Origin of the sequence: Rhodanobacter soli (genome assembly GCF_039523495.1) — a bacterium.
GTDB classification, from domain to species: Bacteria; Pseudomonadota; Gammaproteobacteria; order Xanthomonadales; family Rhodanobacteraceae; genus Rhodanobacter; species Rhodanobacter soli.
In genome coordinates, this window is record NZ_BAAAFK010000001.1 from 388,141 (window position 1) to 445,192 (window position 57,052).

The 57,052-nt window shown below is 67.1% G+C and carries 51 protein-coding genes and 1 tRNA gene (1 of these 52 cut by a window edge); 21 read left to right on the plus strand and 31 right to left on the minus strand.

What is annotated here, in order from left to right; all coding sequences use genetic code 11:
* On the minus strand, positions 1-380 hold the beginning of the coding sequence (gene ubiA, locus ABD024_RS01640; RefSeq protein ID WP_343854411.1) for a 4-hydroxybenzoate octaprenyltransferase. 550 nt of this gene lie to the left of the window's left edge; only the first 380 of its 930 coding nucleotides appear in the window; the start codon lies at positions 378-380; its stop codon lies beyond the left edge, outside the window.
* A gap of 271 nt (positions 381-651) precedes the next feature.
* Between ubiA and ABD024_RS01645 the strand changes: the two genes are divergently transcribed.
* Positions 652-1,797, plus strand: a complete 1,146-nt coding sequence (locus ABD024_RS01645; RefSeq protein WP_343848969.1) for a GGDEF domain-containing protein — start codon at positions 652-654, stop codon at positions 1,795-1,797.
* A gap of 4 nt (positions 1,798-1,801) precedes the next feature.
* Here the strand turns inward: ABD024_RS01645 and ilvA are convergent, their stop codons facing one another.
* The 14 genes from ilvA to ABD024_RS01715 all read right to left on the minus strand — a co-directional run bounded on the left by ilvA (position 1,802) and on the right by ABD024_RS01715 (position 18,009).
* Positions 1,802-3,367 carry a threonine ammonia-lyase, biosynthetic gene (gene ilvA / locus ABD024_RS01650; RefSeq protein WP_343848971.1) on the minus strand — a complete coding sequence of 522 codons (1,566 nt, stop codon included), beginning with the start codon at positions 3,365-3,367 and terminating at the stop codon, positions 1,802-1,804.
* Positions 3,364-3,612, minus strand: coding sequence for an acetolactate synthase small subunit (gene ilvN, locus ABD024_RS01655; RefSeq protein WP_343848973.1), 249 nt, complete (start codon positions 3,610-3,612; stop codon positions 3,364-3,366). Before ilvN ends, ilvA begins: the two co-directional genes overlap by 4 nt.
* Positions 3,613-3,669: 57 nt before the next feature.
* Positions 3,670-5,526 (minus strand): biosynthetic-type acetolactate synthase large subunit, encoded by a 1,857-nt coding sequence (gene ilvB / locus ABD024_RS01660; RefSeq protein ID WP_425543110.1) that lies wholly within the window; start codon positions 5,524-5,526, stop codon positions 3,670-3,672.
* 77 nt (positions 5,527-5,603) lie between these two features.
* Entirely contained in the window at positions 5,604-6,620 is a 1,017-nt protein-coding gene (gene ilvC / locus ABD024_RS01665; protein WP_343848975.1) for a ketol-acid reductoisomerase, read from the minus strand.
* Positions 6,617-8,323: a dihydroxy-acid dehydratase gene (gene ilvD, locus ABD024_RS01670; protein ID WP_343848977.1), complete on the minus strand. Its 1,707-nt coding sequence runs from the start codon at positions 8,321-8,323 to the stop codon at positions 6,617-6,619. The genes ilvC and ilvD overlap by 4 nt, the downstream gene beginning before the upstream one ends.
* Positions 8,324-8,497: 174 nt before the next feature.
* The gene (gene leuB, locus ABD024_RS01675; RefSeq protein ID WP_343848978.1) at positions 8,498-9,595 is read right to left on the minus strand and encodes a 3-isopropylmalate dehydrogenase; all 1,098 of its coding nucleotides are present in this window, start codon (positions 9,593-9,595) and stop codon (positions 8,498-8,500) included.
* Positions 9,592-10,173, minus strand: coding sequence for a 3-isopropylmalate dehydratase small subunit (gene leuD / locus ABD024_RS01680; protein WP_343848979.1), 582 nt, complete (start codon positions 10,171-10,173; stop codon positions 9,592-9,594). The genes leuB and leuD overlap by 4 nt, the downstream gene beginning before the upstream one ends.
* The gene (gene leuC / locus ABD024_RS01685) at positions 10,170-11,585 is read right to left on the minus strand and encodes a 3-isopropylmalate dehydratase large subunit (RefSeq protein ID WP_343848980.1); all 1,416 of its coding nucleotides are present in this window, start codon (positions 11,583-11,585) and stop codon (positions 10,170-10,172) included. Before leuC ends, leuD begins: the two co-directional genes overlap by 4 nt.
* Complete coding sequence (locus tag ABD024_RS01690) at positions 11,582-12,598, minus strand: branched-chain amino acid transaminase (protein ID WP_343848981.1); 1,017 nt, start codon at positions 12,596-12,598, stop codon at positions 11,582-11,584. Before ABD024_RS01690 ends, leuC begins: the two co-directional genes overlap by 4 nt.
* Complete coding sequence (locus tag ABD024_RS01695; RefSeq protein ID WP_425543111.1) at positions 12,595-14,190, minus strand: 2-isopropylmalate synthase; 1,596 nt, start codon at positions 14,188-14,190, stop codon at positions 12,595-12,597. Before ABD024_RS01695 ends, ABD024_RS01690 begins: the two co-directional genes overlap by 4 nt.
* Before the next feature lie 112 nt (positions 14,191-14,302).
* Complete coding sequence (locus ABD024_RS01700; protein ID WP_343848985.1) at positions 14,303-14,440, minus strand: hypothetical protein; 138 nt, start codon at positions 14,438-14,440, stop codon at positions 14,303-14,305.
* A 121-nt stretch (positions 14,441-14,561) separates the two neighbouring features.
* Complete coding sequence (gene thrC / locus ABD024_RS01705) at positions 14,562-15,878, minus strand: threonine synthase (protein WP_343848987.1); 1,317 nt, start codon at positions 15,876-15,878, stop codon at positions 14,562-14,564.
* A complete protein-coding gene (locus ABD024_RS01710; protein ID WP_425543112.1) occupies positions 15,875-16,867 on the minus strand; it encodes a homoserine kinase in 993 nt (330 codons plus the stop codon). The genes thrC and ABD024_RS01710 overlap by 4 nt, the downstream gene beginning before the upstream one ends.
* A complete protein-coding gene (locus tag ABD024_RS01715; RefSeq protein WP_343848989.1) occupies positions 16,864-18,009 on the minus strand; it encodes a homoserine dehydrogenase family protein in 1,146 nt (381 codons plus the stop codon). The genes ABD024_RS01710 and ABD024_RS01715 overlap by 4 nt, the downstream gene beginning before the upstream one ends.
* A gap of 412 nt (positions 18,010-18,421) precedes the next feature.
* Here ABD024_RS01715 and ABD024_RS01720 point away from each other — a divergent pair, with 412 nt between their 5' ends.
* From ABD024_RS01720 to ABD024_RS01750, 7 genes are all read left to right on the plus strand, one after another.
* On the plus strand, positions 18,422-19,186 hold the full coding sequence (locus ABD024_RS01720) for a c-type cytochrome (protein ID WP_343848990.1): 765 nt from the start codon (positions 18,422-18,424) through the stop codon (positions 19,184-19,186).
* Positions 19,183-20,469: a c-type cytochrome gene (locus tag ABD024_RS01725; RefSeq protein WP_343848991.1), complete on the plus strand. Its 1,287-nt coding sequence runs from the start codon at positions 19,183-19,185 to the stop codon at positions 20,467-20,469. Before ABD024_RS01720 ends, ABD024_RS01725 begins: the two co-directional genes overlap by 4 nt.
* 266 nt (positions 20,470-20,735) lie before the next feature.
* Positions 20,736-21,980, plus strand: a complete 1,245-nt coding sequence (locus ABD024_RS01730; protein WP_343848992.1) for a sugar phosphate isomerase/epimerase family protein — start codon at positions 20,736-20,738, stop codon at positions 21,978-21,980.
* Positions 21,981-22,011: 31 nt separating this feature from the next.
* A complete protein-coding gene (locus tag ABD024_RS01735; protein WP_343848993.1) occupies positions 22,012-22,494 on the plus strand; it encodes an S-ribosylhomocysteine lyase in 483 nt (160 codons plus the stop codon).
* The gene (locus tag ABD024_RS01740; RefSeq protein WP_343848995.1) at positions 22,491-23,642 is read left to right on the plus strand and encodes a sedoheptulose 7-phosphate cyclase; all 1,152 of its coding nucleotides are present in this window, start codon (positions 22,491-22,493) and stop codon (positions 23,640-23,642) included. The genes ABD024_RS01735 and ABD024_RS01740 overlap by 4 nt, the downstream gene beginning before the upstream one ends.
* Positions 23,620-24,330, plus strand: coding sequence for a bifunctional 2-polyprenyl-6-hydroxyphenol methylase/3-demethylubiquinol 3-O-methyltransferase UbiG (ubiG, locus tag ABD024_RS01745; RefSeq protein ID WP_343848997.1), 711 nt, complete (start codon positions 23,620-23,622; stop codon positions 24,328-24,330). Before ABD024_RS01740 ends, ubiG begins: the two co-directional genes overlap by 23 nt.
* Positions 24,331-24,335: 5 nt before the next feature.
* Positions 24,336-25,229 carry a UbiA prenyltransferase family protein gene (locus ABD024_RS01750; RefSeq protein ID WP_343848998.1) on the plus strand — a complete coding sequence of 298 codons (894 nt, stop codon included), beginning with the start codon at positions 24,336-24,338 and terminating at the stop codon, positions 25,227-25,229.
* Between the two features lie 812 nt (positions 25,230-26,041).
* On the opposite strand, the gene ABD024_RS01755 is transcribed toward ABD024_RS01750, so the two are convergent.
* The 4 genes from ABD024_RS01755 to ABD024_RS01770 form a co-directional block, all read right to left on the minus strand.
* Entirely contained in the window at positions 26,042-26,986 is a 945-nt protein-coding gene (locus ABD024_RS01755) for a hypothetical protein (RefSeq protein WP_343849000.1), read from the minus strand.
* A gap of 88 nt (positions 26,987-27,074) precedes the next feature.
* The gene (locus ABD024_RS01760) at positions 27,075-27,587 is read right to left on the minus strand and encodes a hypothetical protein (RefSeq protein WP_343849002.1); all 513 of its coding nucleotides are present in this window, start codon (positions 27,585-27,587) and stop codon (positions 27,075-27,077) included.
* Positions 27,588-28,361: 774 nt separating this feature from the next.
* Entirely contained in the window at positions 28,362-28,580 is a 219-nt protein-coding gene (locus ABD024_RS01765) for a hypothetical protein (protein ID WP_343849004.1), read from the minus strand.
* A 109-nt stretch (positions 28,581-28,689) separates the two neighbouring features.
* Positions 28,690-30,687, minus strand: a complete 1,998-nt coding sequence (locus ABD024_RS01770; protein WP_343849006.1) for a bifunctional 2',3'-cyclic-nucleotide 2'-phosphodiesterase/3'-nucleotidase — start codon at positions 30,685-30,687, stop codon at positions 28,690-28,692.
* 213 nt (positions 30,688-30,900) lie between these two features.
* Here ABD024_RS01770 and ABD024_RS01775 point away from each other — a divergent pair, with 213 nt between their 5' ends.
* The 6 genes from ABD024_RS01775 to ABD024_RS01800 all read left to right on the plus strand — a co-directional run bounded on the left by ABD024_RS01775 (position 30,901) and on the right by ABD024_RS01800 (position 38,633).
* On the plus strand, positions 30,901-32,592 hold the full coding sequence (locus tag ABD024_RS01775; RefSeq protein ID WP_343849008.1) for a sulfatase-like hydrolase/transferase: 1,692 nt from the start codon (positions 30,901-30,903) through the stop codon (positions 32,590-32,592).
* 114 nt (positions 32,593-32,706) lie between these two features.
* Positions 32,707-32,922, plus strand: coding sequence for a hypothetical protein (locus ABD024_RS01780; RefSeq protein WP_343849010.1), 216 nt, complete (start codon positions 32,707-32,709; stop codon positions 32,920-32,922).
* A gap of 97 nt (positions 32,923-33,019) precedes the next feature.
* Positions 33,020-34,759: an alkaline phosphatase family protein gene (locus ABD024_RS01785; protein WP_343849012.1), complete on the plus strand. Its 1,740-nt coding sequence runs from the start codon at positions 33,020-33,022 to the stop codon at positions 34,757-34,759.
* A gap of 60 nt (positions 34,760-34,819) precedes the next feature.
* Positions 34,820-35,566 carry a lysoplasmalogenase gene (locus ABD024_RS01790; protein WP_343849014.1) on the plus strand — a complete coding sequence of 249 codons (747 nt, stop codon included), beginning with the start codon at positions 34,820-34,822 and terminating at the stop codon, positions 35,564-35,566.
* A complete protein-coding gene (locus ABD024_RS01795) occupies positions 35,563-36,822 on the plus strand; it encodes a sterol desaturase family protein (protein ID WP_343849016.1) in 1,260 nt (419 codons plus the stop codon). Before ABD024_RS01790 ends, ABD024_RS01795 begins: the two co-directional genes overlap by 4 nt.
* Before the next feature lie 299 nt (positions 36,823-37,121).
* Positions 37,122-38,633 (plus strand): amino acid permease, encoded by a 1,512-nt coding sequence (locus tag ABD024_RS01800; RefSeq protein ID WP_343849018.1) that lies wholly within the window; start codon positions 37,122-37,124, stop codon positions 38,631-38,633.
* Positions 38,634-38,645: 12 nt separating this feature from the next.
* Here the strand turns inward: ABD024_RS01800 and ABD024_RS01805 are convergent, their stop codons facing one another.
* Complete coding sequence (locus tag ABD024_RS01805; protein ID WP_343849020.1) at positions 38,646-39,716, minus strand: GGDEF domain-containing protein; 1,071 nt, start codon at positions 39,714-39,716, stop codon at positions 38,646-38,648.
* Positions 39,717-40,000: 284 nt separating this feature from the next.
* Between ABD024_RS01805 and ABD024_RS01810 the strand changes: the two genes are divergently transcribed.
* Both ABD024_RS01810 and ABD024_RS01815 read left to right on the plus strand, forming a co-directional pair.
* Positions 40,001-41,899 (plus strand): M61 family metallopeptidase, encoded by a 1,899-nt coding sequence (locus ABD024_RS01810; protein WP_343849022.1) that lies wholly within the window; start codon positions 40,001-40,003, stop codon positions 41,897-41,899.
* Between the two features lie 151 nt (positions 41,900-42,050).
* Positions 42,051-42,127: transfer RNA gene (locus ABD024_RS01815), tRNA-Arg, on the plus strand.
* A gap of 197 nt (positions 42,128-42,324) precedes the next feature.
* On the opposite strand, the gene ABD024_RS01820 is transcribed toward ABD024_RS01815, so the two are convergent.
* The 3 genes from ABD024_RS01820 to ABD024_RS01830 form a co-directional block, all read right to left on the minus strand.
* Positions 42,325-42,483 (minus strand): DUF3309 family protein, encoded by a 159-nt coding sequence (locus tag ABD024_RS01820; RefSeq protein ID WP_343849024.1) that lies wholly within the window; start codon positions 42,481-42,483, stop codon positions 42,325-42,327.
* Positions 42,484-42,774: 291 nt separating this feature from the next.
* A complete protein-coding gene (ligD, locus tag ABD024_RS01825; protein ID WP_343849026.1) occupies positions 42,775-45,330 on the minus strand; it encodes a DNA ligase D in 2,556 nt (851 codons plus the stop codon).
* Positions 45,331-45,332: 2 nt separating this feature from the next.
* A complete protein-coding gene (locus tag ABD024_RS01830) occupies positions 45,333-46,343 on the minus strand; it encodes an SDR family oxidoreductase (protein WP_343849028.1) in 1,011 nt (336 codons plus the stop codon).
* A 161-nt stretch (positions 46,344-46,504) separates the two neighbouring features.
* Between ABD024_RS01830 and ABD024_RS01835 the strand changes: the two genes are divergently transcribed.
* On the plus strand, positions 46,505-46,996 hold the full coding sequence (locus tag ABD024_RS01835) for a DUF6496 domain-containing protein (protein ID WP_343849030.1): 492 nt from the start codon (positions 46,505-46,507) through the stop codon (positions 46,994-46,996).
* 30 nt (positions 46,997-47,026) lie between these two features.
* Positions 47,027-47,971 carry a non-homologous end joining protein Ku gene (gene ku, locus ABD024_RS01840; RefSeq protein WP_343849032.1) on the plus strand — a complete coding sequence of 315 codons (945 nt, stop codon included), beginning with the start codon at positions 47,027-47,029 and terminating at the stop codon, positions 47,969-47,971.
* Positions 47,972-48,032: 61 nt separating this feature from the next.
* Here the strand turns inward: ku and ABD024_RS01845 are convergent, their stop codons facing one another.
* Positions 48,033-48,743, minus strand: coding sequence for a PA2169 family four-helix-bundle protein (locus tag ABD024_RS01845; protein WP_343849034.1), 711 nt, complete (start codon positions 48,741-48,743; stop codon positions 48,033-48,035).
* A 72-nt stretch (positions 48,744-48,815) separates the two neighbouring features.
* Between ABD024_RS01845 and ABD024_RS01850 the strand changes: the two genes are divergently transcribed.
* The gene (locus tag ABD024_RS01850) at positions 48,816-49,442 is read left to right on the plus strand and encodes a GIY-YIG nuclease family protein (protein WP_343849036.1); all 627 of its coding nucleotides are present in this window, start codon (positions 48,816-48,818) and stop codon (positions 49,440-49,442) included.
* A 189-nt stretch (positions 49,443-49,631) separates the two neighbouring features.
* Here the strand turns inward: ABD024_RS01850 and ABD024_RS01855 are convergent, their stop codons facing one another.
* The 4 genes from ABD024_RS01855 to ABD024_RS01870 all read right to left on the minus strand — a co-directional run bounded on the left by ABD024_RS01855 (position 49,632) and on the right by ABD024_RS01870 (position 52,872).
* Positions 49,632-50,372: a DNA-formamidopyrimidine glycosylase family protein gene (locus ABD024_RS01855; RefSeq protein ID WP_343849038.1), complete on the minus strand. Its 741-nt coding sequence runs from the start codon at positions 50,370-50,372 to the stop codon at positions 49,632-49,634.
* Positions 50,373-50,571: 199 nt separating this feature from the next.
* Positions 50,572-50,838: a hypothetical protein gene (locus tag ABD024_RS01860; RefSeq protein ID WP_343849040.1), complete on the minus strand. Its 267-nt coding sequence runs from the start codon at positions 50,836-50,838 to the stop codon at positions 50,572-50,574.
* A 235-nt stretch (positions 50,839-51,073) separates the two neighbouring features.
* Positions 51,074-51,844: a DUF72 domain-containing protein gene (locus ABD024_RS01865; protein WP_425543156.1), complete on the minus strand. Its 771-nt coding sequence runs from the start codon at positions 51,842-51,844 to the stop codon at positions 51,074-51,076.
* A 251-nt stretch (positions 51,845-52,095) separates the two neighbouring features.
* The gene (locus ABD024_RS01870) at positions 52,096-52,872 is read right to left on the minus strand and encodes a hypothetical protein (protein ID WP_343849042.1); all 777 of its coding nucleotides are present in this window, start codon (positions 52,870-52,872) and stop codon (positions 52,096-52,098) included.
* Between the two features lie 46 nt (positions 52,873-52,918).
* On the opposite strand from ABD024_RS01870, the gene ABD024_RS01875 reads away from it, so the two are divergent.
* Positions 52,919-53,443: a hypothetical protein gene (locus tag ABD024_RS01875; RefSeq protein ID WP_343849044.1), complete on the plus strand. Its 525-nt coding sequence runs from the start codon at positions 52,919-52,921 to the stop codon at positions 53,441-53,443.
* A gap of 85 nt (positions 53,444-53,528) precedes the next feature.
* Complete coding sequence (locus ABD024_RS01880; protein WP_343849046.1) at positions 53,529-54,581, plus strand: glycerophosphodiester phosphodiesterase; 1,053 nt, start codon at positions 53,529-53,531, stop codon at positions 54,579-54,581.
* A 55-nt stretch (positions 54,582-54,636) separates the two neighbouring features.
* Here the strand turns inward: ABD024_RS01880 and ABD024_RS01885 are convergent, their stop codons facing one another.
* The 3 genes from ABD024_RS01885 to ABD024_RS01895 form a co-directional block, all read right to left on the minus strand.
* Complete coding sequence (locus ABD024_RS01885) at positions 54,637-55,212, minus strand: hypothetical protein (protein ID WP_343849048.1); 576 nt, start codon at positions 55,210-55,212, stop codon at positions 54,637-54,639.
* A gap of 137 nt (positions 55,213-55,349) precedes the next feature.
* Complete coding sequence (queF, locus tag ABD024_RS01890; RefSeq protein ID WP_343849050.1) at positions 55,350-56,174, minus strand: NADPH-dependent 7-cyano-7-deazaguanine reductase QueF; 825 nt, start codon at positions 56,172-56,174, stop codon at positions 55,350-55,352.
* Positions 56,175-56,232: 58 nt separating this feature from the next.
* Positions 56,233-56,985, minus strand: a complete 753-nt coding sequence (locus tag ABD024_RS01895; protein WP_343849052.1) for a glutathione S-transferase family protein — start codon at positions 56,983-56,985, stop codon at positions 56,233-56,235.
* Positions 56,986-57,052: the final 67 nt, after the last annotated feature.

Consider the following 57,052-nt stretch of genomic DNA (forward strand, 5'->3'; position numbering starts at 1 on the left):
AACGCGAACGCCAGCAGCGCGGCGAACACCAGCAGCGCTTCGCGCGGCGTCACCCGCCCGGAAGCGATCGGCCGGCCGGCGGTGCGCGCCACTTGCGGATCGAGCTTGCGGTCGGCGTAGTCGTTGATCGCGCAGCCGGCCGCGCGCATCGCGAACACGCCGAGGGTGAAGATGATCAGCAGCTTCCACGGCGGGAAGTCGCCGGCCGCCAGCCACAGCGCCCACCAGGTCGGCCACAGCAGCAGCAGCGCGCCGATCGGGCGATCCATCCGGGTCAGTATCAGGTAGTCCCGCGCCTTCTCGCGATAACTCGTCGGCAGTTTCTGCAGCAGCCAGTCCAGTACGCGCATGGCGCGGGTCGAGCTGTCCGCCGGGCGCACCGGCTTGGCGGCAGGTTTCGCCGTGCCGGGTCGCGGCCGGGCGGTGGGTGTGGACGCGGCACTGCGCCGCTGACGTTTGCGGGAGGGAGGAACCATGCGGGGAAGTCTAGCGCGCCATGCCGCCCCGAACCGCGCGACAGGTCACTGGTCAGCCGCTCGCTCGGCTAAAGTCCCCCGTTCGGCCGCCGATACGGCTTATGGGCGATACCGTTCGGGGTAACGCCACGCATGCGCCGTACGAAGCCCAGGGCCGCCGGTGTCTGGAACGTTGATGGCCGAATACGAAATCACTGAAAAAGACTCCGCCAGGTCGCGTGCGGCGCCCGCGCCCGACGACGGCGCTGCCGCCGGGACCGCGCCGGTGGCTGGCTCGTTCGTGCATTCGCGCCTGCTCGATTCGGTGGCGTCATTCACCCATCATCGCGACATCACCGCGCTCGACCACAGCCTGGCGCTTTCGTTGGCCGAACTGACCTTGGCGCACAGCGTGGTTCTGGCCAAGCGGGCGACCGACGGGGCGTACGTGGAAAGCATCGTGCGTTGCGTGCCGGATGCGCAGGGCGCCTATCAGCTGCAGGTGGCCGATCCGGACCTGGTCGATCCGTCGCTGATGCTGCTGCATCGCTGCATGCATCGGCTCGAGGTGCAGATGGAAAGGGTGCAGGGCATGCATCGGCTGGTCGTGCCGATCCTGCACGATGGTCGCGCGATCGGTGCGCTGCAGCTGGACAGCGACATGCCGCCGGCCGCCAGTCGGACACTCGCCGACGGTTTTGCCCGCATCTATGCCAACTACACCGCCCTGCTCCATGAAAGCGAGCGCGACAAGCTGACCGGGTTGTACAACCGGCGCAGCCTCGAGCGCCAGCTGCAACGGCTGTTGCATCAGCGCGAACAGGCGTTGCACAAAGCGGCGGCGGCGACATCGGAAGCGCACGCACAACCCGGCACGGCCGCCGCGGAGCCGTTGCAGGTGTGGCTGGCGATCCTCGACATCGACCACTTCAAGCGCATCAACGACAACTATGGACATATCTATGGCGACGAGGTGATCCTGCTGCTGGCCCAGCAGATGCGCGCCTGTTTTCGCCGCAGCGACGTGCTGTTCCGCTTCGGCGGCGAGGAGTTCGTGATCCTGTTCGGCGCGACCGAGCAGGCCACCGTGCACACCGTGCTGGAACGTTTTCGCCAGCGCATCGCCGAGCACGTGTTTCCGCAGGTGGGCAATGTCACCGTCAGCATCGGTTATGCCGGTGTCGGCTGCCACGATTACCCGGCGAACGTTCTGGACCGTGCCGACAAGGCGCTCTACTTCGCCAAGCAGCACGGCCGCAATGCCACTTACGGCTACGAACACCTGAGCGCGCGCGGCCTGCTGGGACGGGAGATGGCGGCGGGAAGCATCGACCTGTTCTGAGCCATCAGCTGCGCAGCAGCAGTCGATAGGCCGGATGCGCGCTCTCGTCCACATGCGGATAGCCGAGCGTGGCGAGGAAGCGCTGAAACAGCGGATGCTCGGCTGCGGGCACCTGGATGCCGACCAGGATGCGGCCGGAATCGGAGCCGTGGTTGCGGTAGTGGAACAGGCTGATGTTCCAGTCCGGATGCAGCTGGCGCAGGAAACGGATCAGCGCGCCGGGGCGCTCGGGGAATTCGAAGCGGTATAGCAGTTCGTCGCGGGCCAGCGCCGAGCGGCCACCGATCATGTAGCGCAGATGCAGCTTGGCCAGCTCGTCGTCGGTGAGGTCGAGCACGTCGAACTGCTGCGCGCGGAACGCGGCGATCAGCGCCTCGCGCTCGTCGCGGCTGGCGATCCGCACGCCCACGAAGAGATGCGCGGAGCGCGCATCGCCGATGCGGTAGTTGAACTCGGTGATGTTGCGCTTGCCCAGGGTGGCGCAGAAGCGGCGAAAGCTGCCGCGTTCTTCCGGAATCGTCACTGCGAACACCGCCTCGCGCTGCTCGCCGACGTCGGCACGTTCGGCGACGAAACGCAGGCGGTCGAAATTCATGTTGGCGCCGGAGACGATCGCGACCAGCGCACCGTCGCCGGCGCCGTGCGTGGCGACGTACTGCTTCAGCCCGGCCAGCGCCAGCGCACCGGACGGTTCCGGCACGCTGCGGGTGTCCTGGTAGATATCGCGGATCGCCGCGCAGATCGCATCGGTATCCACCCGCAGCATCGCATCCACATGCTGGCGGCATAACGCGAAAGTCAGCTCGCCGACCTGCTTCACCGCGGTGCCGTCGGCGAACAGGCCGACCTCGTCCAGCGCGATACGCTCACCGGCGTCGAGCGAGCGCGCCATCGCATCCGAATCCACTGCCTGCACGCCGATCACTTTTACGCCCGGTCGCAGGGCCTTGATGCACGCGGCCACGCCGGCCAGCAAACCGCCGCCGCCGACCGGCACGAACACCGCCTGCAGCGGGCCGGGATGCTGGCGCAGGATTTCCAGCGCGATCGTGCCCTGGCCGGCGATCACCGCCGGGTCGTCGAACGGATGCACGAAGACCGCGCCGCGCTCGGCCTGCAACTGCGCGGCCGCCGCCTGCGCGTCGCTGTAGGAATCGCCGGCCAGCACCACCTCGACCAGCGCGCCGCCGAAGCGGCGCACCGCGTCCACCTTCACCTGCGGCGCGGTCACCGGCATCACGATGGTGGCGCGGATGCCCAGCTTCGCCGCGGCCAGCGCCACGCCTTGCGCGTGGTTGCCGGCGGAGGCGGCGATCACCCCGCGCGCGCGCTGCGCCGCGTCCAGCTGCACCATGCGGTTGTACGCGCCGCGCAGCTTGAACGAGAACACCGGTTGCTGGTCCTCACGCTTAAGCAGCACGTGCTGGCCCAGCCGCGCACTTAACAGCGGCGCCGCTTCCAGCGCCGATTCGTGCGCCACCTCGTAGACGCGGGCGGCGCGGATCTGCGCCAGCAGGTCGCCGGTCGCTATCGCCTCGTCATCGGTAGCCAGTGGCGCAACGGCATTCATGCAGCGAGAGCCGTCGCCGGATGCGCCACCTGCAGCACGTCGACCAGCTTGCGCGTCTGCTGCAGAATCTGGCCGAGTGTGTCGTCGTCGCACTGCAGGCTCAGGGTCAGGCGCGATACCGCCGGATCGTGCGTGGCGGCGACGGTCAGCGTATCGATGTTGTAGCCGCGCGCGGCAAACAGCCCGGCCACGCGAACCAGGGCGCCGGCTTCGTTCTGCAACAGGATGGACAGCGTGTGATTCATGGGGGTGTCTCCGGTGATGAGTGCCGCTCCCTTCGCGAGAAGGGAAGGGGCAAGTGCTCAGAACATGTGGGATGGTGAGTCGTCGCGTGCAGCCGGCGCCGCGCGCGAGGGAATGAACTCGCCGGTGATCATCTGCGCGTAGCTGGCACCGGGGCCGACCATCGGATACACGCCGGCGTCCGGATCGATCATCACTTCGAGGAAGGCAGGACCGCCGAAGGCGAGGAAGTCGGCAATCGTCGCCTCCAGCTCGTCCACGCGTTCCAGCCGCCGCGCCCATTCGAAGCCGTCGGCTTGCGCGGCAAGCACGAAATCCTTCTTGTGCAGGCTCTTGTCGGAGGCGGCGAAGCGGCCCTTGAAGTACAGCTTCTGCCACTGCCGCACCATGCCGTCGCCGACGTTGTTGAGCACCACGATCTTCAGCGGCAGGTCGTAGGTGGTGACGGTTTCCAGCTCGCCGATGTTCATGCGGATGCTGGCGTCGCCGTCGATGTCGATCACCAGCTTGTCGCGGTGCGCGAACTGCGCGCCGATCGCCGCCGGCAGGCCGAAACCCATCGTGCCCATCGAGCCGGAGGTGAGCCAATGCCGCGGCGCGCGGAAGTCGAAATACTGCGCCGCCCACATCTGGTGCTGGCCGACGCCGGTGCTGATGATGGCGCGGCCCCGGGTGTGGCGGTTGATCGCTTCCAGCACCGCATACGGCTGGACCAGCGCGCTTTCGCGGTCGTAGTTCATCGCATGCGCGCGCTTCAGCTCCGCCACGTGCGCGTGCCACTCGGCGAGCAGCGGCTTGCAGCCGTGCGCGCGGCCGTAGGCAGCGAGCCGTTCCAGCGCGCGTCGCAGCGGGCCGACGTGGTGCCAGCCGACCGGCTTCACCTTGCCGATCTCGGCCGGGTCGATGTCGATCTGCGCGATGAACTTCGCGCGCGGCGCGAACTTGTCCGGCACGCCGGCCACGCGATCGTCGAAGCGCGCGCCCAGCGCCAGCACGAAGTCGCAGTCCTCCACCGCGTAGTTCGCGTACGCGGTGCCGTGCATGCCGAGCAGGTGCAGGGCCAGCGGGTCGGTGCTGTCGAAACCGCCCAGACCCATCAGGGTAGTGGTGACCGGCAACCCGAACGCGTCGACGAACGCGCGCAGCGCGTCCGCCGCCCCGGCGGCGATCACGCCGCCGCCGGCGTAGATCAGCGGGCGCTGCGCCTGCATCAGCGCGTGGAAGAACGTCGCGCAATCGGCGTCGCTCAGGGTCGCCTGTTCCACCGCGTGCAGCCGTGCGCGATAGCCGCTCAACGCCAGCTCGCCGGCGCCGCGGAACGACAGCGCGGTGTTCTGCACATCCTTGGGCACGTCCACCACCACCGGCCCGGGCCGGCCGCTGCGGGCAAGGGTGAACGCGGTGCGCACGGTGGCTTCCAGTTGCGTCGCATCGGTGACCAGGAACACGTGCTTGGCGCAGGCGCCCATGATGTTGCTGATCGGCGCTTCCTGGAACGCGTCGCTGCCGATCGCCGCGGTGCCGACCTGGCCGCAGATCACCACCAGCGGGATCGAGTCGGCCATCGAGTCGCGCACTGGCGTGACCATGTTGGTGGCGCCGGGACCGGAGGTGACGATGGCCACGCCGACCTTGCCCGAGGCGCGGGCGTAGCCCGCAGCCATGAAGCCCGCGCCCTGCTCGTTGGCCGGCACCACCAGCGGCATCGACTCGCCGCCGTCGGCGCGCGGATGCTCGGCGTTGTAGCGGAACACCGCGTCGTACACCGGCAGGATCGCCCCGCCGGAATAGCCGAACATCACCCCGACGCCCTCGTCGGCGAGTACTTGCACGATCACCTCGGCGCCGCTCATCGCCTGGCCGGCAAGCGGATGCCGGTCTGTGGTGGTTTCGGCTTTCAGTGGTTGCGCATTCACTACAGAATCCTTCAACGGTGCGGGAGACCAAACATCCTCTCCTCCGCAGCGCGGGGGAGAGGCCTCAAGCGTGGCGTTCAGCCAACCTTCTTGAGCGACGGAGCGGCAGGTGCCGCCGCGGCGGTGGTCGGCTGCAGCCATGGCATCCGCGCACGCAGCTTCGCGCCGACCACCTCGATCGGATGCTCGAGATCGGCCTGCTTCAGGCGCTTGTAGTTCGGCAGGCCGGCCTGGTACTCGGCGATCCAGTTGCGCGCGAAGGTGCCGTCCTGGATGTCGGTGAGCACTTCCTTCATGCGCGCCTTGGTGCCGGCATCGACAATGCGCGGGCCGCTGACGTAGTCGCCGTACTGCGCCGTCTCGGAGACGAACTGCAGCATCTTGGCCAGGCCGCCCTCGTAGAACAGGTCGACGATCAGCTTCAGCTCGTGCATCACCTCGTAGTAGGCGATCTCGGGCTGGTAGCCGGCTTCGACCAGGGTCTCGAAGCCCTTGAGCACCAGCTCGCTGGCGCCGCCGCACAGCACCGCCTGCTCGCCGAACAGGTCGGTTTCGGTCTCTTCCTTGAAGTCGGTCTGGATGATCATGGCGCGGCCGCCGCCGATGCCGTCGGCATAGCCCTTGGTCTTCGCCTCGGCCTGGCCGCTGACGTCCTGGTGCACGGCCCAGATGCACGGCACGCCGCGGCCGCGCTCGTACTCGCTGCGCACCAGCGCGCCGGGGCCCTTCGGCGCGACCAGGATCACGTCGATGTCGGCACGCGGTGCGATCTGCCCGAAGTGCACGTTGAAGCCGTGCGCGAACAAGAGCGCCGCGCCAGGCTTGAGGTTCGGTTCGATCGCTTCCCGGTACAGCGTCGGCTGCACCATGTCCGGTGTCAGCACGGCGACCAGGTCGGCGCCCTTGACCGCCTCGGCCGGCTCGACGACCTCGAAGCCGTCGGCTTTCGCCTTGTGCCAGGTCGGCCCGTTGGGGCGCAGGCCGACCACGACGTCGAGGCCGGAGTCGCGCAGGTTCAGCGCATGGGCGCGGCCCTGGCTGCCGTAGCCGAGCACGGCGATGCGAGATGAGGCGAGGGTGTTGGTACTGCTCATGCGGTGACTCCCTGGTTGGATTCGGTATGGATGTGCTTGGGTGTGGAGACGGTGGTGTCGGGATGTGTGGTGGCGCCGTCGGAAGCGGAGCCGACCAGCAAGGCGTACTTGGCCAGCGCGCCGCGGCTGACCTTCGGTGCGGGCGGTTGCCAGCCGGCGCGGCGTGCGGCGAGGTCGGCGTCGGTGGCGATCTCGCGGCGGGCGGCGTCGATCACGATGCGGTCGCCTTCGTGCAGCAGCGCGATCGGCCCGCCGCGTGCGGCTTCCGGCGCGATGTGGCCGACCATGAAGCCGTGGGTGGCACCGCTGAAGCGGCCATCGGTGATCAGCGCCACGTCGTCGCCCAGGCCGCGGCCGATCAGCGCGGCGGTGACGCCGAGCATCTCGCGCATGCCGGGGCCGCCGGCCGGGCCTTCGTTGCGGATCACGATGACGTCGCCCTTGGCGATGGCGCCGGCCTGCACCGCGGCGAACGCCTGCTCCTCGCCTTCGTACACGCGGGCGCGGCCTTCGAAATGGGTGGCGCCCTTGCCGGCAAGTTTCAGGATGCAGCCTTCCGGCGCGAGGTTGCCGTACAGGATCGAGTAGCCACCGCGCGGCTTCAGCGGTTGCGTGACCGGATGCACCACGTCCTGCGCTTCGGCGCGCGGCGCGGCGGTGACTTCGGCGAACAGCGAACGGCCGGTGACGGTGGGCGTGTCCTCCAGCATGCCGGCGGCGATCAGCTCCTGCGCCACCCGCGCGCTGCCGCCGGCGCCGAACAGTTCCACTGCGGTGTAGCGGCCGCCAGGCAGCAGGTCGGCGATCACCGGCGTGTGCGCCGAGGCCGGTTCGAAATCCTCCAGCGACCATTCGACGCCGGCTTCGCGCGCGATCGCCAGCAGGTGCAGCACCGCATTGGTGGAACCGGCGGTGGCGGCGACCATGCGCGCGGCGTTGCGCATCGACGTGCGCGTGATCAGCTCGCGCGGGGTGCGGTTCTCGCGCAGGCATGCCATCACCAGCTCGCCGCAGCGGAATGCGGCCGCGCCCTTGGCCGGATGGGTGGCGGGAATGTCGTTGTAGCCCAGCGGCGACAGGCCCAGCGTGGAGAGCACCATCGCCATCGTGTTCGCGGTGAACTGGCCGCCGCAGGCGCCGGCGCCAGGACAGGCGTCGCGTTCCACCGCGGTCAGCTCCTCGTCGCTGATCTTGCCCGCGCCGTGCGCGCCGACCGCCTCGAACACCTGCTGGATGGTGATCGGATGGTTGTCGTGGGTGCCGTGCGCGATGCTGCCGCCGTACATCGCCACGCCGGGGATGTTCAGCCGTGCCAGCGCCATCGCGGCGGCCGGGATGGTCTTGTCGCAGCCGCACAGCACCACCATCGCGTCGAGGCAGTGGCCGTCCACCGCCAGCTCGATCGAGTCGGTGATCACCTCGCGGCTGATCAGCGAGGAGCGCATGCCCGGCGTGCCCATCGCGATGCCGTCGGTGACCGCGATGGTGTTGAACTCCACCGGCGTGCCGCCGGCGGCGCGGATGCCGGCGGCGGCCTCGACGGCCAGCTCGCGCAGGTTGAGGTTGCATGGGCTCACGTTGGACCAGGTGTGCACCACCGCGACCAGCGGCCTTGCGATCGCCTCGTCGTCGAGGCCGGTGGCGCGCAGCATGGCGCGGGCGGGAGCGCGGTCGGGGCCGCTCTTGATCAGATCACTGCGCATGACGGTTCCGCTGGGTGAAGAAAGAAAAGCGCCCCCTGCGTGCCAGGGAGGTTGGCGAGGCGGACGAGGTCTGGCGGCAACTGAGCACACGCAGTCCGTCCGGTGCCGAAAGCACGCAGGGGGCGGCAGAAAATGCGGACACGTCCGTGTGCCCGCCGGGGAAACCTGGCTGCATCAGCCGCATGCGCGCGCTCCGCAGAAGAACGCGGCGGCGCTGTCGGCGTGGCTCTCGATCGCCGCGAGCACGGCATCGCATACCTCATCGGTGCCGGCGTGGCCGCCGATATCGCGGCTGTGCGGGCCGTGGCGCAGCACCTGCTCGACCGCCGATTCGATCGCCACGGCCTCGACCTCCAGGCCCAGCGAGTGGCGCAGCAGCAGCGCGGCGGAAAGGATCGCGCCGACCGGGTTGGCCACGCCTTGTCCGGCGATGTCCGGTGCGGAGCCGTGGATCGGTTCGTACAGGCCGCGGCGACCGTCGCCCAGCGAGGCCGACGGCAGCAGGCCGAGCGAGCCGGCCAGCGCGGCGGCCTCGTCGGTGAGGATGTCGCCGAACAGGTTCTCGGTGACCACCACGTCGTAGCGGTTCGGCTGAGTCAGCAGCAGCATCGCCATCGAGTCGACCAGCTGGTGCTCGACGGTCACGTCGGGGTAATCGGCGGCGATGCGCTGCACCGTGCTGCGCCACAGCCGCGAGGTCTCCAGCACGTTGGCCTTGTCGACCGAGGTGACATGGCGGCGGCGGTCGCGCCCCAGATCAAACGCGCGGCGCACCACGCGCTCGATCTCGGCCACGGTGTATTTGCACTCGTCGGTGGCGGCGTCTTCGCTGCGTGTCTTCACGCCGAAGTAGGCGCCGCCGGTGAGTTCGCGCACGAACAGCACGTCGACGTGCTTCAGCTTGTCGTTCTTCAATGGCGACAAATCGGCCAGCGCCGGATGCACCTGCAGCGGGCGCAGGTTCGCGTACACGCCGAGTGCGGCGCGCAGCGCCAGCAGGCCCTGCTCGGGCCGCACCGGCGCGTTCGGATCGGACCACTTCGGGCCACCGACGGCGCCCAGCAGCACCGCGTCGGCGCGCTGGCATGCGGCCAGCGATTCAGTCGGCAGTGGTGCGCCGGTGGCGTCGATCGCGGCGCCACCGATCAACTGTTCGTCGAAGGTGAACACGTGCTCGCAGCGGGCAGCGATGGTCTTCAGTACGGCGACCGCGGCAGCGGTGACTTCGGGGCCGACGCCGTCGCCGGGCAGGGTGACGATATGGGCTTTCATGCAGCCTCCTGGGCTTGCTCGTATTCGGTGATGGCATCGCTGTGTTGCAGCAGGTAGCCGAGCTGGTCGACGCCGTTGAGCAGGCAGTGCCGCGCGAACGGTTCCAGAGCGAACGGGATGCGGCTGCCGTCGGGCAGCGCAATGAACTGCTCGTGCACGTCGATCGCCAGTTCGACGCCGGGATGCTCGAGCAGCCAGCGGTGCTCCTGTTCGCCGATGCCGATCGCGAGCAGGCCGTTCTTCAGCGCGTTGCCGCGGAAGATGTCCGCGATCTCGCTGCACAGCACCGCGCGGATGCCGTAATCGAGCAAGGCCCACGGCGCATGCTCGCGCGAGGAGCCGCAGCCGAAGTTGCGCCCGGCGACCAGGATCGCGCAGCCGCGCGCTTCCGGCCGGTTCAGCGGAAAGGCCGGGTTGTCGCTGCCGTCGGCCTGGTAGCGCCAGTCGTGGAAGCACAGCTGGCCCAGCCCCTCGCGCGTGGTGGTGGTGAGGAAGCGCGCCGGGATGATGCGGTCGGTGTCGATGTTCTCGTCGGCCAGCACGGCGGTGCGGGAGTGGAGACGGGCGATCGGTTTCATGCGACTTGCTCCTGCGTCGTGTACTCGCGCGGATCGGCGATGCGCCCGGCGATCGCCGACGCGGCCGCGGTGGCCGGGCTGGCCAGCACGGTGCGCGCGCCCTTGCCCTGGCGGCCTTCGAAGTTGCGGTTGGACGTACTCACCACCAGCTGGCCCGGCTGCGCCAGGTCGCCGTTCATCGCGATGCACATCGAGCAGCCGGGTACGCGCCACTCGGCGCCGGCAGCGGTGAACACGTCATGCAGGCCTTCGCGTTCGGCGTCGCGGCGCACCGCTTCTGAGCCGGGCACGACCAGCATGCGCACGCCGTCGGCCACGCGCCGGCCATGCAGCACGCGGGCGGCTTCGCGCAAGTCGGACAGGCGCGAGTTGGTGCAGCTGCCGATGAACACCACGTCGACCGGCGTGCCCAGCATCGGCTGACCGGCCTTGCTCTGCATGTAGTCGAGCGCGCGACGCTCCTGCGCATTGGTCGCCGCCGGCACCGGCGCGTCCAGCGCGATCGCCATGCCCGGATGGGTGCCGTAGGTGACGGTCGGCTTCACGGCGCCGGCGTCGATGCGCACCTCGTGGTTGTAATGCGCACCGTCATCGCTGCGCAAGGCGCGCCACTTCGCCACCGCTGCGTCCCACGCCGCGCCCTGCGGCACGCGTGGGCGACCCTTCAGCCAGGCGAAGGTGGTCTCGTCCGGCGCGATCAGCCCGGCGCGCGCGCCGGCTTCGATCGACATGTTGCAGACGGTCATGCGTTCGTCCATCGACAGCGCCTCGATCGCCGCGCCGCGATACTCCAATACGTAACCGGTGCCGCCATCGACGCCGATTGTGCCGATGATGTGCAGGATCAGGTCCTTCGCACCCACGCCCGGCGGCAGCTGGCCGTCGACGTGGATCGCCATGGTTTTCGGCTTGCGCTGCAGCAGGCATTGCGTGGCCATCACGTGGCCCACCTCGGTGGTGCCGATGCCGAACGCCAAGGCTCCAAAGGCACCATGCGTGGAGGTGTGGCTGTCGCCGCAGACGATGGTCATGCCCGGCTGGGTCGCGCCCAGCTCGGGGCCGATCACGTGCACGATGCCGCGGTCGGCGCTGTCCCAGCCGTGCAGCTCGACGCCGAATTCGCGGCAGTTGGTTTCCAGCTGTGCGACCTGCGCCTGTGCTTCGGCGTTCGCATACGGACGGCTGCCGTCGGCATTCGTGGGCAGGGTCGGCGTGGAATGATCCAGCGTGGCCAGCATGCGGTCGGGCCGACGCAGGGTCAGTCCGCGCTCGCGCAGTTCGCTGAACGCCTGCGGCGAGGTGACCTCGTGCACCAGGTGCAGGTCGACGTAGATCACCGCCGGCGTGTCGGCGGTTTCGGCGACGACAACGTGGGCGTTCCAGACTTTCTCGAAAAGCGTCTTTGCCGTCATGCCGAGACTCCCATCGCAGCGGGCTGTTGATGAGGAGTCCGGCCATGGATGGCTGGTTCTTGATCTTCGCGGTCAGGGACGACCGCATTAACCCCGACCGCATCAACCAAACTCAACCAGCCCCAGCGATCCTCGGTGCGACCGTCGAACAGGCCGAAGAACGCCTGCTGCAAAGCCTTCGTAATCGGCCCCGGTGCGCCCGCGCCGATGGCCTTGCGGTCGACCGAGCGCACCGGGGTGATCTCGGCGGCGGTGCCGGTCATGAACACTTCGTCGGCGGAATACAGCGCCTCGCGCGGCAGGTCGCGCTCTTCCACCGCGATGCCGAGATCGGCCGCCAGGGTGAGTACCGCGTCGCGCGTGATGCCGGCCAGGATGCCGGCGCTGGACGGCGGGGTGAGCAGCTTGCCGCGCTTCACCAGAAACAGATTCTCGCCGGCACCTTCGCTGAGCAGGCCGTTGTGGCCCAGCGCGATGCCCTCGTCGTAGCCGTTGCGGCGTGCCTCCAGTCCGATCAGCTGGCTGGACAGGTAATTGCCGCCGGCCTTGGCCCAGCTGGGGATGGTGTTCGGCGCGGGGCGGTTCCACGACGACACGCACACGTCGGCGCCGCGCTCGGCCGCCTCGCCCAGGTACGCGCCCCAGTTCAGCGCGATGATCGCCACTTCCACCGGCGCGTCCTCTTTCGCCAGCACGCCCAGCCCGCCGGCACCGCGGAACACGATCGGTCGCACGTAGGCCGAAGGCATCCGGTTCGCGCGGATCAGCTCGAGGCAGGCGGCGTTGATCTCGTCCTCGCTGTAGCCGACCTCGATCTCGTAGACGCGCGCCGACTCGAACAGCCGGCGGGTGTGCTCGGCCAGGCGAAAGTAGGCCGGGCCGCGCGGCGTGGCGTACACGCGCTCGCCCTCGAACACCGACGAGCCGTAATGCAGCGCGTGCGCGCTGACGTGGGTGGTGGCCTCGGCCCACGGCTTGATCTGGCCGTTGTGCCACAGAAACGGCGTGCTCATGCGATGGCTCCTTTGGCGTAGGTGGCGGCCGCGGTTGACGTGCGGGCGATCCGGTTGACGATGGCCAGCACGGCCAGCGCGGTGGCTTCGACGATGTCGGTGCTGGCGCCGCGGCCGCGCCAGTCGCGCTCGGCGTGGCGCGCGCTCAGCTGCGCTTGGCCCTGGGCGTCGCCGCCTTCGCCGATCGCGTCGATCTGGAAGCGGGTGAGTTCCAGCGGCGTGCCGGTGGCGCGTTTGATCGCGCGCAGCACCGCGTCGACCGGGCCATCGCCGATCGCTGCTTCGCCGATCTCGCGGCCATCATCGTGGGCCAGCTTCACCGAGGCCGACGCACTGCCGCCCAGGTGCGAGCTGGTGTGCAGTTGCACCAGGTGCCATGGGCCGGCGGCGTACGGATCGTGGCCGAGCGCCAGCGCGTTCAGGTCCTCGTCGTGCAGCTCGCGGCCGTGATCGGCCAGCGTCTTGAAGCGGATGAAGATGTCGTCCAGCGCGGCATCGTCCGGCGTGTGGCCCAGCGCCTGCAGACGCTGGCGCAGCGCGGCGCGGCCGGAGTGCTTGCCCATCACCAGGGTGGTCGCGGCGATGCCGACGTCCTGCGGGAGCATGATCTCGTAGGTGCCGCGATGCTTGAGCATGCCGTGCTGGTGGATGCCCGATTCGTGGGCGAATGCGTTGGCACCCACGATCGCCTTGTTGCGCGGTACTGCCTGGCCGGTCAGCTCGGTCAGCAGGCGCGAGCTGGGGTACAGCTGGCGGGTGTCGATGCGCGTGTCGACGCCGAAGTGCGGCGCACGCACCTTCAGCGCCATTACCACTTCCTCCAGCGCGGCGTTGCCGGCGCGCTCGCCGATGCCGTTAATGGTGCACTCCACCTGGCGCGCGCCGGCGCTGACCGCGGCCAGGCTGTTGGCCACTGCCATGCCGAGATCATCGTGGCAGTGGCAGGAGAAGATCACCTTGTCCGCACCGCGCACGTGCTGACGCAGGTAGCGGAACAGTTCGACGATCTCGCCCGGCGTGGTGTAGCCCACCGTGTCCGGCGCGTTGAGCGTGCTGGCGCCGGCGTCGACCGCGGCGCTGAAGACTTCGGCGAGGAATTCGGGTTCGGTGCGCAGCGCATCCTCGGCGGAAAATTCGACCTCGTCGCAGAAGCCGCGGGCGCGTTCGATCGCCCGCACCGCGGTGTCCAGCACCTGCGCCTTGCTCATGCCCAGCTTGTGCTCGCGATGCAGCGGGCTGGTCGACAGGAACAGGTGGATGCGCGAATGGCGCGCCGTCTTGAGCGCACGCGCCGCACTGTCGACGTCGCCGTCCTGGCAGCGCGCCAGCGCACACACCGTGGTGCTTTTCAGCGCGCCGGCGATTTCCGCAACTGCAGCAAAATCGTCGGGCGACGCCTGCGGAAAACCCGCTTCGAGGATGTCCACGCCGAGCGCTTCGAGCTGCTGCGCCATGCGCAGTTTCGCGCGCCGGTCCATCGAGAAACCGGGTGCCTGCTCGCCGTCGCGCAAGGTGGTATCGAAGATCCGCACGCGTTCGGCGACTACGTCGTCGTCGCTGGCGGGGGCATGGTGCTGGTCGGGGTTTTTCATCATGGCTCCGCTGTGGGCGGCGCCGAAGGCACAAAAAAACCCCGCATCCCTTACCGGGGTGCGGGGTCCTTTGGGTATTTTCAGGTTGTTCTAGCTACCTGGATACATGCCCTCAGCCCGCACCTCCGTTGGTAATAAGGAGTACGAGTACAAGGGTAATAAGGAGCGTGCCGCCGAGCCGCAGCAGGCCGTCGACCGTCGCGAGACGGTTCATTTCGGCGATGCGGCAATGGCTGCTGCGCTGCGACATGGAATCGACCTTAGGGTACTTCGCACGGCGGCGTCAACAGTTTCATCTGAAATCAGTCGATCGATTCGTTTTGGACGTCCAGATGTCCAGACGATTTTGCCGAACAAGGCGGTGGAGTGCTTCACGAGAGCATCAGCCAGTCCCGCAGGGCCGTGTCGCTGGCGGCCAGCGGCTCGGCGCGGGTGTTGCGCGCCAACATCGCGGCCAGGGCGGCGGGAACCTCGACCGGATGGCCGACCAACGGCTCCACCACGCTCTCGAACTTGGCCGGATGGGCGGTGGCGACCACCGCCCATGGCGCGGCGTCGCCGTCCGCCCGTAGCCGGTCGAGCAGGTGCATCGCGGTGGCGGTGTGCGGGCAGAACACTTCGCCGTGCGCACGTGCGTGATCGGCAAGGGTGCGGCGGATGGTGGCGTCGTCAACGCTTTGCGCGCGCAGCAGGCGACGCAGGCGGGCTTCGTCGGGGAACGTCCAGCGCAACCGCTCGAAGTTGCTGGGCGCACCCACGTCCATCGCGTTGGCCAGGGTGGCGATCGCTTCGCGCGGCGCGTACGCGGTGCCGGCGAAATAGTCGGGCAGGGTGGCGTTGGCGTTGCAGGCCAACCGTACCTCGCCGACCGGCAGGCCCAGCTCGCGCACCCACAGGCAGGCCAGCGCGTTGCCCAGGTTGCCGGTGGGCACGACGAAATTCAGCGGCGTGCCGTGTTCGCGCCACCAGCCCAGCGCGGCGTGCGCGTAGTAGCTCATCTGCGGCAGCAGCCGGCCCAGGCTGATGCTGTTGGCCGAGGACAGCGGCCGCTGCGCCTGCAATGACGTATCGTTGAGCGCGGCTTTCACCATGCGCTGGCAGTCGTCGAAGCGGCCGGCCACGCGCAGCGCGCGGACGTTGTCGCCGAAGCAGCCGAGCTGGTGCGCCTGCCGCGGCGAGACCAGGCCGTCCGGATACAGGATCACCACATTCACGTTCGGCTGGCGATGGAACGCGGCGGCCACCGCGGCGCCGGTGTCGCCCGAGGTGGCGACCAGGATGGTCAGCGGCCGCGCGTCGCCACGCGGCAAGCGGCGCAGGCGGGCGGCGAGGAAGCGCGCACCGAAATCCTTGAACGCCGAGGTGGGGCCGTGGAACAGCTCCAGCATCAGCGTATTCGGATGGGCGGGCAATGGACGCAGCGGTGCGTCGAAGGTGAACGCGTCGACGCAGATCGCGGGCAATTCATTGGCCAGCGCATCACCGGCGAAGAACGGGGCCAGCAAGGTGGCCGCGGTGTCGGCCAGCGAGCCGTGTGGATCGAACGCGGCGGGATCGAGCGTGGGCAGCGCCTCGGGCACGTACAGTCCACCGTCCGGTGCCAGCCCGGCGGCGATCGCCTGGCTGATCGGTACGGCCGGAGCAGCGCCGCGGGTGCTGTGATAGTGCAAGGGATCGGCGGCGCTCATGCGGCAGCCTCGAGCGAATCGATCAGCGCGGCCGCGGGCCCATTGATCGGCGATACCCATGCGTCGCTATCCAGCCCGGCCTCCGCGAACGCCGCTTGCATCGCCACGCTCGCCGCTTCGGCATCGCTGCGGTTGTCGTACCAGCCGAACACGCTGGGGCCCGCGCCGGAGATGCTGGCGCCGAGTGCGTGGTGATCGAGCGCCGCCTGTTTCACCTTGGCGAAGTTCGGGATCAGCGGCGCGCGGCGCGGTTCCACCAGCACATCCTTCAGGCCTTCGCGCACCAGCGCGGCGTCGCCGCGGTAGCAGCCGGCCAGCACCAGCGCGAGGTTGGCACTCTGCGCCACGAATTCGCCCAGCGCATAGTGGCCGGCCAACGCCGCGCGCGCCTTGCGTGTCTCCAGCACCACGTGCGGATGCACCAGCGCGCAGTGCCACGCGGCCGGCACGTCGATGCGCAGCAGCCGTTCATGGGTGGCCAGCACCAGGCCGCCGAGCAGCATCGAGCCGAGGTTGTCGCCATGGCGGCTGCCGCTGGCCACCGCCTCGCCGTCCAACGCGAAACCGTATAGCGCCTCGCGCGGCAGCGGCTGCGCCAGCAGCGCGTTGGCGGCGACCAGTGCGGCCACGCACGAGGCAGCCGAGCCGCCCATGCCCGAGCCGAGCGCGATGCCCTTGTGCAAGGTCAATTCAAAACCGTGCTGCAGGCCGAGTGCCTTGCGCAGCGAGAGCAGCGCGGTGCCGGCGGTGTTTTGGCGTGGGTCGGTGGGCAGCTCGGTGACGCAGCCGCGGATTGCCGCGATGCGCACCACCGTCTCGTCGATGCGGCGCACCTCGGCGCGGTCGCCGGCACCGACCAGGCTGTGGCCGAGCAGGTCGAAGCCGACGCCGACGTTGCCGACGCTGGCGGGCGCGAAGGCGCAGGCGACTTGGGGATGTTTGGCAGGGCGCGGTGCGGCCATGACGGGTTCCAGGAGTGGGATGTTCATGCGCGTGCCTCCAGCGACTCGGCGATGCGCAGCAGGTCGGTGAAGACGCCGGCGGCGGTCACTTCGGAACCGGCGCCGGGGCCTTGCACGATAAGCGGATTATCGCAGTAGCGGCGGGTGCTGAACTGCACGATGTTGTCGGTGAGCCGGGTGTGTGCGAACGCGTGGGTGGCCGGCAGCACCTGCAGTCGCACGCTGGCGCGGCCGTGCCGGTCGAGCTGCGCGACATGACGCAGCACGCCGCCGGCGGCGCGCGCCTCGGCCAGTTTCGCCGCCATCGGCGCGTCGAGCGCATCGAGTTGCTGCATGAAGCCGTCGCGCGACAGCGCGGCCAGCGCGGGCGGCACCAGGCCTTCCAGGTCGACGTCTTCCAGCGACAGCAGCCAGCCCGCCTCGCGCGCCAGGATCACCAGCTTGCGCGCGACGTCGAGGCCGGACAGGTCGTCGCGCGGATCCGGTTCGGTATAGCCCAGCGCATGCGCCTCGCGCACCAGCGCGGAAAACGGCTGCCGACCGTCGTGGCGATTGCACAGCCAGGCCAGCGTGCCGGAGAACATGCCGTCGACCGCGAGCAGTTCGTCGCCGGTGTCGAGCAGGTCGCGCAAGGTCTGCACCACCGGCAGGCCGGCGCACACGGTGGCCTCGTAGCGGAAGCGCGCGCCGCTGGCACAGGCCGCGCGGATCGCCCGCCAGCGCGGCAACGGCCCGCTGCCGGCGAGCTTGTTTGGCGTCACCACGTGCAGGCCGGCGGCGAGCCAGCGTGGGTAGTGCGCGGCCACCTCGTCGTTCGCGCTGCAGTCGATCAGCAGCGCGTGGCGGCCGTCGTCACCGCGCACGTGTTCGGCGAACGCGTCCAGATCATTCGGTCGCCAGATCTGCGCGCCGCCGTGGCGACCGTTGAGTTCGGTGTCGTCGCAGTCCAGCCACATGCGCTTGCTGGCCACCACGCCGCAGAGTTTCAGTTCCAGCCCGCTGTCGCGCGCCAGCCGCGGTTGCGCGGCGCGCAGCTGGTCCAGCAGGGCACTGCCGACGCGGCCGGGGCCGATCACGCCGACTGCCAGCACGCGTTGCCGCCGCAGGGTCGGCGCGGCGAAGCCGCATGACGGCGGCAGATCGGCAAGTTGGGGCGCACAGATGTTCACGATGACCTCCTGGTGAGGCCCGTGCTCGCTGGCGGATCGGCTTGTGCTTGGGGAGTGCACCGGCCCGCCTTGGTCGAGGGCGGGGCCGTTGCGTAGTGAAGAACCTAGTCGCGCACGGACACCCACCCCGACCGAGTGGTAATCGTGGTCGTGGTCGTGGTGGTGGCGAAGGAACGGTTGATGACGCTGGCCGGCAACGGCGCACACCCGGCGGAAGCCGGGGCGAAGTGCGTGCGTGCTGGCGTGGAAAGCGGCGACATGCGTTCGACCTTAGAGGGAATGTTGCACTGCGGTCAACAGATTCATTTGCAACTTTTTCGGCAGGCGGGCGCGGATCGTCGCGCTGCGGCAGGTTGTCGCGATACGCCATCTGTCGCCGGTCGATGCGGTTCGGTCGGCCTACAATTCGCGGATGATCAGGTTGGATTCATTGCGCCAGTGGCTGCGCGGGCAGGTGCCGCGCGTGGCCATCGCGCTGTTTGCCTTCGGTGCGTGCGGCACGGCGGTCGCCCAGACCGGCACGGCGCCGCCGGTACCCGACACCATGCAGCAGCGCGTGATCGCATGCACCAGCTGCCACGGCGTGCACGGCGAGGGTTCGCCGGACAGCGTGGTGATTCCGCGCCTGGCCGGCAAGCCGGCGGGCTACCTGATCCAGCAGCTCGAGTATTTCCAGACCGGCCAGCGCCGGCACGCGCCGATGGAATACGTGGTGCGCCAGTTGAGCCCGGCGTACCTGCGCGACATCGCCGAGTACTTCGCGAAGCAGGATGTGCCCTACCGGAAACTGCCGGTGCCGGCGGTGTCCGTGGAGACCCTGCGGCGCGGCGAACAATTGGTGATGCGCGGCGATTCGACCCGCGGCGTGCCGTCGTGCGTCAGCTGCCACGGCGGCAAGCTCACCGGTGTGGAGCCGATGATGCCGGGCCTGATGGGCCTGTCGTACGGCTACCTCAGCAACCAATTGGTGTCATGGCGCACGCGTCAGCGCGCGGCCGAAGGGCCCTACTGCATGGGCGTGGTCGCCAATCGCATGCGCGAATCGGACATCACCGCCGTGTCCGCGTGGCTGGCCAGCCACGAGCCGCCGGCCGACATGCATCCGGAACCGGCCAGTGCGCAGACCGAACCGTTGCCGGGCTGGTGCGTGATGGGCAAGAGCGGAGCAGGTCAATGAAGTGGTGGCGACGTGGAGGATGGGTGCTGGCGTTGCTGGTGATCGTGGTGCTGGGCTGGCGCTACTTCGGCCGCGCTGGCCAGCAGGCGTCGTCGCCGGCGCAGCGCGAGGCGGATGCCGCCGCACTGCACGATCCGGCGTTGATCGCCCGCGGCGAATACCTGGCCACAGTCGGCGACTGCGCTGCCTGCCACACCGCGCGGGACGGCCAGCGCTACGCCGGCGGCCGTTCGCTGGGCACGCCGTTCGGCGACGTGCCGGCGCCGAACATCACGCCCGATCCGGAAACCGGCATCGGCGCATGGAGCTTCGACGATTTCTGGCGCGCGCTGCATGAAGGCAAGGGTCGCCAGGGCGAGCTGTTGTATCCGGTGTTCTCGTACACCTCGTTCACCAAGGTGACCCGCGACGACGCGCTGGCGATCTTCGCCTACCTGAAGTCGCTGCCGCCGGTGCATCGGCCGGATACCGAACTGGGACTGGACTTTCCTTACAACGTGCGCAGCAGCCTGGTCGCTTGGCGCGCGCTGTACTTCAAGCCGGGCGAGTACCAGCCCGATCCGGCGCAGTCCGCACAGTGGAACCGCGGCGCCTACCTGGTGCAGGGCCTGGGCCATTGCAACGAATGCCATACCACGCGCGACTCGCTCGGTGGCATCGCGCAGGACCGCCACCTCACCGGCGGCCAGATCCCGCAACTGGACTGGTACGCGCCCGACCTCAGCACCCAGCCCGGCGGTGGCCTCGACGGCTGGAGCGCGCAGGACATCGTCGACCTGCTGAAGACCGGCCAATCCGCGAAGGGCTCGGCGTTCGGACCGATGGCCGACGTGGTGCGCCTGAGCACCCAACACATGACCGACGCCGACGTGCAGGCGGTGGCGGACTATCTGCAATCACTGCCGCCGCGCGCGCAGCCTGCGCCGGCACCGTTCAAGCGGGCGGCCAGCCACGAGCAGGGCGGCAAGCTCTACGCACAGCGCTGCGCCGACTGCCATGGTGCGGACGGTCGCGGCGTGGCGGGCGTCTACCCGCCGCTCGACGGCAACACCTCGGTCACCGAACCGACCGGTATCAACGCGATCCGCAGCGTGCTGCTTGGCGGCTTCGCCCCGACCACCACCGGCAACCCGAAGCCCTACTCGATGCCGCCGTTCGCGCAGCAGCTGAACGACGCCGACGTGGCCGCAGTGGTCGGCTACATCCGCCAGTCGTGGTCGAACCAGGCCGGCGCGGTGCAACCTGCGGACGTCGGCAGCTACCGGCATACGCCGGTCGACTGACGCCGGACCCCGGCCGCGCAAGCGCCTTGCCGCGGTCCGCCGCGGCGGCGATCCGCGACACGCGCTGCGGCATCCATACGCAGGCGGCAGCGGGCGCGGATTGACGTGGGTCATGGCGAGCGTGTCGCCGCGCCCGCACGCTGCGCGGATACCAACTCGACGTCGGTCGCCGGTCTGGCGCAACCGATGCCGTGTCTGCTGCAGCCGCAGGGATCGGGCCAACGGCGCACTCGAGTTCCATACCGCTGCTCACCACGGTTCCGGGCATGATCCAGCTCAGCTACAGCACCTTCGGCCTCACCAACCTGCCGTTCCTGGAGGCCATCGACGCCGTGGCCCGGGCCGGCTACGCCGGCATCGAGCTGTCCTTCCACCGCGAGCAGTTCAACCCGTTCGATCTCGGCGAGGCCGACCTCGACGCCGTGCGCAGGCGCCTGGAGGCGGCACGCATCTTGCCGGCCTGCGTGGCCACCGCCTCGCACTTCTTCACCCCATCGCGGCCGCACGAGCCGTCGCTGATGTCACTCGACGTGGCCGGGCGCAAGCGCCGCATCGACCTCGTCAAGCGCGGCATCCGCGTGGCGCGCCGGCTGGGCGTCAGGCTGGTCACTTGCGGAAGCGGCTTCCTGCGCGAGGAACACGTGCGCCAGGCGCAGCTTGATCCGGGCGAGCTGCTGGCGGACAGCATCCGCGAATGCCTGCGCGAGATCCGCGACGACGAGGACATCACGCTGTTGATCGAGCCCGAGCCGGGCATGTACATCGAGACGCTGGAGCAGGGGCTGGCGCTGATTCGCGCGGTCGGCTCGCCCCGCTTCGCGCTGCACATCGACATCTGCCACGCCTACTGCTCGGAACCGGACTACATCGGCGCGCTGGCGCAGGCGGCGCCGTTCGCCCGTTACCTGCACATCTCCGATGCGCGCGAGGGCCGCAACCTGCGCATCGTGCCGGACGATGCCGTGCCGGGCTCTCTCGACCTGGAGGCCGCCAGCACGCTGGTCTACTTTCCCGACACCGCAGACTACCTGCTGCTGGATCGCCGGCATCCGTTGTACTTCGGCGACCGCGCGCCCGACCCGGCGCGGCGCCGGCGTATCGACGCCCTGCTGGCGCAGGCCGGCATCGATCGGCCGGCGGGCCTGGTCGATTACGGCAGCCTGTACGCCGGCGCCTCGCCGCTGGACGACGAGATCTTCACCTACCTGATCTCGATACCCGGCCTGAGCTTCGACGTGCTCGAGCGGGCGCGGCCGATCGTCGCCCACTTGCGCGGCGTGCGCGGTCCCGCGCTGTTCGAGCGCATGGTCGCCAACACGCGCACCGGCATCGTGCATTTCCACGAGATTCCCGGCGAAGGCACGCTGGACCTGGCCGCCAGTTTCCGTGCGCTGAACGAGCACGGCTTCGACGGCTTCGGTTCGGTCGAGCTCTACCACCACGTCGAGGGCTGGCAGCAGGCCCTGGACGACAGCTACCGCCACCTGGCCGCGATCGCGCAGCCGGCGTGAGCGCGCCCGGCCGTTCCACCGAGCAATCACCATGATCGACTTCGAGGCACTGGGCTGGCGCAGCGACACCGTCGGCGAACTGGACCATCGCGTGCTGAAGGCGCCCAGCGTCAAGTTGCGCGGCGCCCACGTGGGAGCCGCGGGCGACATCGTCTACACCGTCGACCTGCGCCTGCGCCGACCGAACGCCGACGCCTGCCTGTCGGGCACCGAGCTGCATTCGATCGAGCACTTCCTGCTCGAAGGCTACGGCCGCCTGCTGCCGCAGCATTTCGTCGGCGTCGGCGTGATGGGCTGCCAGACCGGTTTCTATCTCACCCTGCTCGGCGAAGGGCGGCGCGCCGTCATCGAAGATGCGCTCGCGGCCATCCTCGAAGGCGTGCTCGTGGCCGACGCCGTGCCGTATGCGCGCGTCGACCAGTGCGGCCACTGGCGCCACCACGACCTGGCCCGCGCGCAGGCCGTCGCGCGCGAAGTGCTGGCGCGGCGTGCGGCGTGGCGGGACGTCGCATGAGCGCCGCGCCGGGCATGCGCTGGCAGGTCAGCGCCACGCGCCGGATCGAGTACGACCTGCTCAACGTGGCGGACGTGTTCGATCCGCGCAGCGATGCGCTGCTGTCGATGGGGCGCGTGCGGGACGGGCGCCGCTTCGTGGTGGTCGACGCCTGCGTGCACGCGCATCACGGCGCACGCATCCGCGCCTACTTCGCGCATCACCGCGTCGACGCCCGCATCATCACCCTGCCGGGCGGCGAGGACGGCAAGACGCTGGAGGCCTGGCTCTCGGTGCTGCGCGAGCTGGACGGCTTTCCCATCCATCGCCGCGACGAGCCGGTCATCGCCATCGGCGGCGGCGTGCTGACCGACGTGGTCGGCTACGCGGCGGCCAGCTACCGCCGCGGCGTGCCGCACATCAAGGTGCCGACCACGCTGATGGGTTACGTCGACGCGGCGGTGGGGATCAAGACCGGGATCAATTTCAACGATCGCAAGAATCGCCTGGGCAACTTCGAGCCGCCGCGCCGGGTGCTGCTCGATCGCAGCCTGCTGCGCACCTTGCCGCCGCGCCACCAGCGCAACGGCGTGTGCGAGATCGTCAAGCTGGCGGTGATCCGCGACGCCGCGTTGTTCCGCCTGCTGGAGCAGCACGGCGCGGCCTCGCTGGCAGCGGCGTTCCAGGACGCGCACGGCGGCGACATCCTCGACCGTGCCATCGGCGGCATGCTCGAAGAGCTGGCGCCGAACCTGCACGAGGAAGAGTTGGCGCGCAAGGTCGACTTCGGCCACACCTTCAGCTACGGCCTGGAAACCCGCCACGGGGACGACCTGCTGCACGGCGAGGCGGTGCTGCTGGACATCCTGGTGTCGACCGCGATCGCGCAGCGGCGCGGCCTGCTCGGCGCGGCCGCGGCCGCGCGGATCTTCGCCGTGGTCGAGCGCCTGGATCTCGCTCCCGACCTCGGCCTGCTCGACGCCGAACTCATGTGGCAATCGCTGCTCGATCGCGTCGAACACCGCAACGGCCTGCAGCGCGTGCCGCTGCCCGCGGCGATCGGCGAGTGCGTGTTCGTCAACGACATCGCGCGCGCGGAAATCGAAGCCTCCATCCTCACCTTGCACGAGCGGACCACGACCAGCCATGACCGAATCGCCGAATGTTGACGCCGCGGAAATCGCCCACTTCAACCGCATCGCCCAGCTGTGGTGGGACCCGCACGGCAAGATGGGGCAGCTGCATGCGATCAACGAGCTGCGCCTGCGCTTCATCACCGATCGCATCGGCGTGCCCGCGCCGCGCATCGTCGACGTGGGCTGCGGCGGCGGCATCCTGGCCGAGGCGTTGGCGCGGACCGGCGCGCGGGTGACCGGCATCGACCTGTCGCAGCTGTCGCTGGACATCGCCCGCCAGCATGCCGAACGCGGCGGCCTGCCCATCGACTACCGCTACCTCGACGCGGAAACCCTCGCGCGCGAGGAAGCCGGCAGCTTCGACGCCGTCACCTGCATGGAAATGCTCGAGCACGTGCCGCAACCGGAACGGGTCATCGCCGCCTGCGCCGCCTTGCTCAAGCCGGGCGGCGTGGCGTTCTTCTCCACCATCAACCGCACGTTCAAGGCGTTCGCCTTCGCCATCGTGGCCGGCGAATACCTCCTCGGCCTGCTGCCGCGCGGCACCCACAGCTACCGCAAGCTGATCCGGCCGACCGAGATGCGCGCGTGGGCCGCCGCCGCGGGGCTCGAATTCAAGGCGGTGGACAGCCTCATGTACAACCCGTTCACGCGGCGGTTCCGGGTCGCGCCGAATCGCGAAGACATCAACTACATGGCCTGCTTCGCCAGGAAAGGCTGACCCCCATGCGGCGTTTTCTCGCCTTGTCGCGTTCCCTCCACGGCGTGCTCGACATCGCCATGCCCGGCTTCGTCGCGCTGCTGTGGCTGGGGCATTTTCCCTCGTGGCCCGTGCTGGCGTTGTGCCTGGCGACCGCGCTGGCCGGCTATACGGCCATCTACGCGCTGAACGACCTGATCGGCGTGAAGGACGACAAGGAAAAGGTCGCCGGCGGGATCACCCCGGGCTACGCGGTGGAGGCGTCCGCCATGCGCTACCCGCTGGCGCAGAACCTGATCAGCATGAAGGGCGCGCTGGCGTGGTTCGGCTGCTGGTTCGCGCTGGCCGTGCTCGGCACCTGGCTGCTGAATCCGATGATCCTGCTCATCGTGTTCGCTGCGGCGGCACTGGAAGTGCTCTACGTCAAGCTGCTGAAGGTCACCTGGTGGCGCACCGTGATCAGCGGCCTGGTCAAGTCGGCCGGCCCGGTCGCCGCCGTGTTCGCGGTGATTCCCGCGCCGTCCTGGTCGTGGCTGCTGGGGCTGCTGGCGTGGCTGATGCTGTGGGAAATCGGCGGACAGAACATCCCGGCCGACTGGAACGACATCGAGGAAGACCGCCGCATCGGCGCGCGCACCATTCCGCTGGTGTTCGGTCTGCGCACCGCCAGCGTGCTGGTGGCGATCAGCCTGAGCCTGACCGTGCTGGCCAGCACGCTGCTGCCGCGCCTGTCGCCGCTGGCGGGCGGCTGGCCGTTCCAACTCGCCATCCTCGCCGCCGGCGCCGGCCTGCTGCTGCCGCCGGCGATCGGACTCGTACGCACGCTGGACGGCCGCCAGGCCGCGCGCCTGTTCGACCGCGCCAGCCTGTACCCGTTGGCGCTGCTGGCGATCGTCACGGTGTTCGTGCTGATCCGTTGAGGTGCCGATGGCGCTGCGGCGGGTTCAGGGCGACAGGTTGTGGTCGAGCAAGACCGACGCCTCGGTCGATCGAATGACGGCGATGAACCGTCCAGCCGAGCGTGCGGCATTTATGGGGAACGGATTGGGCGCGCTCTTGATGCCAAGGTGTCGCCAGGGGCAAGGGCTTTCGTCCTTCTGCGGGGCCGAGGTGCTTCTCTTTTGCTTGTCCACGTGCACGCAGGATGCGTGCGCGAACAGCGAAGCTGGCCCGAAGGGCGAAGGGCAGGATGCCTGGAGTAAAAGAGAAGTGCCCAAGAGAAAACGCCCTCCGCTTGGCGCTTGTCGTCCATCGGGCAACCGCTCCTGCGTTGCCTCAACTCGTGCGTCCATGCCCTCGCCATGGGCGGCAAGTCCGTGAGTCGAGGCCGGGCTTTTCGACCGGACTCGGGCAACCGCTTCTGCGTTGCCTCAACTCCGGCATCCATGCCGATGCCCGCTACGCGGCCCGTCGACCCCGACTCACCGCCGCGCAAGAGACCCTGGGTAAAGCCGCGGGCAATTTCGGCCCACACTCGGTGCGCGACTGCTGCGCGGTTGCGAGAACGGAAGAGTCGAGATACCAAACGTTCAATTTAGGAGTGTGGCTTGGTGCTGCTAAGACGGTCGGCTATCGGCCAACAGCGGTCGCAGGGTCATCGCAAATCCATGCCGCAAAGCGGCCGTTCAAAATCGCTGAGCATCGCCGAACGGCGCATTTCACGGTTGGCGTTAACGCTGGAATTAAGCGGCGGCGCATCCGTCCGCCTTGAACGAATTGTTAGGCTTCTCGCCTAGGATGTGAGCTGCCCAATATCTATTTTCTTTGAGCTTAGCAGACTCCGTGCGCGACCCAAGGGATCCCCAAGCAGCTCGTACACAAGAAGATCAGCGTACAAGCATTCCATGTAGTCAGTGAGGTCCGTAGAAATACGTTTACGGATTCCGTTATGGACAATCTGAGATCGAAGCCCAAAAATCCGGCCTACGCCAAACTCGGCCGAAGCCGATTCTCTAGTGATGTTGTAGACCGCGGCGAGTGCGCTATTCAGATCAGCGATGTTTGTGGAAGTCATTGCCAATGTCTCAAGCGCAATCCACAAGCTTAGAAAGCTATCGAGCCCATCGCTCTGAATTCCCTTGAGGTGCCAATGGAGCGATAGGGTAATTTTCTGCTTTTGGTTTGGGCTCCGCTTTTCAATCTCGCCATGACATTTTGGGAAGCGGCCGAGTGCTTCTTGGGTTAGGTCTGGAGCCGGAAGGTCAAATGGAAGCCGAATTAAGCTTCCAGCTGCTACCATTGAGCTGTTGCCACGTCCAACTATGTGAGTGAACAGTCGACGACAGGCAATGTTTCTATAATTTGTAGAAACGAGGAGCGATACATACTCTGTAGAGCGATCTGCTAGCTCTCCTACCTCGTCAGGCCGATCGCTGCGATGCGGTTGGATAGTTATAAGCTTTGGCGAGAACTCTGAAGTGGATATCCGGTGCTCGGCTGACATTTCAACTTGACGTTCTTTGCCGAATTTGATCTTGACCCCGGCCATTTCTAAGTAGTCAAGTTTTGCCGTTTTGATTAGAACAACAATTTCATCAAAGCGAAATATCTTTCGGGGGATCACTGCCGGTACCAGGGCGAGCTCATAGGCCTCAACATACAATGAATCATTGTGACCTGAACTAAACCAGTGCGGGTTGGCTAAAGTCGTTGGGTCGAACGATCCCGAATTTTGCATTGAGAATGCCTAACGCTTGAGGTAACCGGCGCAAAGGCCGCGTAGCGGGATTTGCGTCCGATTGACTGAACTGTTAGCTGCCAGCGCTTTATTGCGAACAGCCATCCGAAAGAAAACCTAACTTCTCTCTTTGCTCGGCCGAAAGTGAACGATAGGAACCCAGGTACAAGAACTTCGAGTTCGCAATCCACGGGCAACCATATGCACCATCGGGCTCGATACCGTACCAGTAGTTAACAGTTAACCATGAAACGCTCTCGTGCCAACTGTACCCGATGCTCGGGACGCTATCCTTGCAGTTCCACTGTAGAAGATCTCCTTTGGCAAGCCAGGCCCGCTGGTCAGATTTGTGCATTAGCAAAAGATCTTCGTTTACGGCGAACGAAATCTTCAAGGCGGTGATGAAATGCTTCTGTGGTAGTAAAGAAACTATGTCTTCTGGTACCACAACGCCCGCATCAACAAGCCTACAGCCGAAGCTTTTGACAAAGTATTTGAAAAGATTGCACTGCTCGTCAGGGAAGCCGGACCCGTAAACATCACCGAAGTCGATAAGCCGCCGTTTAAGAACGTCTGCTTCGTTTTCAAGCACCCAGGACACAAACCGATCGTAGGCAATATCCCACGACTGTGAACGCCGATTGTTGCATGCCGCGCAGATAGAAGGTTTGTACTTGAGCCCAGCTGCTTTCGGGCCGCGAACATTCTCTTGCCGCTTGCTTGTCACGTGCACAGGCGCGCTTGGGCCAGAGTACGGACCACGTCCGTATACCCGAACCAAATCGGATTTCTTGATCCGATGTTCCGAGGAGTTCGCGACGGCGCCGCAAATCCAGCATACGTTGTTGGTTGACTGCGCCAAATTCCACCTCTGGCAGCTAACGCTTCAGTAGTGCCTTGATTCGGCAATATGCACTGGATGTTCCGCTTCCATGTGCCCCCTTCTCCCGCCCTAATCCTACACGAGATCAATTCTTTACCCGATGTTCCCGGAGTCGGCATCGACGCTTTGCTGCCACGCAAACCTTTTTATCCGGGGTGCTATGTTTATCCATCACAATCCGGGGGATATACGGGCCCTTCCGACTGCATCTGTTACTCACCTATTAGACGAAATTCGCCGGCAGTTACGCGTCAAAATGACAGTTTGCGCTCCGAGCAGATCGACATCGGATGGACGAGTGGTTCATCTTGGGCCAAAGCTAAGAGCCACGCGCGTGAGATGCATACGGTGGTTGTCCGGAGGGACGCACCTCACGCATTGGACCCACTCGCATTGCCAGGTGCCTGCAATCACTCCCGGGAAATGGGCTTCCGCAAAAACTGACGCTCGCGACCGGCAGCAACGGGTCGGAGACGGGCAGTTGAATTCAGCTCAGTTATCAAGGGCATCAGGGTCGATAGCCGGCACGAAATCATCCAGATCGCGGCGCTCCTTCATCAGCACCTGAAGTTCCGCGTGAAGCTGGTCGAGCGGTTCGCGAAGTTTTGCGACCTGAACATGAATTGTTGTTTCAAGCTCATCGATGCGTTCCGTCAACAATACGATCCTTCCGTCGAGGACCGCACGATTGTTCTCAAGCAACGTTCCCATAGCGATCCTTATCCCTTCCACACCATAGTTGACGACCTGACTTGTGACCAAAAAAAGGCGGCTGCTTTGGGTCGAAAGCGGACGTTGCCATTCCTCTTTACGTCACCTCTCAGCGCGAGAGGTCGATCGCGTAGGTCGCCGTGCCGTCGCCGTGGTCTTTCAGTTGGCGGATGTTGTCCAGCCCGGCCTCACGCGCCACGTCCTGCTTGCCGCTGGCGCCGGTGAATACCACCGGTCCGCGCGTCTTCAGCGGGGCGAATTTCCATGAAGTGGGCTCAAGCTCCTTCGCGCCGATCTGCTTGTGGCGTTCCAGCCACTTCGCCAGGATCTCGCGAGTGCCGTCCGGCGCGGCCAGCACGATGTTGCTGCCGTCGAGGCCGGGGAAGTGGCCGCCGCCGCTGGCGCGGTAGTTGTTGGTGACGATGATGAACGGCTGGCTGGGTGCGACCGGCTTGCCCAGGAAGGTCAAGGTGGTGATGCGCTGGCCGGCCGGCTTCGACACGTCGATGACGTAGTGGATGCCGCCCTGGAGCTGGTCGAAGTTGTAGCCGGTGAAGCGGCTGTTGATCAGTGCCTGTTCGCCGGCCTTGGTCGGGTCGATCCGGTTGAAGCGTTCGGCGGATTTTTCCAGCCAGGCTTTCAGGCCGGCGCCATCGGTCTTCACGGCGGCCAGCGTGTTCGGATAGAAGTACAGGTCGGCGGCGCTGCGCAGGGTGAGCGGGCCGGCGGCGACGTCGGTGTAGTCGTCGGGGCCGCCGAAGCCGGTGCGGAACGCGGCAGCGGCGGACAGCACCGGGACGTCGGCGAGTTCGGGATGCGAGCGCGGCAGTTCGCTGCGCACGTAGTCGATCTGGGCGGCATTGAGCGGTGCCAGCGCGGTCATGTTGCCCTCGTCGGCGAAGTAGCTGCTCATGCGCAGCGTGCTCTGGCCGATCGGGGTGTTGACGTAGGCGACCGCGGCTTCATGCGGCTGCTGCACCAGCGCGGCGATCGCGGGGTCGGCCGGCACGCAATCGTGCTTGGCCTTGCAGATCGGGCGCACCTCGCTGTGGGTGTTGTCCAGGTCGACCACCCAGCGACCGTCCTTGCGGTTCAGCACCAGCTGGATCACGCCCAGGTCCTTGCCGAAAAAGCCGCCCATCACCGTAGGCACATTGCGTACGAAGCCCCGTCGCGCGTCGACGTCCTTCATGCCGGCGTAGCGCGGGCCGGGGAATTCGGTGTGCGAGTGGCCGAGCAGCAGGGCGTCGATGCCGGGCACGCCGGCCAGGTACCAGCCGGCATTTTCCATGTCGGGAGTGTACGGCGCGGTATTCAGGCCGCCATGCAGGATCGCCACGACCAGGTCGGGGTGCTGCGCCTGCAGTTCGGGCAGGTACTTCTGCGCCGCTTCGACCACGCCGCTGACGGTGACCTTGCCGGCCAGGTTCTGCTTGTCCCACTCCATGATCGGCGGCGGGGTGAAGCCGATGATACCGACTTTCAGCGGCACCTCGATCTTGCTGCCGTCGGGCGTGTACGCCGTGATGGATTTCGTGACCACGGTCCACGGCTTGAAGATCGGCTTGCCGTCGCGTGCGCTGTAGACGTTGGCCAGCACCAGCGGAAAGTTCGGCCCGGCGCAGCGGTTGGCATGGCCGCCGTCCACGTTCATCGGCGTGCCGGTGACCTGCGACAGGAAGCCCAGGCCGTAGTTGAACTCGTGGTTGCCGGCGGTGCCGCCGTCGTAGCCCATCGCGTCCATCGCCTGGTAGATCGCCAGCTTCTGGTCGCAGCCGACCGGTTTCGCCAGCGCCTGGTAGTCGGCCAGCACGCTGCCCTGGATGGTGTCGCCGCTGTCGAACAGGAAGGTGTTCGGGAACTCGGCGCGGGCGCGGCGGATCAGCGTGGCGGTGCGCTCGTAGCCGAGCGAGTCGTCCGGCTTCAGCTTGTAGTAGTCGTAGCTGAGCACGTTCGCGTGCACGTCGGTGGTTTCCAGGATCGCCACGTTCGCGCGCGCACCGTCCGGCGTCTTGCCGGCCGCCCAGGGCAGGCTGGAGCAGCCGGCCAGCAGGGCGGCGCCGAGGGCGAGCAGCGGGGCGGCGAACGGGGTCAGGCGAGGCGACATGGCGGTTCCGTGGGACGTGCGGGTTCGGATGGCGAAAGCTAGCAGATCGGAGCGGCCGGATGCTGGCACCGCGCCGGCAGGGTCCGGCGGGCAAGGGGGGCATGCCAAGCCCAACGCCAGTGGAACGGCGTGCCGTGGCACCGCTTCGTTGCCGTTGCAAGACCGTAAGATGGCGTCTCGGTGACACCGGTCCTACGGGGGGACTTTCCAGCCATGCGTCGAATATCGTTACGCCCCACGCGGGCAGGTGCGGTGGTGCTGAGCGCGCTGGTTTTCTTCGCCGGCTGCGTCGTACTCACCGCCTGGCAGGAACCGCTGCCGCTGCAGCGCGGCTTCATCGCAGGGCTGATGCTGTGCACGTTCGGCCGGTTCGCCACGGCGCTGCTGGTCGGCGGCGGGCTGTTCCTGCTGCTGAAGTCCGTGGCGGAATTGAAGCTGCGCTACCTCGACTCGCAGCTGATGCCGTCGGACTTCATCTATTACGTGCGCACCAGCCTGCTCGACACGCTGCGCCACTATCCGCACCTGTACACGGTGGGGATCGGCCTGGGCGTGCTGCTGCCGCCGCTGCTGTACCTGGTGTGGCGCTGGGACTGGCACGTGCTGCCCTCCAGGCCGCGGCCGCGCCGCGCCGCCGGCATGCGCATTGGGGGTACCGCACTGTGCACGCTGGCGTTCTGGCTGTGCTTGCTGCCCACCGGACCGTTCGCGCAGGTGCACTCGCGCAACGCGTGGCAGAGGATGTCCGACGATGCGCAGCTGACGAATTTCTTCGTCAACCTGCATGACGCCGACGTGGAGCTGCCGGTGATGGCCGACGACGCCGTGGCCGAGCAGGACTGGGGCGCGACCGCGCAGGGCAGCCCGGGCCGCATGCCGCCGTACCCGGACATCGTGCAGGTGCTGGAGGAAAGCACCTTCGATCCGTCGATCTACGATGCCTGCAACGTGCCGCAGTGCCGGGTGGCGATGTTCCGCCCCGACGCGCGCACCCGTGCGCATGGCGTGTTGCGCGTGCACACGTTCGGCGGCGGCACCTGGGTCAGCGAGTTTGCCGCGCTGACCGGCATGCCGCAGGACATCTTCGGCTCCGGCGGCATGTACGCGCCGTACGTGCTGGCGCCGCATGTGCAAGACGCGCTGGCGTTGCAGCTGCGCCGGCTCGGCTACCTCACCATCGGCATCTATCCGACCAGCGCCGACTTCATCAACGGACGCAACGCGTACCAGGCCTACGGCTTCGACCACCTGTACGGTGCCGAGGAACTGGGCCTGGAGGACTGGGGGGAAAGCGACGCGCGGATGTTCGCGGCGGCGAAGCGCATCTACGACAAGGTGAAGAAGCCGGAGCAGCCGGTGTTCATCATGATCCTGACGCTGAACCAGCACGGTCCGCACGACCACCAGCCGATGTCGAAACTGCCCAGGCCCTACCGCAACCTGCTGCGCGGGCTGGCGCCGAACGTGGCGTTGAACTTCGACACCTACCTGTCGCGCCTGCACGATTCCGACCTGGCGATGCGCGCCCTGGAACATGCCTTCCTCGACCGTCCGCAGCCGACCGTGCTGCTCCATTTCGGCGACCACCAGCCGTCCTTCAACGGCCAGATCCGCAACCTGCCGCGCCGGTTGCCGCCGGCGCTGCAGCCGTACCAGCACTACCTCACCTATTACATGCTCAAGAGCAACTTCGCCGGCCCGCCGCTGCCGGCGTATCCGATGCTCGACATCGCGTTCCTGCCCAGCATGGTGCTGCAGGCGGCGGGCGTGCCCACCGATGCCTATTTCACCGCGGCCGGCGGGCTGCGCGAGCGCTGCAACGGCCGGTATGACGACTGTGCGGTGCCGGGGCTGCTGGCGTCCTATCACGCCTGGACGATCGGGCGGCTGCACGTATACCAGTGACCGGCAGCGGCAGTTTTCGCCGCCGATGGCCGGCGCGGCAGGCGGATGGATCGGGCGCGGGCCGCGGACCGCGGGGATCGACGCCACTGGCAGAGGTCTTGCTTGCCATCAGGCATGAGCGAGCGCAAGCCAGAACGTCTCGAAACCGCCGACGCCAGCCTGGAACGGCAGATGGCCGACTGCGGCCTGTCGAACGACACCCGGCAATTCCTGCGCGATCTGCATACCGCCGAGAAGCAGCTCAACGACGCCTTCCAGCGGGCCCATCAGGGCGGCGCGCTGGAAGAGCGGGTGAGCGCGGTGTATCGCAGGATGTACGGCAGGGATTGAGCACGGCCGTGCGGTTGCCACGGAACGTTCGCCTGCCTCGGCTATGATCGTGAGTCCACCGCGTGGACGTCTGCGCGGGACCGTCCGGAAGATCCGCATGCCCCGTTTCCCGTTCGCCGCGCGCTCGATCCTGCTGGGCGCCGTGTTCTTCATGCTCGGCGCCTGCGCCAGCCAGTCACCGATGACTTCATCGCCGGCGGCGATCGCCGTGCCGGCAATCCAGCGTCCGCAGGGCGAGACGCCGGCGTGGTGGTTCCGCAGTGGTGCGGCCCAGGCGGCGCTGGTCTCCGCCCAGGCGAATACGGGCGGCCAACGCGCGAAGAACGTGATCGTGTTCCTCGGCGACGGCATGAGCATTCCCACCATCGCCGCCGCGCATGTGCTGGCCGGCCAGCGCGCCGGCGTGGATGGCGAGAGCTACCGGCTGAGCTTCGAGAAGTTTCCGTTCAGCGCGTTGTCGCGCACCTACGAGACCGACCAACAGACCCCCGACTCGGCCGGCACCATGACCGCGATCATGACCGGCGTGAAAACCCGCGCCGGTTTCATCGGCGTGTCGCAGGTGCCGCGCCGGCAGGACTGCGCCGGCACGCGCGGGCAGGAGCTGGTCAGTGCGCTGGAACTGGCGGCGGCGGCCGGCATGAGCACGGGCGCGGTCACCACCACGCGGATCACTCACGCCACCCCGGCTGCCACCTATGGCCACCTGCCCGAGCGCAACTGGGAGGTGGATGCGGATCTCAGCGACGCGGCGAAGGCCGCCGGTTGCAAGGATTTCGCCGCGCAGCTGATCGACTTCCCGGTCGCCGGCGGGCTTACCGTGGCGATGGGCGGCGGCCGCACCGAATTCATGCCGGCCGGTGCGGACGATCCGGAGTATCCGAGCCGCGTCGGCCAGCGCCTCGACGGCCGCGACCTGATCGGCGAATGGACGTCCAGCCATCCGGATGGCAAGTACGTGTGGAACGCGGCGCAACTGGAGGCGCTGGACCTTTCGCGCACGCCGCGCCTGCTCGGCCTGTTCGAGCCTTCGCATATGAACTACGAACACGAGCGCCCGCGTGACAAGGCCGGCGAGCCCAGTCTGGCCGAGATGACGGCCAGCGCGATCGAGGTGCTGAAACGGAACCCGAACGGCTTTTTCCTGATGGTCGAAGGCGGCCGCATCGACCACGCACTGCACGCCGGCAACGCCTACCGTGCGCTGGACGAGACGATCGCCTTCGCCGATGCAGTGCAGGTCGCGCTGCAGCACACTGACCCGGCCGAGACGCTGATCGTGGTCACCGCCGACCACAGCCACACGCTGACCTTCGCCGGCTATCCGCACCGCGGCAACCCGATCCTGGGCAAGGTTACCGGCACCACCGACAGCTACGATGACGAAAGTGCGCCGGGCCTGGCGCGCGACGCCACCGGCCTGCCGTACACCACGCTCGGTTTCGCCAACGGTCCCGGCTACACCGGCGCCAGCGACCAGCAGCCGGAAGGCAGCAAGCGTTATCCGCACAACCCGCGCGAGTACACCGCGATCGGCAAGGGCCGGCCCGACCTGCGCGGGGTCGACACCACCCATCCGGACTACCTGCAGGAGGCGATCCTGCCGCTGAAAAGCGAGACCCACGGTGGCGAGGACGTGGCGATCTTCGCCACCGGCCCCGGCGCCGCCGCGTTCCACGGCGAGCTGGAACAGAACGCGATCTTCCACGTGATCGTGCAGCACGCGCCGCGGCTGCGCGGCGAGCTGTGCAAGCTGGGCAGCTGCAATGCGGACGGCGTGCCGGTGGAGCGGCCGACGCGGCAGGCGTGGCTGCAGCAGGCTGGGGCGGTCCGCTGAGGGCATCGCGCCGGCGCTTGCCCGGGCTATGATCGGGCGACCTTCGCCGTCGAATCGCTCATGTCCGCCGCCGCCTTCGAAACCGCATCTACGCCGTACCCGCGCGGGCTCGCGCTCGCTACGCTCTGCGCGGCGGTCGCGGCGATTGCCGGTGCGCTGCTGGCTGCTGCCGATCCCGACCAGGGCTGGCGCTGGCTGCACTGGTGCGGCAAGCCGCTGGCCACCGCGCTGATCTTCGTGCTGGCGTGGCGCGCGCGGCCGGCGCAGTCGCCGCGCTACCGGTGCTGGATCCTGGCCGGCATCGCCTGCTCGCTGCTCGGCGACGTGTTTCTCATGCTGCCGGGCGACCTGTTCGTGCCGGGGCTCGTGGCGTTCCTGTTCGGCCACCTGTGCTTCATCGCCGCGTTCCTCGACGACAGCCGTTTCGGCGCGCGGCCGCTGCTGTTGCTGGCCTGCCTCGGCTACGGCGCGGTGAACCTGGTCCTGCTGTGGGATGCGATCGGCACGCCGCTGCGCGTGCCGGTGATCGTGTACGTGCTGGTGCTGGCGAGCATGGGCGGACAGGCGCTGGTGCGGGCGCGGCTGTTCGCGCAGCGCGGCGACGCGCAGGCGCCGGCCGCGCGGCTGGCCGCGCTCGGCGCGCTGGCGTTCCTGCTCAGCGACAGTCTGCTGGCGTGGGACCGTTTCCGCGGCCCGCTTCCGCTGGCCAGCCTGTGGGTGCTGTCGGCGTATTATCTGGCGTTGTGGTGGATCGCGCGCTCGGTGCAGCGCGTCGGCACGGCGAGCGAGGCGGGTGCAGCGCAGTGAATACGCAGGAACTCATCATCACCTGGGCCACGCCGGTGTTCTTTCTGCTGATCGGGATGGAGCTACTGGTGGCGAAGCTGCGCGGGCGCGAGGCCTACGCCAGCAACGACGCGGTCAACAGCATCGGGCTCGGAGTGATCTCGCAGCTGGTCGGCGTGTTCAGCAAGTTGCTGACGATCGGCATCTATGCCTGGTGCGTCGAACACCTGGCGCTGTTCGCGCTGCCGGAAAACAACCTGCTGGTGTGGGTCGGCGCCTTGTTGCTGTACGACCTCTGCTACTACTGGTTGCACCGCTGCGGGCACCGCGTGAACATCCTGTGGGCCGCGCACGTCGTGCACCACCAGAGCGAGCGCTACAACCTGTCCACCGCGCTGCGCCAGACCGGCAGCGGCGCCTTGCTGGGCTGGCTGTTCTACCTGCCGCTGGCGGTGCTCGGCGTGCCGCTGAAGGTGTTCGTGATCGTGGCGCTGATCGACCTGCTGTACCAGTTCTGGGTGCACACCGAGCAGATCGGCCGGCTCGGCTGGTTCGACCGGGTGTTCTGCTCGCCGTCCAACCATCGCGCCCATCACGCGGTGAACGATCGCTACCTCGACCGCAATTACGGCGGCATCCTGATCGTGTGGGACCGCCTGTTCGGTACCTTCGTCGAGGAAGACGACACCGACCCGCCGGTGTACGGCACGCGCTCGCCGCTGCGCAGCTGGAATCCGCTGTGGGCGAACGCCGAGGTGTACTGGCATACCGCGGTGGACGCGTGGCATGCCAGGCGCTGGCGCGACAAGCTGCTGGTGTGGTTCAAGCCGCCGGGCTGGCGTCCCGCCGACGTGGCGGCGCGCTACCCGAAGCCCGCGTTCGTGATGCCGAACGAGCGCTTCGATCCGCCGCTGTCGCGGCCGCTGAAACTCTACGTGCTGGTGCAGTTCGCCCTGCTGCTGGGCATGACCACGCAGTTCCTCGGCATGGCCGGTACGGCCAGCCTGCCGGCGCTGCTGGGCTATGCGATCTACCTGGTCGCCAGCCTGTGCGTGATCGGCGCGCTGATGGAAGGCCGGCGCTGGGCGCCGTGGGCGGAAGGCGTGCGCGTGCTGGCCACCGCGGCGGTGCCGCTGCTCAGTGGGCACTGGTTCGGCATCGGCCATCTGGACGGCCATATCGCGCTGGCGATCGCGGTGGTGTTCGGCCTCAGCGCGCTGGCGATGGTGTGGCTGGGTCGGTCGTCCACGGCCGAGGCGGTTTCGGCGGCGAGCTGAAGCGGGGTTGAGCGAAACCTCTCAATTGCCATTCCGGCGCAGGCCGGAATTGCTTTTCATGCCTGCCGCGGACGTCCGCGCTTCGCAGCCCAGAGCGATGACCAACGCCGCTGTCGTAAAGCACCTCCAGCCTGCGCCAGAATGACGGAATGGAGTATTCGGCGACTCGCCGAATAAGGCGGTTGTCGAAACTCCCTTGGCATATGGCAGTTGCAGCCGCGCGTGCTGCTTGCTGCACCGCGCTGTGTACGCCGTGACGTATTCGCTATGATCGCCGCTTGCTTACTCAGGGGCGGGCGATGGGATTCTTCAGCAAGCTGGTGCGCCACAAGACGGTCGAGCAGTTGCAGGCGGAGGCCGGCACGCGTGGCGATTTCCGCCGCGTGCTGGGGTTGTGGCAACTCACCGCGATCGGCATCGGCGGCATCATCGGTGTCGGCATCTTCGTGCTGGCCGGCCAGCAGGCGGCGATGAACGCCGGCCCCGCGGTGGCGATCAGCTTCCTCATCGCCGGCTTCGGCAGCGCCTGCGCGGCGCTGTGCTACGCCGAGTTCGCCGGGCTGATCCCGGTCACCGGCAGCGCCTATACCTACGGCTACGCGGTGCTCGGCGAATTCGCCGCCTGGATCATCGGCTGGGACCTGTTGCTGGAATACGCGCTGGTGGTCGCGGTGGTGGCGATCGGCTGGTCCGGCTACGTGCAGGTGCTGTTGAACTCGGCCGGCGTGCATCTGCCGGAGTGGGCGCAGCAGAGCATGAGCGCGCAGACCATGCAGTACTACCTGCAGCAGCTGTTCGGCCTGCATGGCAGCAACCCGATCGCCGGGCCCAGCGACGGCCACCGCTTCAACGTGATCGCCGCCGCGGTGTCGCTGGCGGTCGCCGTGCTGCTGACCGTGCGCACCGAGTGGGGCGCGCGTTTCAACACGCTGGTGGTGGCGATCAAGGTGATCGGCGTGCTGCTGGTGGTTGGCGTGGGCGTGTTCTACATCGACACGGCGAACTGGCACCCGTACATCCCGGCGCGCGTGGTCGACGTCAGCACCGGCATCGGCCACTTCGGCTGGCAGGGCGTGCTGACCGGCGCCAGCGTGGTGTTCTTCGCGGTGTTCGGCTATGACACGCTGACCACCGCGGCGGAGGAATCGAAGAACCCGCAGCGCGACCTGCCGCGCGCGGTGCTGCTGTCGCTGGGGATCGCGATGGTGCTGTACATCGCGGTGTCGCTGGTGCTTACCGGCATCGCCCACTACAGCACGCTCGGCGGCGAGGCGTCGGTGTCCGACGCGTTCGAGTCGATCGGCTTGCACTGGCTCAGCATCACCATCGCGGCCGCCGCGGTGATCGGCGTTACCAGCGTGCTGTTCGCCTTCATGCTGGGCGCGGCGCGGATCTGGTTCGCGCTGGCCCGCGACGGCCTGCTGCCGACCTGGTTCGCGAAAGTCAGCCCGCGCTTCGGCACGCCGGCGCGGCCGACCCTGATCCTGGGCGTGTTCACCGCGCTGGTCGCCGGGCTGCTGCCGATCGGCGAGGTGGCCGAGCTGGTCAACATCGGCACGCTCACCGCCTTCATCATCATCTGCGCCTCGATCATGCTGCTGCGCGTGCGCCGCCCGGACCTGCAGCGCAACTTCAAGACCCCGGCGGTGTGGTTCACCGCGCCGCTCGGCATCCTGTTCTCCGTCGCACTGATCTACGGCCTGCCGTGGATCACCTACGAGCGTTTCATCGTCTGGATGGCGCTGGGTTGCGTGATCTATTTCGCCTACGGCATCCGTCGCAGCAAGCTGGCATCGTCGAACCGGGGCTGAGCTTCACCAGGGTCACGCGCAGACGACCCGGTCGCGGCCGGCGCGCTTGGCCTGGCGCATGGCCTGGTCGGCGCGGGCCAGCAGGGTCTCGATCGCCTCGTCGGCGTGGTTGTGTTCGGCCACGCCGATGCTCACGGTCAATGGGCCATCCGGGCGTTGGACCGCGTGCATGGCCAGCCGCAGTTGCTCGGCGCGCGCGTCAGCCTGCTGCAGGTCGAGACCGGGCAGCAGCAGCGCGAACTCCTCGCCGCCGATGCGGCCGATCAGGTCGCCCTGGCGCATCTGCCTGCGCATCACCTCGGCCAGCGCGACCAGTGCCACGTCGCCCGCGGCATGGCCGTGGTTGTCGTTGAGCGGCTTGAAGTGATCGGCATCCATGTACAGCACGCACACCGGTTGCTGCCGGCGACGGATGTCACCCAGCGCGAGCCGCGCCAGTTCGAGGAAGCGGTTGCGCAGCAGCAGGCCGGTAAGGTCGTCGGTGTTGGCCTGCTCGCGCAGGCGGCGCTCCAGCCGGAACTGCTCGAACAGGGTGCGCGCCATGAACGCGCGCAGCACCGTCGACAGCGTGATAGCGATCGCCATGTAGACCAGGTACTGGAGGGCCTGCACGCTGTCGATGCTGCCGAACAGCAGCATCGGCAGCGGCCCCAGCGCGCACAGCAGCATCGCCGCGATGAAATCCCAGCGGCCCAGCCAGATCACCGACGACGCCACCGGCAGCAGCAGCCCGGGCAATACCACGGATTGCCTGTGCACGTCGCCGAGGCTGTTGAGGTTGATGCCGATCTCCAGCAGCAGGATGCACAACAGGGCCAGCGCGCTGAGCAGCTGCGGCTGCCGCACGTGCCGGGCCCACGACGCCACCAGCAACAGCGGCACCAGCGGTGCGAGCCGCAGCCACAGCGGTAGCGGCGAGTGGCGCAACAGGGTGCTGGCGGCGACCGCCACCAGGTAGGCCAGCGCGCCCGCCAGCATCAACGCGTGGATCATCGGTCCCATCTGCAGCGCCAGGTACTGGCTGTACTCGCGGCGCTGGTCCGGGTCGTCGGTGTGCCGGAGTTTCTTGAACAAGGCGAGCATGCGGTCCCCGCGGGTGGCGGCGTGAGGGTGTCAGCGCAAGCCGAGCAAGATGGGTGCCAGATCCCCACGGCCGATCAGACCGGTTCACGGGCAAGCCATGCTCGTGACCTTCGGCAGGGGTGAAGCCCGGCGTTGGCGTCTAGCATCGACGCCCTGGATTCCTGTCGCGGCAACTTTCCGTGACGCGGATTCCCGGAGCCCGCCTGGTCTGTCCGCCTCGCGCCGTGGAACACGGCTCGGGCGGCAGCGCCCGCCAGGCTTCCCATCCCCAACCGGAGAACGCATTGAAAGCCACCCGCCTCGCTTCCGCCCTTGCCGTCGCCGCCTTCGGCCTGGCCAGTTTCGCCGCGTTAGCCGACGTTCCGGCGCCGCAGGATGTGCCGTATCAGGGCACTTTGAAGATCAATGTGGACGCGACCGACGTGGCGCGCCGGATTTTCCGCGTGCACCAGGTGATCCCGGCGCAGCCGGGCCCGCTGACCCTGCTGTATCCGCAGTGGCTGCCGGGCAACCATTCGCCGAACGGCACGATCGACAAGATGGCCGGGTTGGTGGTGAAGGCGAACGGCCAGGTGCTGCCGTGGACGCGCGACCCGTTGAACGTCTATGCATTTCATGTCGAGGTGCCGCAGGGCGCCAGCGGCGTGGAGGTCGAGTTCCAGTTCCTCTCGTCGCAGGACCAGCGCCAGGGCCGCGTGGTGATGACGCCGGAGATGCTCAACCTGCAGTGGAACTCGGTGACGATGTATCCGGCCGGCTACTTCGCGCGCCAGATCAACACCGAGGCCAGCGTGAAGCTGCCCGCCGGCTGGCAGGCCGGCACCGCGCTGGAAGTGGCCTCGAAGGACGGCGACACGCTGAACTTCAAGTCGATCAATTACGACGACCTGGTCGATTCGCCGATCTATGCCGGCAAGTACTTCAAGCGCATCGATCTGGATCCGGGCGCCAAGGCACCGGTGCACATGAGCATCGTGGCCGATGACGCGAAGTACCTGGAGATCAAGCCGGAGCAGATCAAGCCGTTCCGCAACCTGGTCCAGCAGATGTACAAGATGTACGGCGCGCATCACTACGACCACTACGACTTCCTCGTTTCGCTCAGCGACAAGATGAGCGGCAATGGCCTGGAACACCATCGCTCCAGCGAGGACGGCACCTCGGCCGACTTCTTCACCGAGTGGAAGAAGAACGCGCTGGCCCGCGACCTGTTCTCGCACGAGTTCAACCATTCCTGGAACGGCAAGTATCGCCGCGGCGCGGACCTGACCACGCCGAACTTCAACGTGCCGATGAGCGATACGCTGTTGTGGGTCTACGAAGGCCAGACCCAGTTCTGGGGCCAGGTGATGGCGGCGCGTTCGGGCTTGTGGGATACCGAGCAGGCGCACGACATGTGGGCCTTCACCGCCGCCACCTACGACAAGGGCCGTCCCGGCCTGGCCAGCTTCCGCAACGTGCAGGACACCACCAACGACCCGATCATCGCGCAGCGTCGCCCGCTGCCGTACCGCAACTACCAGGCCAGCGAGGACTATTACTCGGCCGGCCAGATGATCTGGCTCGACGTCGACGGCCAACTGCGTGAGCTGAGCGGCGGCAAGAAGAGCATCGACGATTTCGGCAAGGCGTTCTTCGGCATGGAGAACGGCAAGTGGGACGTCAACACCTACACCTTCGAGGACGTGGTCAAGACGCTTAACGACATCGCGCCGTACGACTGGGCGAAGTACCTGCGCCTGCGCCTCGATGGGCATGGCCCGCTGATCGGCGGCATCGAGTCGCACGGATGGAAGCTGGTCTACACCGACAAGCCGTCCGAGGCGGTGAAGGCGATCGAGGCACGCCGGCATAGCGCCGATCTCACCTATTCGCTGGGCGTTTCCATCGGCAAGGGCGGCAGCATCAGCGACGTGCTGTGGGACGGCCCCGCGTTCAAGGCCGGCCTGTCGCCGAGCATGACGGTGATCGCCGTCAACGGTCGGGACTATGGCGCCGACGCGCTCAAGGAGGCGGTGACCGCCTCGGCGAAGGACAAGAGCCAGCCGATCGAGCTGCTGGTGAAGAACTTCGACGAGTACAAGACCATCCGCATCGACTACCACGACGGTCTGAAATACCCGCATCTGGTACGCGACACCAGCAAGCCCGATACGCTGACCACGCTGCTCAAGGCACGCTGAGGCAAGCCTGCATCGGCCCTCCCGGCACCGTTCGGGAGGGCCGATCGTGTTCTCCGCTGCCGGCGGCGGTCCGTCCACTCCCCGCCGGCAACTCGGCTATACTGCGCTCCCCGCGGTGCCGGCCTCCGGCCCCAGCCGCGCGGCCATCAATGCGCCTGTAGCTCAGCTGGATAGAGTATTGCCCTCCGAAGGCAAGGGTCGTGGGTTCGAATCCCGCCAGGCGCACCATTTTCCCCCGTGACCTTCTGTGCAGGATCAGGGACGGAAGCGCGCTCGTTGAGCCCGCTCAATATGAGTGAAGACTCCGCGACTCCCGCCGGGAAGGCAGGTCTGCGGTCGATAAATCACGCGGCCCCTGCTTGGTCGGCGGTGGGCTGAACATGATTTGCGTGCTTGCGCGCAGCCACTGCGCACCGCGGGCGCTTTCAGATCACGCCCATCAACAGCAGCACGATGACGATGATCAGGATGATGCCGAGGCCGCCAACGGGGCGATAACCCCACGAGCGGCTGTATCCCCATGAGGGCAAGGCACCGATCAGAAGGAGGACCAGCACGATGATCAGCAACATTGAAAGCGACATGGTTGGTTCCTTGGTGTCGTGCGCGAAACCCGGGCCGGGTTCGCGGTGCGCACTTCACGCCGCATGGCTGCCTGCGCGCGACGCCCGCACCATCGCAATCCCGCGGTGCACGCGCCGTCACGGGCCGCTGCTGCCGGGCTCACGTCACGATAACGGCGAACTGACATCGCGGTGCGGGGCATGGATTGATGCAGGACCGGCCAAGGGGCGCCAGGCCACGTCGCGGCCTTTCCCGCGAAGGGGCCGGAAAATGCGCGTGCGCACCGGCGGCCTGGCGGAGTCGAAAAGCGATCAGCGCAACTTCCCGATGATGTCGCCCAGCTCCTGTTGCACGCCGTCGATGCCGGCCCACGGATCCGAACGCAACCGCGCCAGCCGCGTGGGCGTGGAGCGGATATCGAAGTCGTGCCCGCTCTTGAGTTTGCCAAGCTCGCTCCAGCGCAGCGGCACGGCGACCGGCGCGCCGCTGCGCGCGCGCAGCGAATACGACGCCACGCTGGTGGCACCCCGGCTGTTGCGCAGGTAGTCCACGTAGATCCTGCCGCTGCGTTGCGCCTTGGCCGCAGTCGCGATGAACTCCAGCGGGTGCGCCTGCGCCACGGTGGCGGCAAAGGCATGCGCAAAGTCCTTCACCTGCGGCCAGGCGCAGCCGGGGTTCAGCGGGACGACGACATGCAGGCCCTTGCCGCCGGTGGTGCGCAGGAAGGATTCCAGGCCCAGCTGCGCGAGCAGCCTGCGCATCAGCCGCGCGGCGGCCACGACCCGCGGCCAGGCCACGTCGTCGCCAGGGTCCAGGTCGAACACCACCCGATCGGCCAGCTCCGGCTGCCCGACGGTCGAACCCCAGGGGTGGAATTCCAGCGCGCCGAACTGCACCAGCTCGAGCACCGAAGCGGCGTCCAGCGGATAGATGTAAGTGGCCTGCGCACCGGATTCCTCCTTGAGCTTCACGCTGCCCACGTGTTTCAGGCCGGGGATCAGGTGCTTCTGGAAAAAGCAGGCCTTCGCGGTTCCCTCGGGACAGCGGATCACCGACGTCGGGCGATTCACCACGCCGGGCAGGAACCACTTCATGACGCTGGCGTAGTAATCGGCGATGTCCTGCTTGGTGTAGCCGTCGTCGGGAAACACCACGCGGTCGGGATGCGTGATCTTGATGTCGGCTGGTTTCGGGGCGGCCGGTTTGCGGCGCTTCGCACCCGCGCTTTTCGTCGCCGGCTTGCTGCCGGCGCGATCGGAGTCGGCGAGATCCGCGGGGGTCTTGTCGGTACGCATGGTCTTGAGGCTCGGTTGGCGCAGCAGGTTGTTGTTGCCGATGCCGCGGTAGTACACCTCGGCGACTGCCGCCGGCCTGACCCATCGCGCATCGCGCAACAGCGGGTCGATGGCGGCGAGCTTCACCGTGGGCCTGGCGCTGCCCTTGTCGGCGATGGTCTGGCCCAGTCGCTGCAGTTGCTCGTTCGAAAAGCCGGTGCCCACGCGGCCGACATAGATCCAGCCGGACTTCACCTGGGGATCGGGCCGGGCCAGCAGCAGCGAACCGAAGCCGCTGCGGCTGCCCCTGGGCGGCGTGTAGCCCACCACGGCGAACTCGTCGCTCTCCAGCCGCTTGATCTTGAGCCAGTCGTCGCCGCGCCCCGGGTGGTAGGCCGAATCAACGCGTTTGGAGATGATGCCTTCCAGTCCCTCGTCGGTCGCCATGCGGAACGCTTCCTGGCCATTACCGATCGTGTGCGTGCTGAAGGCGAGGTGCGGCGGTGCGTGCGCCAGCAGGTTCCCCAGCAGTTGCTTGCGCTCCCGCAGGCCGACCCGGGACAGGTCGCTGCCTTCGAGATAAGGGAGGTCGAACAGCATGTAGACCAGCGGCAACTGCGCCTCGCCCGCCAGCGTCTGCTGCAGTCCGTTGAAGTCGCTGTGGCCGCGTGCATCCAGCGCGACGAGTTCGCCGTCGAGGCGGGCCGAATGCAGGCCCAGCGATTCCAGCGACTGCACGATATCCGGCAGCCGCTCGTTCCACGGCAGCGCGTTGCGCGACCACAGCTTCACTTCGCCCTCAGCGATCGCCGCGAGAATGCGGTAACCGTCCCATTTCACTTCATGCAGCCACTGCGCTCCTTCCGGCGGAGATTCGCGCAGGCGTGCCAGTTCGGGTTTGAAAAACCCGTCGCTCGGTGCCGCCGGCCGGGCGCCATGCAAGGCGGCGGCCGCCTTGGCCAGGCGCAGGCGCGGAAGCCTTTTCGCCCTGGGGATGGATTTTTTCCGTGCGGTCGACTTCTTTGCCGCGGCCTGCGCCGCCGGGGTCTTCGCCGCCTTGCGGGTGCTGCGCGCCATCTTCGCATCGAGCAAGTCGTCCGCCTCGACATCGCCGGCGAACGCGTCCCTGGCCTTGATCAGGAACCATGCGGGCTGGCGTTCCTTGCGGCCGCTGCGCACCAGGTGCCAGCCGCCCTTGAGCCGCTTGCCGAACAGCTCGAAGCGCAGGTGGCCTTTCTGCAGCTGGGTCTCGGCGTCGCCAGGTGTGGTCCACACGCCATGGTCGAACTGATCGACATGACCCTTGCCGTAGCCGTGCTCGATGTCGCCCTCGAAGCCGGCATACGACACCGGGTGATCCTCGACCTCGACCGCCAGACGCTTAACCTGCGGGTCATAGCTCGGCCCTTTCGGCACCGCCCAGCTTTTCAGCACGTCGCCGACCTGCAGGCGGAAGTCGAAATGGCGCCGGCTGGCGTGATGCAGCTGCACCACGAAAATGGCGCGCCGGCCCGCTGTGCCGATCTCGTTGGCGGCCGGTTCGCGCGTCTTCGAGAAATCACGCTTGCGCTGGTAGTCCCGCAGGCTGCCCATGGTCAGCCGGTCGGTCCGCCCATCACCGGCAGCACCGCGCCGGAGATGTAGCTGGCGCAGGATGGTGCGGCCAGGAAGACATAGGCCGGCGCCAGCTCTTCCGGCTGTGCGGGGCGGCCCATGGCGCTGGATTTGCCGAACTCGCGCACGCGTTCGGCGGGCTGGTCGGCAGGGTTCAGCGGTGTCCATACGGGGCCGGGCACGACGGCATTCACGCGGATGCCGCGCGACACCATGCTCGATGCCAGCGCCTTGGTGAACGCGTGAATGCCCCCCTTGGTCATCGAATAGTCCAGCAACCTGCCGCTGCCGAACAGCCCGGTTTCCGATCCGGTGTTGATGATCGAGCAGCCGCTGCCGAGATGTGGCGACGCGGCCTTGGCCATGTGGAAATAGCCGTAGAGGTTGGTCCGCAAGGTCTCGTCGAAGTGGGCCTCGGTGATGTCCTCGATCGAATCGGCGTGTTCCTGGAACGCCGCGTTGTTGACCAGCACGGAAAGCTTGCCGAACGCTTTCACCGTTTTCGCGACGGCCTCCCGGCAGAACGCGGGATCCCGGACGTCGCCGCGGATCAGCAGGCAGCGCTGGCCTTCGCCTTCGACGTAGTCGCGGGTTTCCTCCGCATCGACGTCCTCGCACAGGTACACGATCGCCACGTCGGCGCCTTCGCGCGCGAACAGCACGGCCACGGCGCGGCCGATGCCGGAGTCGCCGCCGGTGATGAGTGCCGACATGCCGGCCAGCTTGCCGCTGCCCACGTAGCTGGGAGCCAGGAACTGCGGGCGCGGATCGAGATCCCGTTCGATGCCGGGCTTGTGCAGATGCTGGGCGGGCAGCGAATTCTCCGCAGGTTTGCGCCCGGCTGCCATTGCCGCGGCGTTCTTCGACGGCGCCTTCGCTGACGTGGATTTCGGCGTCGTCTTGCGCTGCTCGTCGTGGTCTGTCGCGGCCTGTATGGCTCGCTGCCGCTTGATGGTGGCGCCGGTGCGCGAAGTGGCTTTTCTGGTGGGCATGGACCTGACACTCCATGGTCGTGAACGGTGGGCGGGTCGACGACGCTAGCGAACGGCTCGTGCGCCCCGGGTGAAGCGTTCATCATCTGCGCGTGTATTTGACAGCTTGTCGACGCCGCGGGAGGAATAGTCCGGGTACCCACTGCCACCGGAGAGCTGTCATGCCCGAGAAGAAAACCCAACGTGCCGCGGCCAGGGACAAAAAGGAAGGCAAGTCGCCGGGTACCCAGGCTGGCGAGTACGTGCATGAGGAAATCGAGCACGTGCGGGAAGGGAAACATGGAGCGCGCTCGACCAAGCAGGCCATCGCGATCGGCCTGTCCAAGGCACGGCGTGCCGGGGTGAAGGTTCCGGTCAGCAAGACCGCCAGCAAGTCGACAAAGAAGAAGGCCGCGCAGGACGAGGCTTCGTCGCACGATCACCACAAGCCGGCGGCGAAGCGGTCGAGGGCGACCACCAAGGCGCTCAGGAAGGAAGGTCACGGCGCCGCCTCGAAATCCGCGCTGTCGTCCCACGCGAAGAAGAGCGCGGCGAAGCGGAGCGCCGGTTCGCGTTCCGCGGCCGCCAAGAAGGCAGCCCATACCAAGGGTGCAGCCGGCCGCTCGGCGGCAGCGAAGAAGGCGGCGAGGACCCGCGCGAAGAACGCGTCCTGATCGACCCTCACCACTGCCGGAGCGCACGTCATGGCCCGCCCCATCTGGACCGGAACACTTTCATTCGGACTGCTCAACGTGCCGGTATCGCTGATGCCGGGCGAACGCAGCGTCGACCTGCATTTCCGCATGCTGGACAGCCGCAGCAACACGCCGGTGCGCTATGAGCGCGTCAACGCGGAGACCGGCGAGGAAGTGCCGTGGAAGGAGATTGTCAAGGCATTCGAGTACGAGAAGGGCAACTACGTCGTGCTGGAGCCGGGCGACATCAAGTCGGCCGCCTCGGAGGGACGCGAGGCGGTCGAGGTGGAGGCCTTCGTCGAAGCAGATTCGATCGGACCGGAATATTTCGAGAAGCCCTACGTGCTGGTGCCCGGCAAGAAGGCGGAGAAGGGGTATGTGCTTTTTCGCGAAACACTCAAGCGCACCGGCAAGATAGGCATTGCGCGCGTAGTGATCCGCACGCGCGAATACCTGTCGGCGGTGATGCCGAAAGGTGACGCGCTGATGCTCATGCTGCTGCGCTACCCGCAGGAGCTGGTCGACACCAGCGACTACAAGATCCCCGAGGGCGCCGCGTCAAAACACCGGATCTCGCCGAAAGAAATGCAGATGGCGGAACAGCTGATCGATTCGATGAGCGGCGAGTGGAAGCCCGGCGACTACCGCGACGAATTCCGCGATCGCTTGCGCAAGGTCATCGAGAAGCGGCTCAAGTCCAAGGGCGTGGTCACGCCGCCGACCGATGAGGAGGCGCAAATGCCGGAAAACGCCACCACCAACGTGGTGGATTTCATGGCGCTGCTGCAGAAAAGCCTGGCCAGCAAGAAGCGTACGCCGGCGAAAAAAGCTGCCGCAAAACCGACGCGCAAGACGGCAACAGGGAAAACATCCATCGTGAAGAAAACGACGGCGAAAAAGGCGAGTGCAAAGAAGACAACCGGGAAACGACCATCAGTCCGCAAGGCCAGCTGAACACCCGGCAGGCAAATCGGGACGGGCGGCATCTTCCCGCCCGTCCTGCGCGCGCAAATGTCTATTTGACGGCGTGCATGGCCTTCTTGAGATCCCTCATCTGGTCGTGGCCGCTGCGCACCGAGGTATAGGCTTCGGCGATGGCGGACATGGTCCCGGGAGAAACCTTGGTATCCTTCATCGCATCCTCGAACTTGGCCTTGATGTGGTCCTCGCCGCGCTCGACCTCGTCCACCACGGCGGTATTGTCGTTCGAGGTGAGGCTGGCGCGCAGGTTCACGAACATGCGGTGTGCGGAAGCGAGCACGGTGCCGTCGTCCTCGGGCTTGCCGCCCAGCGAGCGCACGCATTGCTGCAAGGTGGATGCGATCGCGCGGCGCTCGGTGGCGCGTGCGGTGAAAAGCGAAATCAGCTGCGCGCTCTTGGCGTCCTTGGCCGCCTCGGCATAGCCATCCGCGCTGTCCAGCGTGGTTTCGATGAGGCCATTCAGCGTCTTGATATCGTGGTCATTGCTCATGGGGTGCTCTCCTATGGGGGATCCTGGTTGTGGATCCAGGTTGGGCTGCGAAAACGCACGGCCAGTGAATGACATGCGGCGTGATGGCTGCGGCACGGAGTTGTTCAAGGACTGCATGCAGCATCGGCGCATGAACGCGAGATCATCGCAACGGTGTTTGCACGCCGTGCAGACGAGCGCAGGCAAACACTTCCGACGTGTCGACGAACCTTGTCGACGTTTCGCGGCGACACTGTTCATCTTCTCTTTTTCCATGATCCACGCCCTTGTCGGCCGACCGGCCGCGTCGACATGCGGCGATGAAGGCGGCCGGCGGAAGGTTTTGTCGTGGGCGAGGAGTCAATCTATCCGCGCTTTGCGAGTCGCGGACGCACCTTTGTCTACATGCTGCCGTGCCGGCACGAAGACATCCTGAAAGTGGGCTTTTCGCGTGAGCCACTGGATCGGTTCCGTACCCTCCATCGGCGCTTCTTCGAGTTTTTCGACCTGGAGCGAGGTCTGCTGATCCACGCCGATCACCTGCGTGATGCCCGGCGCATCGAGCGTCTGTTCATCACCAACTTCGCCGATCAGCGCGCTCCCGCGCCGCTGGTGGTGCCGCGATCGGCGGCTGGACATACCGAGTGGTTCCGCGGTGTGTCAGCGCAGGTGGATATGCTGGCGCGGCAGATCTGCAAGGAGCAGGGATTCCCGCTGTATGCGCCGTTGAGTTCATGGGTGCGCGACCGCTTCGCCGACTGGAGTGAACTCTTGTTCGGCTGGTCGGCGCGCATGCTGGACATGATCGAGTACGAACATTTCAATGTGCCTGCGCATGAAGGCGACAGGCGCATGGAGAAGGTTCTGCGCGACGTGCTGGACGCCTACGTCGCGTTGGGCATGGACCTGCAGACGCTGGTGCCTGACTCGGTGCTGTCCTGGTACGGGAGCGACGATTATTTCGGTACACGCTGAGCGATGGGGTCGCGTCATTTTCCGCGGATCGGCGCATCCCGTTCATCGTGGCTGGCGTGTTGGGCCTCGAGATGGTCCTGTCCGCGGGATCGCTGCCGCCGCGATGGACCGGCGGCGCGCAAGAGCGGACGGATGCGGTCGGTCGGTTCGGTGGCGTGCTGCCTGGCGCGAAGCGAAGCCTGGCATTGCTTAATCCCCGGTGTAGCGCTTCTGGCAGCGTTCGCAGTAGAAACTGCGGCGGTTGGTCTTGCCCAGGTACGCCCTGTGCAACGGGATGTCATGCCGCGGGCAGCGGCCGCGGTTGTGCACCAGCCAGTGCTGACGCAGCACGTGGGCCTTTTTCCAGGCGAGGAACTCGAAGGAATAGACGCGCGCCTGTTCAACCAGTTCGCGCAGCTTGCGCGGCGGCAGTCCGCCGGCCACGGACAGCGGGTGGATCCGGGTCCGGTACAACACCTCGTTCTTTATGATGTTGCCGACACCGGCGAACACGTTCTGATCGAGCAGCGCATCGCAGACAAGGTTTTGCGGCATCGCGCGCAGCTTCGCGCGTGCCAGTACCGGATCCCAGCTGTCCGACATGATGTCGGCGCGCCAGTCGTACAACGCGTCCAGGTCGCCCGCGAGCAGGCGCACCGAGCAACTGTAGAAGTTGAGCTCACCGTCGTCGAAGCCCAGGCTCAGCCGCGGCGGGGCATCTCTGCGTTCACCGATGCGGTAGCTGCCGAACATGAGCAGGTGGATGCGCACGGCCAACCGGTCGGGCAACTCGATCAGGAACTGCTTGCCGAAGCTGCGCAGACTGCGCACCTCGCGGCCGAGCAGCCGTTGCAGGTCGATTTTCGCGTTGCCCTCGGCGCGCTGGATCGTGCGGCCGACGAACTTCGCGGCCTCCTCGCGCAAGATGACAATGGATGGGCCTTCCGGCATCGATGACTGCTTCGCCGAGAGTGGCGTGGCTATGTGATCGCGAGAAATGGACGCCGCTGCGGAGCCTGGGTCCGCGCATGCCGGGTAACGCGCGCTCCGGCCAGGCCACCGTCACTCGCCAAACCGGGATGGCCGCGCAAGGTGAGCCATATGCGCGATGCAGCCAGCCGCGATTCCGGCGTCCAGCTTATCCACCGGCTCATGAGCGTTCCGGGTTGTCCACGACACGGGGCCGCATGGGGATTGGCGAGGCATCATTCCCGACCGGAACGGACGGGTTGGTTCGCCCGAGCGTAATGTTCTTCGCCGCGCGCACATAACGATTTGCGTATGTCCATATCTCGCCCGTCTCCGTGATCAGAACGGTCCAGTACAGGTCCGACTCGGGTCCGTAGTCGATCAGGACATGGGCGAAGCCTTCACCCTTGGGCGTATTCATCGGGATAGGTGGATTGAGCTGAAGCACGATCGTTCCTCCTCCAAAGTGGAGGAACATGCGTCCAGCCAAGTGAAATGTCCGCGAACTCCTGCTATGGAATTTATCCGGGCGACAGCTTTTTGAACGGGATCAATCCGAGCAGTTCGAGGCGTAGTCCAGGCGGACGAACCGATCGCATCGTCCAGCGGGTCGGACCGCACAGATCATTATCAATATGACCTCCGTGCTGCATGCAATATCGGGTTGCTTGCTGTTCTGGCACTCAGGCGGGCGGCTCGTTGTCCAGGCGGTCGATCAGTTCCAGTGCGTTGGAGGTGGCGTGGCCCAGCGCCGTGTTGTCGAAGATGCACCAGCGTTGGGTGGTTTGCGATGAAGCCTGGCGCAGCGTGAGGGCAATCCGGCACAGGCTCGCATCCGCGTAGCTGTCGTAGTAGATCCGTGGCGATCCGTGCAGACGCAGATACTGCAGCGCAGGGTCACCGGCCGGGATCGCCGCCTGCGGCGTGCGTGCGGGATCGGCGGCGACGCGGCTGATGCCGTGGTCTCTCAGGTGCCTGTCGACTGCCGGCACGAACCACGAGGGATGGCGCGGCTCGCAGGCCACCGGGCCGTGATGCAGGTGGCGCAGTGTCTCGAAAAACGGCAACGCCACCGATGCCGAGTAGGCGAGACTCGGTGGCAGCTGCAGCAACAGGCAACCGAGCTTCGATCCGAGCTGATGGACCTCGCCCAGAAACGCCTGCACCGCCGCGGCGCAATCGGCCAGGCGTGCCTGGTGGCTGATGGTCCGGGGCATCTTCACCGCGAAACGAAAATCCTCCGGCACCGATGCCGCCCAGCGGGCATAGGTGGCGGGTCGATGTGCACGATAGAACGATGAATTGATTTCCACCGCGCCGAACACTTGCGCATATCGGTGCAGGTGGCTACCGCTCTCGGGGAAACGGCCTGCATGGACAGCCGGAATCGTCCAGCCGGCGCAGCCGACGTATACGGCCGGCACGGGCGCATGCCCGGTATGCCCTGGTGGCAGGGGAGGGGATGTCACGGGCAATCCTTCCGGGTGTCGATGCGGCTGCCGGCGGCGCCCCGCAAGAACGTCAAGCCCGCATCTTGAAGTACGGCGGAATCTCGACGGTCGGGACAATCCACGGGCGACCGGATTCGGGGTCGTAGTCGAGTGGAGAAATGGGCGAACCTTGCGCAGGTGCGCAGGGCCGTCGGCAAGGAGCATGCACACGAAGACGCAAAAGGCTGGCCGGAGTCCGACCGGCCTTTTTGCCGTCAGCGCGGACTTCCCGGGCGAACCGAATATTCGCGCAGGTGATACACGCGATGGACGTGGGAGGCACCCAACCATCCACCAATCGCTGCCGCGAGCAGGGCGACGAAACTGCTGATGAAGGCAATCCACATCGTCATGGCCAGATAGTGGGCTGTTCGATCTGCTGTCAATTTCGCCTCGGCTCTCGCCGCACTGATCCGGGGAGCCAAGCTTTGCAGCGATTCCGCGGCACTGGCCTGGGTCGTGCCTGTATCCGCGGCGAGGAGCGCGCTGGCCGTGTCGTCATGATTGGCGATCAATGCCGCGACGATCGGAGCCGAATCACCGTGTACGTGTGCGTTCAGCAGGAACGCGATGTTGGCATCCAGCACCGCAACGGCACCGGCGCCTGCCGTGGCTGTCGGGTTACGCATGCCGCCTCCGGCTCCGTGCATGCCCATCATGCCGCCGTGCCCGCCCATCGAATGTCCCCAACCCAATGCCAGCCAGAGGGCTGTCATGGTTACGGAAAGCCCCCATACCGTCACCCCGTGAAGCGCGCCCATGGTGTCATCGTTGCGGCCGTCAAACCAGGCCGCGAACATGCCGCCAAAAAACAGCGCGGCAGCCCAGGTGATGATCACCCAAAGCGCCGTGCCGATGCCGAAGCCCTTGGCGCTCCCTGCGGCATTCCACGCATCAAAACTGGAAAAGCCCAGGGCGAGTCCGCCCACGTAAAGCAACCCCGCCACACCCGTCGCAACCAGCCAACCCGCAATCACTGCGCGAAACTTCATGGCCGGGTGCAAATTTCGTCTATCCATACTTGCAGAACTTTCTGGAATGAATGACATGGTCGTCTCTCCAGTTCAGCGACTGCACAAGTGCTCGGTCGCGGCGCGCGAGTCAGGCGCAACCACGCAAGAGAGCGAACAGAATGAGCAGAGGAATGGGAACGCCCAGGAACCACAACAAGATATAGCCGATGCCGCCCTTTTGTTTGCCCGGCTCGGAGCCGGTGGGTCGATCGTTGATGCTCATGATTTTTTCCTCATGCAGTTGGCCGGCCAAGCAGCCTTTTTGTCCCAGTGCCGACGCGTAACTTTGTGGCATCTGCTGTGGACTGGCCGTGATACTTCAGTGATCGAGGCAAATCACGCCATGCAACAGACCGCCACTGATTCCACCAGGACGGCGGGCGCGCCGTTCAGCATCGACGAGCGCGGTCTGCTGCCGATGGACAGCCTTCGCAGCGTCGCCACGTCCAGCCGCAGCGCGCAACTCGCTGAATTTTGCGAGGACCTGCGTGTCGGTCCCTGTCGGCGGCAAGGTGGCGGGAAGAATCAGCAGCCGCAAGTTCGTGCATGATGTCGTCGGTTTGCCTTGCACGCAGTGATCGGCGCGTCCTCTGAATTGCCTATGCACGCTCTTCACCCTGCTTCCGGAAATCGTCATGCCCGTCACCGCTGTTGCCGCCGAGAAACCGCTTGCCGCCAGGGTGATGGTGATCGGCCACCGTGGCGCCAGTGCGTTGCGCCCGGAGCACACGCTGGCTTCGTACGCGAAGGCGATCGCCGACGGCGCCGACTTCATCGAGCCGGACCTGGTGATGACCAGGGATGGCGTGCTGGTGGCGCGCCACGAGAACGAGATCGGCAGCACCACTGACGCGGCCGACCATCCGGAGTTCGCCGCGCGCAAGATCAGCAAGGTGATCGATGGCAGGCAAGTAACCGGCTGGTTCAGCGAGGACTTCAGCGTGGCCGAGCTGAAGACGCTGCGCGCGCGCGAACGGCTGCCGGAGTTGCGCAGCACGCAGTACGACGGCCAGTTTCCGCTGGCCACGCTGGGCGAGATCATCGACCTGGTCGCCGCCGAGTCGAAGGCACGCGGACGGATCATTGGGCTCATCCCGGAGATCAAGCACGGCAGTTATTTCCAGCGCATCGGCCTGCCGCTGGAGGACCAGCTGCTGGCCACCTTGGCGGCGCACGACTACACGCGCACGGCGCCGGTGGAGATTCAGTCGTTCGAGATCGGCAATCTGAAATACCTGCGCGGCAAGCTCGCCGACGGCACGCGCGGCAACATCCGCCTGCTGCAGCTGCTCGGCGACGCGGAGGCACAGCCGTACGACGCGGCCGCGGCGGGCGGCAGGCTCGACTACGCACAGATGATGACGCCGGCCGGACTGCGCGAGGTCGCCACGTATGCGGATGCGATCGGGCCGAGCACCCGCGCGATCATCCCGCTGACGCCGCGGCAGACGCTCGGCGTGCCCACCAGCCTGGTGCACGACGCGCATGCTGTCGGCCTCGAGGTGCATCCGTACACGTTTCGACCCGAAAACCTCTTCCTGCCGCGCGAGCTGTGGCGTGGCGATGATCCATGCAGCGTCAACGAGGCCGGTGCCATCGCCGAGATCCGCATCTACCTGGCCACCGGCATCGATGCGTTCTTCACCGACGCTCCGGCAATCGGGCGCAAGGCGCTGGACGGGCGCTGAACCAGGAAAAAGGCGCCCACTGGGCGCCTTGTCGTGCGTGGCGGATCGATCGGGGTCAGCTCTTCCTGATCTGGAAGTCCTGCTTGGCCACTGGCTTGCCGTCGAGCGAGATCTCGACCTTGTACTTGCCTTCCGGCCACAGGTCGGGGTTCTGCACCTTGAACGTGGTGATGGCGGGGCCATCGGTGGCGATCGACTGGCTGATGCTGCTGACCAGCTGGCCCTGGCCTTCCAGGTAGCTCCACTTCGCGTTGAGCGTGGCGCCGCCGGTGCTGCCCTCGGTGGCGACGCTGGCGTAGATGGTCTTGTCGCTGGTGGCGAAGCTGTTGCTGGCGCGGGTCACCTGATGCTCGGCGTTCACCGCGCTGCCCAGGGTCAGCTTGGCCACCGCGAGCGGCGTGGGCATGGCGGCCGGTGCCGCCACCGAGGCGGCGCTCGCCACGCTGGCTGCGCCGGCGGGCGGCAGTGCGGCCGTGCCGGCGGCGGGAGGCGGCGTCATGGCCACCGGCGCGGTGCTGGCCGGGGTTGGTGTACTGGCCGGTGCCGGCTCGTTCTTGCCGCAGCCGCTGAGCAGCAGCAGGCCGGCAAGGGTCGCGCTGTACAACGCGGTGGAACGCATGGATCGTGTCATGGGAACTCCGGTGTCGATGACGTGGCAGATGCCGATCCATGGCGTCAAGACACCGAGGCTAGCGCTGCCGATCTGAAGCGCCGGTTACCGAAGGGAATTGCCGCGGCTGAACTTTCACGCGGCGATGACGTGCGGCGCTACTGGCGCACCGTGCGTGGATTGCCGGGCGTGGCCGGCGCGCTGCTGCGGAACGGGTTGATGTCCAGTCCGCCGCGGCGGGTGTAGCGCGCGTACACGCTGAGCCGCTGCGGCACGCAGCGCTGCGTCAGGTCGACGAAGATGCGCTCCACGCATTGCTCGTGGAATTCGTTGTGGGTGCGGAACGAGACCAGGTAACGCAGCAGCCCGGCATGGTCGATCGGCGCGCCGCGGTAGGCGATCTGCACGCTGCCCCAGTCGGGCTGGCCGGTGACCGGGCAGTTCGAGCGCAGCAGGTGCGAGACCAGGGTTTCCGCCACCGGCGTGGCAAGGGTATCGGTTTGCAGGAAGTCGGCATCCGGTGGGCCGTAGTGGTCGATGGCGATGTCCTGGTCGTCGAGCAGGAGACCGTCCAGGTCGACGACAGGAAGCGCGCCTGCACGCGCGTCGCGCAATTGCACGCCGACCACCGCACCGGCCGCCGCGGACAGGTCGTGCAGCAGGGTGGCGGCCAACGTGGCAGCGTCGGCGATGCGCTCCTGCGCGAAGCCGTTGAGGTACAGCTTGAACGACTTCGATTCGATGATGTGCGGCGACGCCGCCGGCACGCGGAACTCGGCCATCGCCACCTGCGGCTTGCCGCGCAGGTCCAGCCACGACAGCTCGTATGCATTCCAGACATCCACGCCATGGAACGGCAGCGATTCGGCGATGCCGATCTCGGCGCGCTTGTCGGCGCGCGGGATTGGAAACAGCAGGCGCGGGTCGTAACGGTCCGCGTAGGCGGTGTCCTTGCCGAGCGGGGAGTGTTCGGGGGTGCTCATGCCGCACAGTTTAGCCGCTTCGGCGGCTCGCCCCGCGGGTGGATGAACCGTTGCGCGGTCACGACGCGCGCGGCGGACCGGGCCGTGGCGCGCTGGTGCCGAGGGTGTCGCTGGTCAGCGGGGCGCCGGCGGTGATCAGGGCGCCGCGCTGCTCGGCCAGTGGCAGACGCAGCATGCAGTCCTCGAAGCCGGCCAGCTTCTGGAACACCGGTAGTGCCTGCACCTGCGCCACCAGCGCGGCCATCAGCGGCCAGCGTTCGGCGTCGATCGTGTAGCGCACGAACGAGGCGGTGCGGAAGAAGCTGGCGAGGCTGATGTCGGCGATCGACAGGGCGCCGAACACGAAGCCGTCGTCCGGCAGCTGCTTTTCCAGGTAGTCGAGCGCGGCAGGAACCTCCACCTCGCGCGCATGCTGCACCACCGCCTCGTTGGGCGCTTCGCCGAAGATGTGGCGCTTGATCGCCAGCTGGTGGAACAGCCGCCAGATCAGCCCGTCGGCCAGCCGGGTGTCGGCGTATTCCTCCAGCCAGCGGGCACGGGCGCGGTCGGCGATGTCGCGCGGGTAGAGCGTCGGCGTGGGGTGCCGGTCCTCCAGGTACTGGCAGATCACCGAGGAGTCGCCGAGCACCAGCTCGCCGTCGATCAGCACCGGGATGCGGCGCAGTGGGCTGAGCCGGGTGAACTCGTCGTTGCCGACGAACGGCGCGATCGGGTCGATCTCGTATTCCAGCCCCTTCAGCTCAAGGCAGGCCAACACCTTGCGCACGTAGGGCGAGACGTAATTGCCGATGACTCTGAGGCGCTGCGACATGACGCGGCTCCAGGAACACGGATGCCGCAGCGTGCGACGGCTGGCGCAGGCTCGTCAAGCACGGCCT

Coding starts and splice junctions, on each gene's coding strand:
- ABD024_RS01750 (WP_343848998.1), top strand. CDS start 24,336: ATGCGGCGTTTTCTCGCCTTGTCGCGTTCCCTCCACGGCGTGCTCGAC.
- ku (WP_343849032.1), top strand. CDS start 47,027: ATGGCCCGCCCCATCTGGACCGGAACACTTTCATTCGGACTGCTCAAC.
- ABD024_RS01830 (WP_343849028.1), bottom strand. CDS start 46,343: ATGCCCACCAGAAAAGCCACTTCGCGCACCGGCGCCACCATCAAGCGG.
- ilvN (WP_343848973.1), bottom strand. CDS start 3,612: ATGAATCACACGCTGTCCATCCTGTTGCAGAACGAAGCCGGCGCCCTG.
- ilvA (WP_343848971.1), bottom strand. CDS start 3,367: ATGAATGCCGTTGCGCCACTGGCTACCGATGACGAGGCGATAGCGACC.
- ABD024_RS01775 (WP_343849008.1), top strand. CDS start 30,901: ATGCGTCGAATATCGTTACGCCCCACGCGGGCAGGTGCGGTGGTGCTG.
- queF (WP_343849050.1), bottom strand. CDS start 56,174: ATGAGCACCCCCGAACACTCCCCGCTCGGCAAGGACACCGCCTACGCG.
- ABD024_RS01700 (WP_343848985.1), bottom strand. CDS start 14,440: ATGTCGCAGCGCAGCAGCCATTGCCGCATCGCCGAAATGAACCGTCTC.
- ubiG (WP_343848997.1), top strand. CDS start 23,620: ATGACCGAATCGCCGAATGTTGACGCCGCGGAAATCGCCCACTTCAAC.
- ABD024_RS01805 (WP_343849020.1), bottom strand. CDS start 39,716: ATGCTCGCCTTGTTCAAGAAACTCCGGCACACCGACGACCCGGACCAG.
- ABD024_RS01880 (WP_343849046.1), top strand. CDS start 53,529: ATGCCCGTCACCGCTGTTGCCGCCGAGAAACCGCTTGCCGCCAGGGTG.
- ABD024_RS01835 (WP_343849030.1), top strand. CDS start 46,505: ATGCCCGAGAAGAAAACCCAACGTGCCGCGGCCAGGGACAAAAAGGAA.
- ABD024_RS01765 (WP_343849004.1), bottom strand. CDS start 28,580: ATGGGAACGTTGCTTGAGAACAATCGTGCGGTCCTCGACGGAAGGATC.
- ABD024_RS01790 (WP_343849014.1), top strand. CDS start 34,820: ATGTCCGCCGCCGCCTTCGAAACCGCATCTACGCCGTACCCGCGCGGG.
- leuD (WP_343848979.1), bottom strand. CDS start 10,173: ATGAAACCGATCGCCCGTCTCCACTCCCGCACCGCCGTGCTGGCCGAC.
- ABD024_RS01710 (WP_425543112.1), bottom strand. CDS start 16,867: ATGAACATCCCACTCCTGGAACCCGTCATGGCCGCACCGCGCCCTGCC.
- ABD024_RS01800 (WP_343849018.1), top strand. CDS start 37,122: ATGGGATTCTTCAGCAAGCTGGTGCGCCACAAGACGGTCGAGCAGTTG.
- ligD (WP_343849026.1), bottom strand. CDS start 45,330: ATGGGCAGCCTGCGGGACTACCAGCGCAAGCGTGATTTCTCGAAGACG.
- ABD024_RS01645 (WP_343848969.1), top strand. CDS start 652: ATGGCCGAATACGAAATCACTGAAAAAGACTCCGCCAGGTCGCGTGCG.
- ABD024_RS01725 (WP_343848991.1), top strand. CDS start 19,183: ATGAAGTGGTGGCGACGTGGAGGATGGGTGCTGGCGTTGCTGGTGATC.
- ABD024_RS01845 (WP_343849034.1), bottom strand. CDS start 48,743: ATGGAAAAAGAGAAGATGAACAGTGTCGCCGCGAAACGTCGACAAGGT.
- ABD024_RS01870 (WP_343849042.1), bottom strand. CDS start 52,872: ATGAAGTTTCGCGCAGTGATTGCGGGTTGGCTGGTTGCGACGGGTGTG.
- ABD024_RS01895 (WP_343849052.1), bottom strand. CDS start 56,985: ATGTCGCAGCGCCTCAGAGTCATCGGCAATTACGTCTCGCCCTACGTG.
- ABD024_RS01755 (WP_343849000.1), bottom strand. CDS start 26,986: ATGCAAAATTCGGGATCGTTCGACCCAACGACTTTAGCCAACCCGCAC.
- ABD024_RS01720 (WP_343848990.1), top strand. CDS start 18,422: ATGATCAGGTTGGATTCATTGCGCCAGTGGCTGCGCGGGCAGGTGCCG.
- ilvC (WP_343848975.1), bottom strand. CDS start 6,620: ATGAGCAGTACCAACACCCTCGCCTCATCTCGCATCGCCGTGCTCGGC.
- ABD024_RS01735 (WP_343848993.1), top strand. CDS start 22,012: ATGATCGACTTCGAGGCACTGGGCTGGCGCAGCGACACCGTCGGCGAA.
- ABD024_RS01780 (WP_343849010.1), top strand. CDS start 32,707: ATGAGCGAGCGCAAGCCAGAACGTCTCGAAACCGCCGACGCCAGCCTG.
- ABD024_RS01855 (WP_343849038.1), bottom strand. CDS start 50,372: ATGCCGGAAGGCCCATCCATTGTCATCTTGCGCGAGGAGGCCGCGAAG.
- thrC (WP_343848987.1), bottom strand. CDS start 15,878: ATGAGCGCCGCCGATCCCTTGCACTATCACAGCACCCGCGGCGCTGCT.
- ABD024_RS01730 (WP_343848992.1), top strand. CDS start 20,736: ATGATCCAGCTCAGCTACAGCACCTTCGGCCTCACCAACCTGCCGTTC.
- ABD024_RS01740 (WP_343848995.1), top strand. CDS start 22,491: ATGAGCGCCGCGCCGGGCATGCGCTGGCAGGTCAGCGCCACGCGCCGG.
- ABD024_RS01770 (WP_343849006.1), bottom strand. CDS start 30,687: ATGTCGCCTCGCCTGACCCCGTTCGCCGCCCCGCTGCTCGCCCTCGGC.
- leuC (WP_343848980.1), bottom strand. CDS start 11,585: ATGACGGCAAAGACGCTTTTCGAGAAAGTCTGGAACGCCCACGTTGTC.
- ilvD (WP_343848977.1), bottom strand. CDS start 8,323: ATGCGCAGTGATCTGATCAAGAGCGGCCCCGACCGCGCTCCCGCCCGC.
- ABD024_RS01695 (WP_425543111.1), bottom strand. CDS start 14,190: ATGAAAAACCCCGACCAGCACCATGCCCCCGCCAGCGACGACGACGTA.
- ABD024_RS01885 (WP_343849048.1), bottom strand. CDS start 55,212: ATGACACGATCCATGCGTTCCACCGCGTTGTACAGCGCGACCCTTGCC.
- ABD024_RS01820 (WP_343849024.1), bottom strand. CDS start 42,483: ATGTCGCTTTCAATGTTGCTGATCATCGTGCTGGTCCTCCTTCTGATC.
- ABD024_RS01785 (WP_343849012.1), top strand. CDS start 33,020: ATGCCCCGTTTCCCGTTCGCCGCGCGCTCGATCCTGCTGGGCGCCGTG.
- leuB (WP_343848978.1), bottom strand. CDS start 9,595: ATGAAAGCCCATATCGTCACCCTGCCCGGCGACGGCGTCGGCCCCGAA.
- ABD024_RS01690 (WP_343848981.1), bottom strand. CDS start 12,598: ATGAGCACGCCGTTTCTGTGGCACAACGGCCAGATCAAGCCGTGGGCC.
- ABD024_RS01875 (WP_343849044.1), top strand. CDS start 52,919: ATGAATGACATGGTCGTCTCTCCAGTTCAGCGACTGCACAAGTGCTCG.